48 protein-coding genes, 2 rRNA genes, 1 pseudogene and 1 riboswitch (2 of these 52 only partly in view) are annotated in these 57520 nt (G+C 61.6%); of the genes and pseudogenes, 29 read left to right on the top strand and 22 right to left on the bottom strand.

What is annotated here, in order from left to right:
- From R2E40_RS04370 to R2E40_RS04395, 6 genes are all read left to right on the top strand, one after another.
- Nucleotides 1-2507, top strand: a 23S ribosomal RNA gene (locus R2E40_RS04370) (it extends 382 nt beyond the left edge of the window).
- 195 nt (nt 2508-2702) lie between these two features.
- Nucleotides 2703-2817 (top strand): 5S ribosomal RNA (gene rrf, locus R2E40_RS04375).
- Between the two features lie 288 nt (nt 2818-3105).
- Entirely contained in the window at nt 3106-3558 is a 453-nt protein-coding gene (locus R2E40_RS04380) for a pullulanase (RefSeq protein WP_011704809.1), read from the top strand.
- 207 nt (nt 3559-3765) lie between these two features.
- On the top strand, nt 3766-5913 hold the full coding sequence (locus tag R2E40_RS04385; RefSeq protein ID WP_318164853.1) for an adenosylcobalamin-dependent ribonucleoside-diphosphate reductase: 2148 nt from the start codon (nt 3766-3768) through the stop codon (nt 5911-5913).
- A gap of 10 nt (nt 5914-5923) precedes the next feature.
- Nucleotides 5924-6604, top strand: a complete 681-nt coding sequence (locus tag R2E40_RS04390; RefSeq protein WP_017410266.1) for an NrdJb — start codon at nt 5924-5926, stop codon at nt 6602-6604.
- Between the two features lie 208 nt (nt 6605-6812).
- On the top strand, nt 6813-8183 hold the full coding sequence (locus R2E40_RS04395; protein ID WP_011704812.1) for a PhoH family protein: 1371 nt from the start codon (nt 6813-6815) through the stop codon (nt 8181-8183).
- Between the two features lie 67 nt (nt 8184-8250).
- Here R2E40_RS04395 and R2E40_RS04400 read toward each other — a convergent pair.
- The 4 genes and pseudogenes from R2E40_RS04400 to thiB all read right to left on the bottom strand — a co-directional run.
- A pseudogene (locus tag R2E40_RS04400) lies at nt 8251-8370 on the bottom strand (thiamine ABC transporter ATP-binding protein); the annotation flags it as partial.
- A gap of 59 nt (nt 8371-8429) precedes the next feature.
- Nucleotides 8430-9137 carry a thiamine ABC transporter ATP-binding protein gene (gene thiQ, locus R2E40_RS04405; protein WP_318164854.1) on the bottom strand — a complete coding sequence of 236 codons (708 nt, stop codon included), beginning with the start codon at nt 9135-9137 and terminating at the stop codon, nt 8430-8432.
- A gap of 65 nt (nt 9138-9202) precedes the next feature.
- Nucleotides 9203-10825, bottom strand: coding sequence for a thiamine/thiamine pyrophosphate ABC transporter permease (gene thiP, locus R2E40_RS04410; protein ID WP_318165536.1), 1623 nt, complete (start codon nt 10823-10825; stop codon nt 9203-9205).
- Complete coding sequence (gene thiB / locus R2E40_RS04415) at nt 10822-11802, bottom strand: thiamine ABC transporter substrate binding subunit (protein ID WP_168756227.1); 981 nt, start codon at nt 11800-11802, stop codon at nt 10822-10824. Before thiB ends, thiP begins: the two co-directional genes overlap by 4 nt.
- Before the next feature lie 51 nt (nt 11803-11853).
- A riboswitch (TPP riboswitch) is annotated at nt 11854-11944 on the bottom strand.
- 91 nt (nt 11945-12035) lie between these two features.
- Between thiB and R2E40_RS04420 the strand changes: the two genes are divergently transcribed.
- Complete coding sequence (locus R2E40_RS04420) at nt 12036-12326, top strand: PilZ domain-containing protein (protein WP_017410271.1); 291 nt, start codon at nt 12036-12038, stop codon at nt 12324-12326.
- Nucleotides 12327-12427: 101 nt separating this feature from the next.
- Here R2E40_RS04420 and R2E40_RS04425 read toward each other — a convergent pair whose 3' ends face one another.
- From R2E40_RS04425 to leuA, 5 genes are all read right to left on the bottom strand, one after another.
- A complete protein-coding gene (locus R2E40_RS04425) occupies nt 12428-13357 on the bottom strand; it encodes a transglutaminase domain-containing protein (protein ID WP_318164855.1) in 930 nt (309 codons plus the stop codon).
- Between the two features lie 118 nt (nt 13358-13475).
- Nucleotides 13476-14075 carry a 3-isopropylmalate dehydratase small subunit gene (gene leuD / locus R2E40_RS04430; RefSeq protein WP_017779101.1) on the bottom strand — a complete coding sequence of 200 codons (600 nt, stop codon included), beginning with the start codon at nt 14073-14075 and terminating at the stop codon, nt 13476-13478.
- A gap of 15 nt (nt 14076-14090) precedes the next feature.
- Nucleotides 14091-15488: a 3-isopropylmalate dehydratase large subunit gene (leuC, locus tag R2E40_RS04435; RefSeq protein WP_201903921.1), complete on the bottom strand. Its 1398-nt coding sequence runs from the start codon at nt 15486-15488 to the stop codon at nt 14091-14093.
- Nucleotides 15489-15520: 32 nt separating this feature from the next.
- The gene (gene leuB, locus R2E40_RS04440; protein ID WP_318164856.1) at nt 15521-16606 is read right to left on the bottom strand and encodes a 3-isopropylmalate dehydrogenase; all 1086 of its coding nucleotides are present in this window, start codon (nt 16604-16606) and stop codon (nt 15521-15523) included.
- A gap of 2 nt (nt 16607-16608) precedes the next feature.
- Nucleotides 16609-18183: a 2-isopropylmalate synthase gene (gene leuA, locus R2E40_RS04445; RefSeq protein WP_318164857.1), complete on the bottom strand. Its 1575-nt coding sequence runs from the start codon at nt 18181-18183 to the stop codon at nt 16609-16611.
- Between the two features lie 407 nt (nt 18184-18590).
- Here leuA and R2E40_RS04450 point away from each other — a divergent pair, with 407 nt between their 5' ends.
- The 6 genes from R2E40_RS04450 (at nt 18591) to ilvN (ending at nt 23832) form a co-directional block, all read left to right on the top strand.
- Nucleotides 18591-19214: a TetR/AcrR family transcriptional regulator gene (locus R2E40_RS04450; protein ID WP_011704823.1), complete on the top strand. Its 624-nt coding sequence runs from the start codon at nt 18591-18593 to the stop codon at nt 19212-19214.
- A 125-nt stretch (nt 19215-19339) separates the two neighbouring features.
- Complete coding sequence (locus R2E40_RS04455; RefSeq protein WP_043162413.1) at nt 19340-19840, top strand: phosphatase PAP2 family protein; 501 nt, start codon at nt 19340-19342, stop codon at nt 19838-19840.
- On the top strand, nt 19840-20949 hold the full coding sequence (locus R2E40_RS04460) for an MJ1255/VC2487 family glycosyltransferase (RefSeq protein ID WP_318164858.1): 1110 nt from the start codon (nt 19840-19842) through the stop codon (nt 20947-20949). Before R2E40_RS04455 ends, R2E40_RS04460 begins: the two co-directional genes overlap by 1 nt.
- A gap of 36 nt (nt 20950-20985) precedes the next feature.
- On the top strand, nt 20986-21138 hold the full coding sequence (locus R2E40_RS04465) for a hypothetical protein (protein WP_011704826.1): 153 nt from the start codon (nt 20986-20988) through the stop codon (nt 21136-21138).
- 389 nt (nt 21139-21527) lie between these two features.
- Nucleotides 21528-23246 (top strand): acetolactate synthase 3 large subunit, encoded by a 1719-nt coding sequence (locus R2E40_RS04470; protein ID WP_011704827.1) that lies wholly within the window; start codon nt 21528-21530, stop codon nt 23244-23246.
- Nucleotides 23247-23337: 91 nt separating this feature from the next.
- Complete coding sequence (ilvN, locus tag R2E40_RS04475) at nt 23338-23832, top strand: acetolactate synthase small subunit (protein ID WP_011704829.1); 495 nt, start codon at nt 23338-23340, stop codon at nt 23830-23832.
- A gap of 405 nt (nt 23833-24237) precedes the next feature.
- Here ilvN and pta read toward each other — a convergent pair whose 3' ends face one another.
- The gene (pta, locus tag R2E40_RS04480; RefSeq protein WP_017410280.1) at nt 24238-26409 is read right to left on the bottom strand and encodes a phosphate acetyltransferase; all 2172 of its coding nucleotides are present in this window, start codon (nt 26407-26409) and stop codon (nt 24238-24240) included.
- A gap of 51 nt (nt 26410-26460) precedes the next feature.
- Nucleotides 26461-27663: an acetate kinase gene (locus tag R2E40_RS04485; RefSeq protein WP_171280179.1), complete on the bottom strand. Its 1203-nt coding sequence runs from the start codon at nt 27661-27663 to the stop codon at nt 26461-26463.
- A gap of 302 nt (nt 27664-27965) precedes the next feature.
- Between R2E40_RS04485 and yfbV the strand changes: the two genes are divergently transcribed.
- Nucleotides 27966-28406 (top strand): terminus macrodomain insulation protein YfbV, encoded by a 441-nt coding sequence (gene yfbV / locus R2E40_RS04490; protein ID WP_011704832.1) that lies wholly within the window; start codon nt 27966-27968, stop codon nt 28404-28406.
- A gap of 55 nt (nt 28407-28461) precedes the next feature.
- Here the strand turns inward: yfbV and R2E40_RS04495 are convergent, their stop codons facing one another.
- The 3 genes from R2E40_RS04495 to R2E40_RS04505 form a co-directional block, all read right to left on the bottom strand.
- Nucleotides 28462-28962, bottom strand: a complete 501-nt coding sequence (locus R2E40_RS04495; protein WP_011704833.1) for a YfbU family protein — start codon at nt 28960-28962, stop codon at nt 28462-28464.
- A 411-nt stretch (nt 28963-29373) separates the two neighbouring features.
- Nucleotides 29374-29838 carry a thioredoxin-dependent thiol peroxidase gene (bcp, locus tag R2E40_RS04500; RefSeq protein ID WP_318164859.1) on the bottom strand — a complete coding sequence of 155 codons (465 nt, stop codon included), beginning with the start codon at nt 29836-29838 and terminating at the stop codon, nt 29374-29376.
- Between the two features lie 21 nt (nt 29839-29859).
- The gene (locus R2E40_RS04505) at nt 29860-30393 is read right to left on the bottom strand and encodes a glycine cleavage system protein R (RefSeq protein WP_146054394.1); all 534 of its coding nucleotides are present in this window, start codon (nt 30391-30393) and stop codon (nt 29860-29862) included.
- 283 nt (nt 30394-30676) lie between these two features.
- Here R2E40_RS04505 and dapA point away from each other — a divergent pair, with 283 nt between their 5' ends.
- From dapA to R2E40_RS04520, 3 genes are all read left to right on the top strand, one after another.
- Nucleotides 30677-31564: a 4-hydroxy-tetrahydrodipicolinate synthase gene (dapA, locus tag R2E40_RS04510; protein WP_045790562.1), complete on the top strand. Its 888-nt coding sequence runs from the start codon at nt 30677-30679 to the stop codon at nt 31562-31564.
- Nucleotides 31557-32681 (top strand): outer membrane protein assembly factor BamC, encoded by a 1125-nt coding sequence (bamC, locus tag R2E40_RS04515; RefSeq protein WP_318164860.1) that lies wholly within the window; start codon nt 31557-31559, stop codon nt 32679-32681. Before dapA ends, bamC begins: the two co-directional genes overlap by 8 nt.
- Before the next feature lie 65 nt (nt 32682-32746).
- On the top strand, nt 32747-33850 hold the full coding sequence (locus R2E40_RS04520) for a phosphoribosylaminoimidazolesuccinocarboxamide synthase (RefSeq protein ID WP_318164861.1): 1104 nt from the start codon (nt 32747-32749) through the stop codon (nt 33848-33850).
- A 142-nt stretch (nt 33851-33992) separates the two neighbouring features.
- On the opposite strand, the gene R2E40_RS04525 is transcribed toward R2E40_RS04520, so the two are convergent.
- Nucleotides 33993-34595: a short chain dehydrogenase gene (locus tag R2E40_RS04525; RefSeq protein ID WP_318164862.1), complete on the bottom strand. Its 603-nt coding sequence runs from the start codon at nt 34593-34595 to the stop codon at nt 33993-33995.
- Nucleotides 34596-34693: 98 nt separating this feature from the next.
- Here R2E40_RS04525 and R2E40_RS04530 point away from each other — a divergent pair, with 98 nt between their 5' ends.
- The 4 genes from R2E40_RS04530 to R2E40_RS04545 all read left to right on the top strand — a co-directional run bounded on the left by R2E40_RS04530 (nt 34694) and on the right by R2E40_RS04545 (nt 37614).
- The gene (locus R2E40_RS04530) at nt 34694-35593 is read left to right on the top strand and encodes a LysR family transcriptional regulator (RefSeq protein ID WP_024944316.1); all 900 of its coding nucleotides are present in this window, start codon (nt 34694-34696) and stop codon (nt 35591-35593) included.
- Nucleotides 35594-35665: 72 nt separating this feature from the next.
- A complete protein-coding gene (locus R2E40_RS04535; RefSeq protein ID WP_318164863.1) occupies nt 35666-36307 on the top strand; it encodes a DUF2057 domain-containing protein in 642 nt (213 codons plus the stop codon).
- A 72-nt stretch (nt 36308-36379) separates the two neighbouring features.
- Nucleotides 36380-36817 (top strand): HIT domain-containing protein, encoded by a 438-nt coding sequence (locus R2E40_RS04540; RefSeq protein WP_318164864.1) that lies wholly within the window; start codon nt 36380-36382, stop codon nt 36815-36817.
- A 98-nt stretch (nt 36818-36915) separates the two neighbouring features.
- Entirely contained in the window at nt 36916-37614 is a 699-nt protein-coding gene (locus R2E40_RS04545) for a DUF3334 family protein (RefSeq protein ID WP_318164865.1), read from the top strand.
- Nucleotides 37615-37682: 68 nt separating this feature from the next.
- Here the strand turns inward: R2E40_RS04545 and R2E40_RS04550 are convergent, their stop codons facing one another.
- Nucleotides 37683-38681 carry a DUF2860 family protein gene (locus R2E40_RS04550; protein WP_318164866.1) on the bottom strand — a complete coding sequence of 333 codons (999 nt, stop codon included), beginning with the start codon at nt 38679-38681 and terminating at the stop codon, nt 37683-37685.
- A gap of 207 nt (nt 38682-38888) precedes the next feature.
- Between R2E40_RS04550 and arcB the strand changes: the two genes are divergently transcribed.
- The 6 genes from arcB to R2E40_RS04580 all read left to right on the top strand — a co-directional run bounded on the left by arcB (nt 38889) and on the right by R2E40_RS04580 (nt 50744).
- Nucleotides 38889-41201 (top strand): aerobic respiration two-component sensor histidine kinase ArcB, encoded by a 2313-nt coding sequence (gene arcB, locus R2E40_RS04555; protein WP_016349595.1) that lies wholly within the window; start codon nt 38889-38891, stop codon nt 41199-41201.
- Between the two features lie 28 nt (nt 41202-41229).
- Nucleotides 41230-42585 carry a dGTPase gene (gene dgt, locus R2E40_RS04560; protein WP_318164867.1) on the top strand — a complete coding sequence of 452 codons (1356 nt, stop codon included), beginning with the start codon at nt 41230-41232 and terminating at the stop codon, nt 42583-42585.
- Nucleotides 42586-42907: 322 nt separating this feature from the next.
- Nucleotides 42908-43111, top strand: a complete 204-nt coding sequence (locus R2E40_RS04565; protein ID WP_011704847.1) for a hypothetical protein — start codon at nt 42908-42910, stop codon at nt 43109-43111.
- 148 nt (nt 43112-43259) lie between these two features.
- Nucleotides 43260-47537: an ATP-binding protein gene (locus R2E40_RS04570; RefSeq protein ID WP_318164868.1), complete on the top strand. Its 4278-nt coding sequence runs from the start codon at nt 43260-43262 to the stop codon at nt 47535-47537.
- Entirely contained in the window at nt 47518-48729 is a 1212-nt protein-coding gene (locus tag R2E40_RS04575) for an EAL domain-containing protein (RefSeq protein WP_024944322.1), read from the top strand. The genes R2E40_RS04570 and R2E40_RS04575 overlap by 20 nt, the downstream gene beginning before the upstream one ends.
- A 38-nt stretch (nt 48730-48767) precedes the next feature.
- A complete protein-coding gene (locus R2E40_RS04580; RefSeq protein ID WP_318164869.1) occupies nt 48768-50744 on the top strand; it encodes a methyl-accepting chemotaxis protein in 1977 nt (658 codons plus the stop codon).
- Nucleotides 50745-50828: 84 nt separating this feature from the next.
- On the opposite strand, the gene rfaH is transcribed toward R2E40_RS04580, so the two are convergent.
- From rfaH to metN, 4 genes are all read right to left on the bottom strand, one after another.
- Entirely contained in the window at nt 50829-51329 is a 501-nt protein-coding gene (gene rfaH / locus R2E40_RS04585; RefSeq protein ID WP_016349600.1) for a transcription/translation regulatory transformer protein RfaH, read from the bottom strand.
- Nucleotides 51330-51425: 96 nt separating this feature from the next.
- Entirely contained in the window at nt 51426-52226 is an 801-nt protein-coding gene (gene metQ, locus R2E40_RS04590; RefSeq protein WP_011704853.1) for a methionine ABC transporter substrate-binding lipoprotein MetQ, read from the bottom strand.
- A 25-nt stretch (nt 52227-52251) separates the two neighbouring features.
- Nucleotides 52252-52905 (bottom strand): methionine ABC transporter permease, encoded by a 654-nt coding sequence (locus R2E40_RS04595; RefSeq protein ID WP_011704854.1) that lies wholly within the window; start codon nt 52903-52905, stop codon nt 52252-52254.
- Nucleotides 52906-52981: 76 nt separating this feature from the next.
- Nucleotides 52982-54025 carry a methionine ABC transporter ATP-binding protein MetN gene (gene metN, locus R2E40_RS04600; RefSeq protein WP_029303846.1) on the bottom strand — a complete coding sequence of 348 codons (1044 nt, stop codon included), beginning with the start codon at nt 54023-54025 and terminating at the stop codon, nt 52982-52984.
- A 471-nt stretch (nt 54026-54496) separates the two neighbouring features.
- On the opposite strand from metN, the gene R2E40_RS04605 reads away from it, so the two are divergent.
- Nucleotides 54497-54952 carry a hypothetical protein gene (locus R2E40_RS04605; RefSeq protein WP_026080396.1) on the top strand — a complete coding sequence of 152 codons (456 nt, stop codon included), beginning with the start codon at nt 54497-54499 and terminating at the stop codon, nt 54950-54952.
- Between the two features lie 112 nt (nt 54953-55064).
- On the opposite strand, the gene ppgK is transcribed toward R2E40_RS04605, so the two are convergent.
- Nucleotides 55065-55823 (bottom strand): polyphosphate--glucose phosphotransferase, encoded by a 759-nt coding sequence (gene ppgK / locus R2E40_RS04610; RefSeq protein ID WP_016349603.1) that lies wholly within the window; start codon nt 55821-55823, stop codon nt 55065-55067.
- A gap of 83 nt (nt 55824-55906) precedes the next feature.
- Nucleotides 55907-57034 (bottom strand): tRNA epoxyqueuosine(34) reductase QueG, encoded by a 1128-nt coding sequence (gene queG / locus R2E40_RS04615; protein ID WP_318164870.1) that lies wholly within the window; start codon nt 57032-57034, stop codon nt 55907-55909.
- Between the two features lie 174 nt (nt 57035-57208).
- Here queG and R2E40_RS04620 point away from each other — a divergent pair, with 174 nt between their 5' ends.
- Nucleotides 57209-57520, top strand: partial view of an NAD(P)H-hydrate dehydratase gene (locus R2E40_RS04620; RefSeq protein WP_318164871.1) — the 5' portion only. It continues 1200 nt past the right edge of the window; the window shows 312 of its 1512 coding nt (coding positions 1-312); it begins with the start codon at nt 57209-57211; its stop codon lies beyond the right edge, outside the window.

Here is a 57520-nt window from a genome sequence, read left to right on the forward strand (position 1 = left end):
CATCCTGTCTGAATATGGGGGGACCATCCTCCAAGGCTAAATACTCCTGACTGACCGATAGTGAACCAGTACCGTGAGGGAAAGGCGAAAAGAACCCCTGTGAGGGGAGTGAAATAGAACCTGAAACCGTGTACGTACAAGCAGTGGGAGCCCTTCGGGGTGACTGCGTACCTTTTGTATAATGGGTCAGCGACTTACATTTTGTAGCGAGGTTAACCGTATAGGGGAGCCGTAGGGAAACCGAGTCTTAACTGGGCGTCTAGTTGCAAGGTGTAGACCCGAAACCGGGTGATCTAGCCATGGGCAGGTTGAAGGTTGAGTAACATCAACTGGAGGACCGAACCCACTAACGTTGCAAAGTTAGGGGATGACCTGTGGCTGGGGGTGAAAGGCCAATCAAACTCGGAGATAGCTGGTTCTCCCCGAAAGCTATTTAGGTAGCGCCTCGGACGAATACTACTGGGGGTAGAGCACTGTTTGGGCTAGGGGGTCATCCCGACTTACCAACCCCATGCAAACTCCGAATACCAGTAAGTAATATCCGGGAGACACACGGCGGGTGCTAACGTCCGTCGTGAAGAGGGAAACAACCCAGACCGCCGGCTAAGGTCCCAAAGTTCTGGTTAAGTGGGAAACGATGTGGGAAGGCTCAGACAGCTAGGATGTTGGCTTAGAAGCAGCCATCATTTAAAGAAAGCGTAATAGCTCACTAGTCGAGTCGGCCTGCGCGGAAGATGTAACGGGGCTCAAACCAGGCACCGAAGCCGCGGATTCACACTAAGTGTGAGTGGTAGGGGAGCGTTCTGTAAGTCTGCGAAGGTGTGTCGAGAGGCATGCTGGAGATATCAGAAGTGCGAATGCTGACGTAAGTAACGATAAAGGGGGTGAAAAGCCTCCTCGCCGGAAGACCAAGGGTTCCTGTCCAACGTTAATCGGGGCAGGGTGAGTCGACCCCTAAGGCGAGGCCGAAAGGCGTAGTCGATGGGAAGCAGGTTAATATTCCTGCACGACTTGTAATTGCGATGGGGGGACGGAGAAGGCTAGGTGGGCCAGGCGACGGTTGTCCTGGTGAAAGTGCGTAGGTGGTGTTTCTAGGCAAATCCGGAGACACAACACTGAGACACGAGACGAACACACTACGGTGTGGAAGCCATTGATGCCCTGCTTCCAGGAAAAGCCTCTAAGCTTCAGATTACAAGTCATCGTACCCCAAACCGACACAGGTGGTCGGGTAGAGAATACCAAGGCGCTTGAGAGAACTCGGGTGAAGGAACTAGGCAAAATAGAACCGTAACTTCGGGAGAAGGTTCGCTCTTGACAGTGAAGTCCCTTGCGGATGGAGCAGTTGGGAGTCGCAGTGACCAGATGGCTGGGACTGTTTATCAAAAACACAGCACTCTGCAAACACGAAAGTGGACGTATAGGGTGTGACACCTGCCCGGTGCCGGAAGGTTAATTGATGGGGTTAGCGCAAGCGAAGCTCTTGATCGAAGCCCCGGTAAACGGCGGCCGTAACTATAACGGTCCTAAGGTAGCGAAATTCCTTGTCGGGTAAGTTCCGACCTGCACGAATGGTGTAACCATGGCCATGCTGTCTCCACCCGAGACTCAGTGAAATCGAATTCGCCGTGAAGATGCGGTGTACCCGCGGCTAGACGGAAAGACCCCGTGAACCTTTACTACAGCTTGGCACTGAACATTGAACCTACATGTGTAGGATAGGTGGGAGGCTTTGAAGGCGTGACGCCAGTTGCGCTGGAGCCGTCCTTGAAATACCACCCTTGTATGTTTGATGTTCTAACGCAGGCCCATGAATCTGGGTCGCGGACAGTGCCTGGTGGGTAGTTTGACTGGGGCGGTCTCCTCCCAAAGAGTAACGGAGGAGCACGAAGGTTGGCTAATCCTGGTCGGACATCAGGAGGTTAGTGCAATGGCATAAGCCAGCTTAACTGCGAGACGGACAGGTCGAGCAGGTACGAAAGTAGGTCATAGTGATCCGGTGGTTCTGAATGGAAGGGCCATCGCTCAACGGATAAAAGGTACTCCGGGGATAACAGGCTGATACCGCCCAAGAGTTCATATCGACGGCGGTGTTTGGCACCTCGATGTCGGCTCATCACATCCTGGGGCTGAAGTCGGTCCCAAGGGTATGGCTGTTCGCCATTTAAAGTGGTACGCGAGCTGGGTTCAGAACGTCGTGAGACAGTTCGGTCCCTATCTGCCGTGGGCGTTGGATGATTGAAGGGAGTTGCTCCTAGTACGAGAGGACCGGAGTGAACGAACCTCTGGTGTTCGGGTTGTCACGCCAGTGGCACTGCCCGGTAGCTAAGTTCGGAATCGATAACCGCTGAAAGCATCTAAGCGGGAAGCGAGCCCTGAGATGAGTCATCCCTGACCCCTTGAGGGTCCTAAAGGGCCGTTGGAGACCACAACGTTGATAGGTGGGGTGTGTAAGCGCGGCGACGTGTTGAGCTAACCCATACTAATTACCCGTGAGGCTTAACCATACAACACCCAAGAAGTGTTTCTGGCCTTGTAGCGAATGAACGAACTACTCAAATTCAGTGATAACGACCACCTTACTAGGTGACAGTTGTTATTCACGTCAGCTTTCCAAGATTATTCGGTTCGTCCTGAACCTCACCCTTCGGGCCCGCCTACGGCGGTTTCGATTTGTTCCGGACAAATCGATGAAGAATTTGCCTGGCGGCCATAGCGCCGTGGAACCACCTGATCCCTTGCCGAACTCAGAAGTGAAACGCGGTAGCGCCGATGGTAGTGTGGCATTCGCCATGCGAGAGTAGGACACTGCCAGGCACCCAACACGAGAAACCCCGCTCAGATGAGCGGGGTTTTTTATTGCTTATAATTCAGCATTTTCCTCTCTGAACCCCATTTATCTGATCGCTCAAGACCATCTTTTCTGATCTCGTCTCTTATATGGTCTACCTCTTATCTGGCTGATATTTGTTCATCAATTCAATTGCTGAACAGAAAAAGCACAGAATGTGATGCCTCTACCTTTCTTGTGATGCCCGCTCTGCTTTAATTCGTCTGCCCACGTTCGATGGGCCAAGGAATCACAATAATCTGAGGAATGGACACATGTTCAAAAGAACAGTAACGATGATGCTGGCGGCGGGAACCCTGGTATTAGGCGGTTGCGCATCTCACGGTGGTGCTGAACAAGCGGCTGCGGACAACAGCGACTTCGGTGGCAAGTCCATCTACCTGCGTGGGGAGATGAACGACTGGATGGCAACCGACGCGAGCAAGGTGGTCAAGGTGGCCGACAAGCTCTACATGGCCAAGGGAACGCTCAAGAAAGAGTGGGCTCCCTACAAGTTCAAGTTCGCCGACTCCGGCTGGAGCTGTGGCACCAACTTCGGCTACAAGAGCCCGAGTGACGGCGTTGCCGTGCTGGGCGGTGAAGCCGTGCCGGTCAACCCCTGCTCCAAGTATGAAGACATGAAGTTCTCGCCGGATGCGGATGGCGTCTATGAGTTCTATCTGAACATGGCGGGCGATACCCCGACCGTGTACGTCAAGAAACCCTGATCTGGACCGGGAAGCACGTTTCCCGGGCGATGAATCGGTCAATGCCCCGGCCCAGCACATTGCTGGCCGGGGCGTTTTTTTAGGATGGGACAGGATGTCTCGTCATTAAAAATACTACATATAGTGTTTTTGTTTTGTTTGTTCGCTATTGGTTGTGTTTGTTGCTACTGTCGTGAGGTTGTTCCATTCACATGAGGTTGATTGAACATGGCTAAATCCAACCCGGTGCAGGAGAGTGAGAGCGCCTCTCGCCTGATCCCCCTGCAGGACACATCCTTCGAGATCTGGGACAGCAAGTATCGTCTCAAGAGCAAGGATGGGGTTCCCATTGATGGCACGATCGATGAAACCTACCAGCGGGTCGCCCATGCCTTGGCTGGCCAGGAGTCGCAGCCAGACGCCTGGTATGAGCCCTTCCTGTGGGCGCTGCGCAACGGTGCCATCCCGGCGGGCCGCATCACGTCCAATGCGGGAGCCTTCGAGCACAAACCGGCGACCTCGACCATCAACTGCACCGTCTCCGGCACCATCGAGGATTCGATGGACGATATCCTCGGCAAGGTGCACGAAGCGGGACTGACCCTGAAAGCCGGTTGTGGCATCGGCTATGATTTTTCAACCCTGCGTCCGCGCGGTGCCTTTGTCTCCGGTGCCGGGGCCTATACCTCGGGCCCGCTCTCTTTCATGGATATCTACGACAAGATGTGTTTCACCGTCTCGTCAGCCGGTGGTCGTCGCGGCGCCCAGATGGGCACCATGGATATCCGTCACCCCGATGTGGTCGAGTTTATCCAGGCCAAGCGGGAGGATGGCCGTTTGCGCCAGTTCAACCTCTCTCTGCTCATCACCGAAGAGTTCGTCACGGCGGTAAAAGAGGATGCCCCCTGGCAGCTTATCTTCCCCTACACCGCCAGGGAGGTGGAGCAGGACGGCATAGCGCTGGACGATCCCGCTCAGGTGTTCTGGGCCGACTGGCCGAACAGGGAAGGGGTGGTGTTCAACGAGTTGGGGCAGGTCGCCTGCAAGGTCTACAAGACCCTGCCTGCCCGCAAGCTGTGGAACGTCATCATGACCTCCACCTATGACTATGCGGAGCCCGGTTTTATCCTGATCGACAAGGTCAACCAGATGAACAACAACTGGTTCTGCGAGGAGATCCGCGCCACCAATCCCTGTGGTGAGCAGCCTCTGCCCCCCTATGGCGCCTGCCTGCTGGGCTCGGTTAACCTGACCCGGTTCGTGCGCGACCCTTTCACCGAACAGGCCGCCTTCGACTGGTCCGCATTTCGCAAGGTGGTGGCCATCTTTACCCGCATGCTGGACAACGTGGTGGAGATCAACCAGCTACCGCTTACCAGGCAGCGCGAAGAGATCATCAGCAAACGCCGTCATGGCATGGGCTTCCTCGGCCTCGGTTCGGCCCTCACCATGCTGCGGATAAGATACGGTTCTGCAGCCGCCGTCGCCTTTACCGAGCAGGTATCTCAGGAGCTGGCCATGACCGGCTGGCGCGAGTCCCTGGCCTTGGCGAAGGAGAAGGGCCCGGCCCCCATCATGGAGCAGGAGTTCGAGGTGACAGGCAAGCTGCTGCGGCTGCGTCCCGAGATGGCGGCAGACGGCATCAAGCTCGGCGACAAGGTGAAGGGCAAGGTGCTGCACGCCCGTTACAGCCGCTACATGCAGCAGGTGGCCGAGGTGGATCCCGCCCTGGTTGCCGAGCTGGCCGAGGTGGGGGGGCGTTTCACCCACCACAGCAGCATTGCACCGACCGGCACCATCTCGCTGTCGCTGGCCAACAACGCCAGCAACGGCATCGAGCCGAGCTTTGCCCATCACTACAGTCGCAACGTCATCAAGCCGGGCAAGAAGAGCAAGGAGAGCGTGGACGTCTACTCCTATGAGCTGCTGGCCTACCGCGAGCTGGTCAATCCGGCTGCCATGCCCTATGCCGAGGATGAGGCGACCCGGTTGCCGGATTACTTCATCACCGCCGACGACATCAGCCCGGCCCAGCACGTGGACATTCAGGCCGCGGCCCAGCGCTGGATCGACTCCTCCATCTCCAAGACGGCCAACGTGCCGACCGATTTTCCGTTCGAGCAGTTCAAGGACATCTACCTCTATGCGTCAGATTCGGGGCTCAAGGGCTGCACCACCTTCCGGTTCAACCCGGCAGCCTTCCAGGGGGTGCTGGTGAAGGAGCAGGATCTGGAGAACACCCTGTACGAGTTCACTTTGGAGGATGGCTCGGTTGTCACGGCGAAAGGGAACGAAGAGATCGAATACGACGGGGAGCTGCATACCGCTGCCAACCTCTACGATGCCTTGAAAGAAGGCTATTACGGTAAGTTCTGAGGACGAGCGCATGGTCAAGAAAATCGACAGGAAAATTGTCGCCTACCAGGTGAAAACCCGGGATGAACCGCAGCAACCCCCTGTGCAGGATGACGTGGTTCACATGCACGAGACGGTGTTGCGGCCGGAGCGGTTGATGGGCACCACCTACAAGCTGAAGACGCCGGAGCATGTCTCCGAGCACTCGCTGTTCATCACCATCAACGACATCATCCTCAACGAGGGGACGGTGCACGAGACTCGCCGTCCGTTCGAGATCTTCATCAACTCCAAGAGCCTGGAGCACTACCAGTGGATCGTGGCGCTGACCCGCATCATCTCGGCGGTGTTTCGCAAAGGGGGGGACGTCACCTTCCTGGTGGAGGAGCTGCGCTCGGTGTTCGATCCCAAGGGCGGCTACTGGAACAAGGGCAAGTATGTACCCTCGCTTATCGCCGAAATTGGCAACGTGATCGAAACCCATCTCACCGAGATCGGCATGCTCAAGGTGGCCGGGCTGGATGAACACCAGCAGGCGTTCCTGGCCGACAAGCAGGCCGAGCTGCAAGCCCGGCAACAGGCTGACGAGCAGCAGGCCGGCAGCGGCTTCCCACCCGGTGCGGCGCTTTGCTACAAGTGCCACAGCAAGGCGCTGGTGCAGAAGGATGGCTGCATGACCTGCCTCAACTGTGGCGATTCTAAGTGCGGTTGAGTGATTGAGCGCAGACAACAGGCCGGCCTTGGTGCCGGCCTTTTTCATTGCTGCTTTTCTGTTCGAACGCACCGGTGGTACACGCGATTTGTTGCGCGATAGTAAAATCGGGCGTAGCGTTGGGGGTAATAAAACTGTCACGGCCGTGTGGTTTCAATGACATCTGAGATTCACACACGTGGCACCTTCAGTGCCAAGGAGGATGCTTATGGACAACACGGACCGAAAGCTGTTTATCCTGGATACCAACGTTCTGCTTCACGAACCCCTCGCCATCTACTCCTTCAAAGAGCACGACGTGCTCATCCCCATGACGGTGCTGGAAGAACTCGACAACATCAAGGATCGCCACAAGGACGTCAGCCGCGATGCGCGGGTGGCCATCCGGGCGCTGGAGGATGTATTTCGCGATGCAACGCCGGAACAGATTGCGCAAGGAGTAGCGCTGGCCGGTGAGGCGAGCGGTCACATCTCCATCTTCAGTGACCACCATCTGCCGCAGGATGCCGAGGTGTTCACCGACAAGGAGGCCGACAACCGCATCATCAACGCGGCCCTCTACCTGCAAAAGCACGAGTTGAAACGTCAGGTGGTGCTGGTCACCAAAGACATCAACATGCGGCTCAAGGCCAAGGGCGCCGGGCTTGCCCACGTCGAGGATTACCGCAGCGACCAGTTGATCGACGACATCCGCCTGCTGGCCAAGGGCTTTCAGGTGGTGCCCGGCAGCTTCTGGGAGCGAGTCGGCGAGTGCGACAGCGAGACCCATGGCCGTGATACCGTTCACGTCATCGATGCCAACCTGCTGGAGGGCATTCACGTCAACCAGTACCTGATCGATGAAGAGAACTTCTTCGCCGCCCGGGTGCTCAGCCACGACAGCCAGAAGATCCGCATCAAGGATCTGGGGCGCGAACGACTGATGTCCCGCAAGGCGTGGGGGGTACATCCCAAGAACGTTTATCAGGGGATGGCGCTCGATGCGCTGCTCGATCCGCACATCGACCTGGTGATCCTGACCGGCCCGGCGGGCTGCGGCAAGACCCTGCTGGCCATGGCTGCCGCACTGGAGCTGGTGATCGAGAAGGGGATCTACGAGAAGGTGATCGTCACCCGCAACACCCCGGAAATCGCCGAGAGCATCGGCTTCCTGCCAGGCACCGAAGAAGAGAAAATGATGCCCTGGCTGGCGGCAGTGACCGACACCCTGGAGGTGCTGCACAAGCAGGACGAGAACATGAGCGGGTCCCTCAGCTACATCATGGAGAAGGCCAACATCCAGTTCAAATCGGTCAACTTCATGCGCGGGCGCAGCATCCAGAACACCTTCGTGCTGCTGGACGAGTGCCAGAACCTGACCGCATCCCAGATCAAGACCATCATCACCCGCTGCGGTGAGGGTACCAAGATCGTCTGCTCCGGCAACCTGGCCCAGATTGACTCCAACTACCTGAGCCCGGTGACCTCGGGGCTGACCTACATCGTCGAGCGTTTCAAAGACTTCGACGGTAGTGCCAACATCTTCCTGAACGGGGTGGTGCGCAGCAAGCTCGCCTCCTTCGCCGAGGAAAATCTCTGATTTGACTGACTATCTTCGTATGAAAAAGGGAAGCCAAGGGGCTTCCCTTTTTTGATTCCGTTGCCGGTCATGGTTCCTGCGTGCGGCCAAGGTAGCGCAGCAGCCCTGGGTGATCGCTGTTGTGCAGGATGTCCGGGGTACCCTGCAGGGCGATGCGCCCCTCGTCTACGAACAGCACTTGATCGGCGCAATCAGCTGGGCATCCTCCGGCATGGCAGGGGGATACCATCAGTTTTTAGCCATCCACTATGGCGCTAGCGTGCGGCCAAGGTAGCGCAGCAGTCCGGGGTGATCGCTGTTGTGCAGGATGTCCGGCGTACCCTGCAGGGCGATGCGCCCCTCGTCCACGAACAACACCTGGTCGGCGATGAGCTGGGCATCTTCCGGGTTGTGAGAGACCATCAGCACGGTAATGCCCTGCTCGCAGGCGAGCCTCGCCACCTCCGCCAGCATCTCCCGGCGCAGGGCCGGATCGAGCGCCGAGAAGGGTTCATCCAGCAGCAGCAGCGGCTTGCCCCGCACCAGGGCGCGGGCCAGCCCGACCCGCTGTTGCTGGCCGCCGGAGAGCTGTTCCGGCAGCCGGGTGAGCATCTCGCCGAGGCCGACCCGGCTCGCGGCATCTTTCACCTGGGCCCGTTGGGTTGCATTCAGGCGCAGGCCGGGGTGCAGACCGATGGCGATGTTGTCGAACACCGACAGATGCAGGAACAGGTTGTGATCCTGAAACAGGGTGGTGACCGGTCGCGCGGCCGGGCCAAGCGGCAACAGATCCTCGCCATCGAAGTCGAGGGTGCCGGACTCTACCGGCACGAAGCCGGCGATCATGCCGAGCAGGGTCGACTTGCCAGCACCGCTCGGGCCGATAAGCGCTGTGATCTCCCCCTTGGGCAGGGTGGCGCTGAAACTGACGCGCCAGTCGGGGTAGCTGGTGACCAGCTGATCAATATTCAGCATGTTCTCTTCTCCAAGTGGCTGCTCGACCGGCAGGAGCGGCCGAATCAACGATAGGGGCGTGCGCTTCAATGTTCGGCATGTTTGCCTCCCAGGCCACGTTCGACCAGCCAGAACAGCGAGAAACAGAGCAGCAGCAGCAGCAGGGCGGTGGCGGCCGCCTCGGTCAGCCGGTAGCTGCCGAGCTGCTGATAGAGCAGCCAGGGCAGGGTTGTGAGCTCCTGGCTGCCGAACATGGCGATGGCGCCGAGATCTCCCAGCGACAGGATCATCGAGAGCGCGGCCGCCTGGGCCAGCGGGCGGCGCAGCAGGGGCCACTCCACCAGTCGCAGGCGATGCAGTCCGCGTACCCCCAGGCTGTCGGCCAGCCGGTCGTACTGGCGCACCACCAGCTGCATGGGGGCGGAGAGGGTACGCAGCACATAGGGCAGCGCCATCAGGGCATTGACCAGCACCACCAGCCAGGGACCGAGGGCGAACACGTCAGCGAACGGCATGAACAGGATGAACAGGCCGGTGGAGAGCACTACCGCCGGGATCATCAGGATCACCGAGCCGCTGGCCTCCCACATGGCGGCGGCCCGCCGCTTGCGATCCCGCACGCGCAGGTGACGGCTGGTGAGCAGCAACGCACTACCGAGCAGGGTGGCCAGGCTGCCTGCCGCCAGCGCGATCAGCAGCGACTGGCCGCTGGCCAGCCACAACTTGCTTGAGGTCAGCGCACCCAGCAGGCCGGGGTTAAGGCCTGCTACCACGATGGCCAGCAAGGGGGGCAGGAACACGGCCAGCCCGATCCCGAGGGCGAGGGCGTCCACCAGACCGGTTCCCGGCTGATGGCGGTCCGGGCGCAGACAGGGACGGCGGGCGCTGATCCGGCTGGCCGGGCTGCTCTGCAGCTTGTGTTGCAGCATCAGCAGACCCGCGGTGAGGAGCAACTGCACCAGCGCCAGCCCGCCGGCGGTGGCGAGATCGAAGTCAAAGCGCAGCGCCTGATAGACAGCTACCTCCAGGGTGGTGGATTTGGGGCCGCCCCCGAGCGCCAGCACTGTGGTGAAGCTGGTGAAGCAGAGCATGAAGATGAGGCTGGCCAGGCCTGGCAGCTGGGCCCGGATCAGCGGCCACTCCAGCAGCCGGAAAATATGGGAGGAGCGCATGCCGAGCTGGCTGGCGAGGCGCCAGGAGGGCTCGGGAATGCTCTCTATGCTCTGCAGCAACAGGCGTGCCGCCAGCGGCATGTTGAAGAAGACGTGGGCCAGCAGGATGCCGAGCAGGCCATAAAGGTAATTGCCGGGGGCGAGCCCCAGCCCGTGCAGCAGTTGTGGCAACCAGCCCTGCTTGCCGTGTACCGCGACGATGCCGAAGATGGCGATGATGACCGGCAATACCAGCGAGAGGCCGAACAGCTTGAGCAGCAGACGGCGACCGATGAAACGGCGCCGCGCCAGCGCGCGGGCCACCGGAATGGCCAGCCCGAGACTGAGCAGGGTGGAGAGCAGTGCCTGCCAGAGGCTGAAGCCCAGCACGTGGCGCAGGTAGGGGTCGGCCAGCAGGGTACGGGGCGCCAGCGCCCCGGCCTGCCACAACAGGGCCGCCAGTGGCCCCAAGGAGAGCAGCAGGATAATCAGGGTGGCGGCACTGCCCGGCAGCCACCAGAGGGGGCGAGCCTGCGCTCTGGCGAAGATACGGCTCACTGGGTGACGGCTTGCAGCCACTCGCGGATCCAGTTCTTGCGGTTGGCGGCCACCTCATCGCTGCTGAAGGCGAGCGGCTTAGCTACGGTGATCATCTGCTCGAAGCCCTTGGGCAGCGGCGTGTCGATCACCGGATACATCCAGTTGCCGGTTGCCATCTCGTTCTGGAATGCGGGGCTTGTCATGAACTGCAGGAACTTATCCGCCAGCTTGCCCTGGGTGGCGCTGTTGAGCTTGGCGGCCACTTCCACCTGGCGGTAGTGACCCTCCTCAAACGCCGCAGCCTGATACTGCGGTTTGTTCTCGGCAATCAGGTGATAGGCCGGGGAGCTGGTGTAGGAGAGCACCATGTCCGCCTCGCCGTCGAGGAACATGCCGTAGGCCTCGGACCAGCCCTTGGTGACGGTGACCGTCTTCTTGGCCAATTGCGCCCAGGCGGCAGGTGCTTCATCTCCGTAGACCGACTTCATCCACAGCATCAACCCCTGACCCGGGGTGGAAGTGCGCGGATCCTGATAGATCACCTTGAGATCGGGGCGTTCTACCAGCTCTTTCAGGCTCTTGGGCGGGTTCTTCAGCTTGCTCTGGTCGTAGACGAAGGCGAAGTAGCCGTAGTCGTAGGGGACGAAAGTATCGTCCTGCCAGCCACCCGGTACCTTGACCCCGTCCAGCTTGCTGCCGTGGGGGGCAAACAGGCCGCTCTGTTTGGCTTCGCTGACGAGCGCATCGTCCAGCCCCAGCACCAGATCGGCCTTGCTGTGTTTGCCCTCCAGCCGCAGCCGGTTGAGGATGGCCACGCCATCTTCAAGCGGCACCAGTTTGAGGGTGCAGCCGCACTCTTTCTCGAAGGCCTGCTTGATCTTGGGACCGGGTCCCCATTCGGCGGTGAAGGAGTTGTAGGTGTAGACGGTGAGGGTGTCGGCCGCGAAGGCCTGGGCACTGAGCAGGCTGGTGGCGACCAGCAGCAGGGTTTTCATGAGCGGCACTCCCTTAGCAATGAGGTGCCAGCGGATGAGGGCGCAAAAAATGAGCGCCATGCCTCAAATTCCTCCGCCAGCATTATCTGGATCAGGTTCACGGGTATAATCTCAGCGGTAAACCGCACCCCGTTTGAGAAACGAACCGCATTGTATTAACGTTCTTGGGGGGAGGCCAGCACAATTGTTCCTGCGGGCCAGCGAGACGGCGTCAGACAACAGAGGATGTTCGCGTGATCACCAGCACCAAGGAAAGACGCGCCTTCCAGCGCATGATAATCAATGCCCCCGTCACCATCTTTCAGCAACAGCAGGTACTGGAAGGGGTCTGCCGGGATCTCAGCGCCAACGGCATGGGGATCGCCGTCGCCGAGCATCAGCTCGATGTGAGCCAACCCATCCGGGTGAGCTTGGCCACCAACAACAACCTGCTGCCCCCCTTCGAGGCGCAGGCCCGCATCATCCGGGTGCTGGAAGAAGAGGATGGACTGCTGCTGGCCATCGAGTTCCAGGCCCTCGCCTGACCGGCCGTCACACCCTTCGTCATGCATCGACCAGCCCCGCGCTGGTCGATTTCATTCTGGCGTATTTCCCCTTGTTTTCACGACGACTCCGACGGGCGGCGCTATTTATCCGCGCGAACCGGCTGCACGCTCAGCTGCTGGCTGTCGATGAGGGTCTTGCTGGCTGGCGCCAGCTGGCCCATTGCCAGCTGGGCCGGGCCGGTGGGCTCCATCAGCAGATAGGTTTCCCCTTTCTGGTTCAGGGTAGCCTCGCCCGGCTTGGCTGGCAGCGCCACTCCCAGCAGGGCATGACCCGGCACGAACACCATGGCCTGTTTCAATTCGGGAAAAAGCTGGGCCAGCATGGCGGCCATCAGGGTCACCTTGCTGTCGCAGTCACCCTGATTCTGCTCCAGCACCTGGCGCGGGCTTAAAAAGCCCTTCCCCTGGCGCCCCGACTGGCTGTCGAGCAGCTGATAGGGGATGGACTGCACGAAGTCGAGCATATGGGCCACCGTCTTCTGGCGGGCTTCGGTCTCGGTGCTGCCCTGCTGCTTGAGCTGCTCGGCCAGTGGCGCCAGCTCGCTGCGGCTCTCCAGCGCGATGCGCACATGGTCCTGCTTGATGGCGGCGGCACCGTCGGGAGCGGTGAAGGGTTGGAAATAGTGCTGCTTGAGCCACTCGGCTTCCAGCTTGTCCCGTTGCTGGGTGAGCCAGCCCATGGCCTTGTTGACCTGCTCGGGCTGGCGCCCCTTGATTTTGAGCTCCATCTGGGGGCGAGAGAGGGAGAACTGTACGGTGGGGAACTCGGTCATCCCCTGTTGCAGCAGGCTCTGCAGCACGTCCTCCTGCATGCGGGCCGGCCGATAGGCGATGAGTGGCGGCAGCTTGCCCGCTTCCAGCCGATAGGTGAGCTGCTGCGCCTTGCCGTCCTTGTCCTGCCAGCCGACGTTGAGCTGCCCGCCGGCGCTGTTGAAATAGGTCTGCCCGGCGCAGACCGGCAGCGCCAGCCAGAGGCCGCAGAGCAGGGGGAAGGCGATCGTCATCTTCATTCGAGTGTCCCGTCGGGCATACAAGAGGTGGCCAGCCATGGCGTATAGGCTGGCCTGACAATAAAACAGGGAGCCGCGGCTCCCTGTTGATTCTACTCGTTTTATGGCACCTGATGGGTCAAATCCAGCTCGGCTGTTTTGCCTCGAAGGCGCTGATGGCGGCTTCGTGTTGCAGGGTCAGGCCGATGGCATCCAGCCCGTTGAGCAGGCAGTAGCGGCGGAACTCATCGATCTCGAAGTCGAACGTGAGGCTACCTGCCCGCACCTGATTGGCTTCCAGGTCCACTTCGATCTCGATGCCCGGCTGGGCGGCGACCAGCTGGAACAGGGCGTCGACCTCCTCCTCCTTCAGGCGCACCGGCACCATGCCGTTGTTGATGGCGTTGCCGTAGAAGATGTCGGCAAAGCTCGGGGCAATGATGGTCTTGAAGCCGTAGTCGGCCAGCGCCCAGGGGGCGTGCTCGCGGCTCGAGCCACAACCGAAGTTCTCGCGGGCCAGCAGGATGCTGGCGCCGGCGAACTGCGGCTGGTTGAGCACGAACTCGGGGTTGGGCTGCTCCCCTGCATCGTCCAGGAAGCGCCAGTCGTGGAACAGGTGCTTGCCAAAACCGATGCGGTTGACCTTCTGCAGAAACTGCTTGGGAATGATGGCGTCGGTGTCGACGTTGGCGCTGTCGAGGGGGACGACGATCCCTTTATGCTGTTTGAATCCTGTCATCTTGTTGCTCTCCAATTACAGCGCACGAATGTCGGCGAAGCGGCCGGTGACGGCGGCGGCGGCGGCCATGGCCGGGCTCACCAGATGGGTACGGCCGGCACGGCCCTGACGTCCTTCGAAGTTGCGGTTGCTGGTGGAGGCGCAGCGCTCTCCCGGTTGCAGCCGGTCGTTGTTCATGGCCAGACACATGGAGCAGCCGGGCAGGCGCCACTCAAAGCCAGCCTCGATGAAGATCTTGTCCAGACCCTCGGCTTCGGCCTGGGCCTTGACCTGTTCGGAGCCCGGCACCACCAGGGCCTGCACGCCGGCGGCCACCTTGCGACCGCGGGCGATGGCGGCGGCGGCGCGCAGATCCTCGATGCGGCTGTTGGTGCACGAACCGATGAACACCTTGTCGATGGCCACGTCGGAGAGCTTCTGACCCGGCTGCAAATCCATGTAGGCGAGCGCCTTGCGGGCGGACTGCTGCTCCATCAGGTCGCTGAAGGATTCCGGCGCCGGAATGGGTTCATTGACGGCGATCACCTGACCCGGATTGGTGCCCCAGGTGACCTGCGGGGCGATGTCGGCGGCGTCGAGCACTACTTCGGCATCGAAGTGGGCACCTTCGTCGCTCTTGAGGCTCTGCCAGTAGGCGATGGCCTGCTCCAGCGCCTCGCCCTTGGGAGCGAACTCCTTGCCGCGAATGTAGTCGATGGTGGTCTGGTCGGGGGCGATCATGCCGGCCTTGGCGCCGAGCTCGATGGCCATGTTGCACACCGTCATGCGCCCTTCCATGGTGAGCCCTTCGATAGCCTCGCCGGCGAACTCCACCACATAGCCGGTACCGCCGGCATGGCCGACCCGGCCTATGATGGCCAGCACCACGTCCTTGGCGCTGATGCCCTCGGCCAGTTTGCCGTTGACCGAAATACGCATGGTCTTGGCACGCCCCTGTTTCAGGGTCTGGGTGGCCATCACATGCTCCACTTCGGAGGTGCCGATACCGAACGCCAGCGACCCGAAGGCACCGTGGGTGGCGGTGTGGGAGTCGCCGCAGACGATGGTGGTGCCGGGCAAGGTGATGCCGAGCTCGGGGCCCATCACGTGGACGATACCCTGGTATTGGTGGTTCAGGTCATACAGACGGACCCCGAACTCCTTGCAGTTGGCTGCCAGCGTCTCCATCTGGATGCGGGCCATCTCGCCGGAGGCGGCGATGTCCTTGGTGGTGGTGGAGACATTGTGATCCATGGTGGCCCAGGTGAGATCCGGGCGGCGCAGCTGGCGGTTCATGGCGCGCAGGCCGTCGAATGCCTGCGGGCTGGTCACTTCATGCACCAGGTGGCGGTCGATGTAGATGAGGGGCGTTTCCCCTTCCACTTCCCGGACCACGTGGGCGTCGAATACTTTCTGATAGAGGGTCTTGGCCATTGCTCGGTTTCCTTGTTATCGATGCCGTGAGGTCAGATTCGCGCGGCGATCTGGCTGCCCATCTCGGCCGTGTTCTGCACCGGGTGACGGGCGCTGGCCTGATGCAGGTCGGCGGTGAAGTAACCCTCGGCCAGGGTCTGGGCCACGGCCTGCTCGATGGCCTGGGCGGCGGCTTCCTGGCCCAGGCTGTAGCGCAGCATCAGGGCGGCGGAGAGGATCTGGGCGATGGGGTTCGCAATCCCCTTGCCGGCGATGTCCGGCGCCGAGCCACCGGCCGGCTCGAACAGGCCGAAGCCGGATTCGTTGAGGCTGGCGGAGGGGAGCAGCCCCATGGAGCCGGTGATCATGGCGCACTCGTCGGAGAGGATGTCACCGAACAGGTTGGAGCAGAGCAGCACGTCGAACTGGGACGGATCCTTGATGAGCTGCATGGTGGCGTTGTCGATGTACATGTGATTCAGCGCCACATCCGGATAGGACTTGGCGACTTCGGTCACCACCTCGCGCCACAGGATGGAGGAGGCGAGCACGTTGGCCTTGTCGATGGAGGTGACCTTGGCCTTGCGCACACGGGCGGATTCGAAGGCTATCTTGGCGATGCGCTCGATCTCGAAGCGATGGTATACCTCGGTGTCGAATGCCTTCTCGGTGGGGCCTTCCCCTTCACGCCCCTTGGGCTGGCCGAAGTAGATGCCGCCAGTCAGCTCGCGCACGCAGGCGATGTCAAAACCGCGATCCGAGATGTCGGCCCGCAGCGGCGAGAACTGCTCCAGACCTGTGTAGATGCGGGCCGGACGCAGGTTGCAGAACAACTTGAAGTGGGCGCGCAGGGGCAGCAGGGCGCCGCGTTCCGGCTGATCGTTGGGGGGTAGGTGCTCCCACTTGGGGCCGCCCACCGAGCCGAACAGCACGGCGTCGGCCGCCTCGCAGCCTGCAATGGTGCTCTGGGGCAGCGGGGTGCCGTGGTTGTCGATGGCGATACCGCCCACGTCATGGCGCTCGTAGTCGAGGGCGAAGCCGAATCTGGCCTGCACTTTTTCCAGCACCTTGACGGCCTCGGCCATCACTTCCGGGCCAATGCCGTCACCCGGCAATACTGCGATCCGATAACTGCTCATACTCACACGCTCTCCGTATTGATCTTGTCTGTTTTTGCGACGTTGCGTTCCATCTGTTCGGCCACCTGATCGGCACGCCAGATGCTGTTGATCACGTGGATCAACGCCTGGGCGGAAGACTCTATGATGTCGGTGGCCAGGCCCATGCCATGGAATTTGCGGCCCTTGTACTGTGCGACTATGTCGACTTGGCCGAGGGCGTTCTTGCCTTCCCCCTTGCCCTTGAGTTCGTACTTGTCGATGCTGATTTCGTAGCCGGTGATGCGGTTGATACACTGGTAGACCGCGTCCACCGGGCCGTTGCCGGTGGCGGCTTCGCTGACGATCTCCTGACCCACCTTCAATTTCACCGAGGCGGTGGCCATCACCGAGCTGCCGCTCTGTACGCCGAGGTACTCCAGCTTGAAGTGCTCCGGCTCTTCGTGGATCTGGCTGAAGAAGGCGAGCGCCTCCAGATCGTAATCGAACACCTGCCCCTTCTTGTCGGCCAGGGTGAGGAACTTGCCGTAGAGATCGTCGAGGTCGTAGCTGCTCTCGGCGTAGCCCATGGACTCCATCCGGTGCTTGATGACGTGGCGGCCGGAGCGGGAGGTCATGTTGAGGTTGTTCTGGGTGAGGCCGATGCTCTCGGGGGTGATGATTTCGTAGGTGTTTTTCGCCTTGAGCACGCCGTCCTGATGGATGCCGGAGCTGTGGGAGAAGGCGTTGGTCCCGACGATGGCCTTGTTGGGCTGCACCGGCATGTTGCAGAGCTGGCTGACCAGGGCGCTGGTGCGATGAATTTCGCTGTGGCGGATGTTGGTGTGTACCCCGAGCAGGTCGGCGCGGGTTTTCAGGATCATCGCCACCTCTTCCAGCGAGCAGTTGCCGGCCCGCTCGCCGATGCCGTTGATGGTGCACTCGATCTGGCGGGCCCCCATCTGCACGGCGCCGATGGAGTTGGCCACCGAGAGGCCCAGATCGTCGTGGCAGTGCACCGAGATGATGGCCTGATCGATGTTGGGTACCCGGTTGAACAGGGTCTGGATGATGCCGGAGAACTCGGTCGGTACCGTGTAGCCGACGGTATCCGGAATATTGATGGTGCGAGCGCCGGCCTTGATGGCGGCTTCCACCATGCGGCACAGGTTGTCTATCGGGGTGCGGCCCGCATCCTCGCAGGAGAACTCCACGTCATCGGTGTAGCGGCGGGCATGCTTGATGGCGCTGACCCCCATCTCCAGCACGTCTTCGAAGCTCTTCTTCAGCTTGCTCTCGACGTGGATGGAGGAGGTGGAGATGAAGGTGTGGATGCGAAAGGCTTCGGCGACCCGCAGGGCTTCGCCGGCGGCGTCAATGTCTCTGGGCAGGGCGCGGGCGAGGGCACAGACCCGGCTCTGCTTGATGTGGCGGGCTATGGTCTGCACCGATTGAAAGTCGCCGGGGGAGGAGACCGGGAACCCCACCTCCATGACGTCGACACCGAGCCGCTCCAGCGCCTGGGCGATCTGCAGCTTCTCCTTGACCGTCAAGCTGGCCGCCAGAGCCTGCTCACCATCGCGCAGGGTGGTGTCGAATATGATGACCCGATCTGACATGTGACTTCCCTCTTCCTAAGTTCGGTGACGTGCATCCTGCGTTGGCATAAAAAAACCCGTGCAGGGTGCACGGGTTTTTGTAAATTCCGGCTATGCCTGAGCCCGGCTACAAGGATCCCGCGCGACTGGTCGCGATTAGGGAGATTAGTAGTAGCGGAGCGGCAATACGCATGATGAATCAATCCTTCCAGTCGATAACGCTTTTACCAATATCGAGATTTTTATGCTGTGTCAACCGCGCAGACCCGGTTCATTTCGCTGGTTTATTTAATCGGATTGTAAAGGAGTGCAAATTTACTTGTCCCATATTCGGCCCTTGCACGATTATCTGGTCATTCCTGCTGTACTCGATCATCTGTGCAATCAGATCGACTTGTCAGTTTTTGCTGAATTATCCGAGGTATTAAATGGAAAAACGTAGACCTGGTCGTCCGGTCGGACGTTCTGACATTCGTGACAAGTTGCTCTCTGCCGCCCGTGAGCGTTTTCTCAACACCCCCTACAGCAAGGTGACGACCCGTGAGATCGCCGAGCTGGCTGGCTCCAATCTGGCGATGATCCACTACTACTTCGGCAGCAAAGAGGGCCTCTACAAGGCGGTGCTGGGCGATGTGGCCGAGCCGCTGGACCAAGCCTGGCACGATGAGGCCGGCAACCGCAGCCTCAACGACCTGCTCAACACCTACTATCAGGTGATGGCACCCAACAGCGAGCTGACCTCCGCCATCTCCAGCGCATTATCGACCGAGAAAAGCCCAGGTCGGGATTTTGTGCTGAACCGTCTGCTGGAACGCCAGCTGCCCCAGTTCGATGCCTTGCTGGAGTCCATGAAGAACAATGGCGAGCTGGGTGACAACCTGGATCCCGAGATGCTGAAGATCTCCTTCCTCAGCATGATGTGGCAGCCGTTCGTGATGAAGGATCTCTACGAGCAGGTGTTCGGCCTGACCGTGGATGAACACTTCATGGCTCGCCTGGCGGATCACAACTGCCGCTTGATGGAAAACGGTCTGCGCGGCACCCTGAACTGATCATTTGCCACCTGGACAGCAAAAAGGGCCATTCGGCCCTTTTTTCATAAATCTGTTATCCCACGTTCAACCAAGTGTCACCCCGTCGCCCTAGTCTGCTCCAAGACTTCAGGGAAGGAGGGGTTATGAACAAGATCCAGCAATGGGACCTGCAGGTGTGCCGTATCTGCCTGCTCCACGCCTACAACCGGCCACAGGCCAGGATCAGCCGGCTCATCTCCCGGACCGGTGACGGCCCGCTCTACGCCGTGCTGGCGGCCCTGCTCTGGTGGCAGGGGGAGGCCGAGCGCGAGCTGGTGAAGCTGGCGCTGCTCGCCTTCGCCTTCGAGCTGCCGCTCTACCTGCTGCTGAAGAACCTGCTCAAGCGCCAGCGCCCGGTGGGGCTGCCGGTCTTCATCACCCCTTCCGATCGCTACAGCCTGCCCTCCGGCCACACCGCCGCCGCCTTCCTGATGGCAACCGTGCTGGCCGCCAGCTTCCCGCTCTGGGCCCCCTTGCTGTTTGTCTGGGCCGCGCTGGTGGGGGCGTCCCGTCTGCTGCTCGGGGTGCACTATCTGAGCGATCTGGTGGCCGGTGCCCTGCTCGGCGGTGGCTGCGCCCTGCTGGCGCTCGGCTGGGGCCAATGATGAGGATCCTGTTCGGGGTACAGGGCACCGGCAACGGTCACATCAGCCGCAGTCGTACCCTGGCGCGGGCGCTGCGAACCCGTGGTCTGGAGGTGGACTATCTGTTCAGCGGCCGCCCCGCAGATGGCTATTTCGAGATGGCCGAATTCGGCGATTATCGTGCCTTTCCCGGCATCACCTTCGTCAGCCACGAGGGAGCCATCTCGGGCTGGCGAACCCTCAAGGGGCTCTCGCCACTGCGCTTCTGGCGCGACATGCGGGCGCTCGATTGCGGCGACTACGACCTCGTCATCAGCGATTTCGAGCCGATCAGCGCCCACGCCGCCCGTCGCTGGGGCAAGCCGAGTCTCACCATCAGCCACCAGGCGAGCTTCGACTGGCCCATTCCACGCTGGGGGGAGAGCGGCTTCAACCGTCAGCTGATGCGCCACTTCGCGCCGGTGCGCCAGGCGCTCGGGTTGCACTGGTTTCACTTCGGTCAGCCCTTGCTGCCGCCCATCATAGACGCCATCCCGCCTGCCCCCGACAATCAGCAGATCCTGGTCTACCTGCCGTTTGAGCAGACCGAGGCGATTGCTGCCCTGCTGTCGCGCTTCAACCAGCAGCGCTTCGTCTGCTTTCATCCGGCCATTCGCAGCGCCAGCCAGTGGCGCAACATAGCGTTCGAGCCGCAGGCCAGGGAGGGGTTCAAGCAGATGCTGGCTGGCTGTCGCGGGGTTATCACCAACGGTGGCTTCGAACTCGCCTCGGAGGCGCTCTCCCTTGGCAAGAAGCTGCTGGTCAAGCCGCTGGGGGGCCAGTTCGAGCAGTTGACCAACAGCAAGACCCTGGAGCTGATGGGGCTGGCCCGTCTGATGGATGCGCTCGATGCCAACGCGGTGCGGGCCTGGCTGGATGCCGCCGCCCCTGGCCAGATCATCTACCCCGATGTGGCCAGCGAGCTGGCGGGCTGGCTGGCGGATGGAGCGCAGGAGAGCGTGCCGGCGCTCTCTCGCCGGCTGTGGGCTCGCACCTTGTTCCCGGAAGAGGTGTGCGATCGGCTGAGCGAACTGGAGGGGGGCAGCCCGCTAAACAGCAGTTGGTTATCGCAAGTGAGCGCCTTTGACTAGACTGAGAGGGATCCCACCAAGGAGAGGACGGACACCATGCGCTTTACCAATGAAAACGGCGACACCATGAATCTGGCGGACAATCTCACCCTGCACGAGCTGCTGGACATGGGGGTCAGTATCTCGGTCTGCGAGGAGACGGATCCGGATCAGCAGATCTGGCTGGCGGAGCCGGAAGAGGATCACTGATCCCCTGCCAGGCTTGCGGGCCCACCCTGGCGGTGGGCTTATTTTTTTCCATTCAGGGCGGCCGTGGCAGCATGATCCGCTGGTCATTCCCCCAACTTCCCCGCATTGTCCCCACCCTTTTTCTCAAGTCACTGAATGTTAATAGCTGTTTGAAATTTATGACTGTTCTGGTCAGACAAAGCCGTGGACAAGCGTTCACAAGCGGGTTAAGTTGGTTTTTCACCCGCTTTTCGGGTGAATGATGGAAAAAACCTATTTTTCTACTATCGACAGCGCCGAACTCGCCGGGTCCGTATTCAGACAACAACAATGCACGGACCGGCGGTGCCGGGAAGCAGCGGACTGCCGATAGCTTTCGCTTAACGGAGCAAAGCCTGGAGGGCTTTATCATGGAGATGTTATCAGGCGCCCAGATGGTGGTTAGAGCGCTGGAAGATCAGGGAGTTGAGCACGTTTTCGGCTACCCTGGTGGCTCAGTGCTCGACATCTATGACGCTCTCTTTGAAAACGGCAAGATGGAGCATGTCCTGGTGCGGCACGAGCAGGCCGCGGTGCACATGGCGGACGGTTACGCCCGCTCCACCGGCAAGGTGGGCACTGTGCTGGTGACTTCGGGTCCCGGCGCCACCAACTGCATTACGGGGATCGCGACCGCCTACATGGACTCCATCCCCCTGGTGATCCTGTCCGGCCAGGTGCCGACCAGCATGATCGGGGAGGATGCATTCCAGGAGACCGACATGATCGGCATCTCCCGCCCGGTGGTGAAGCACAGCTTCCTGTGCAAGAAGGCCAGTGACATTCCCGACGCCATCAAGAAGGCCTATTACATTGCTGCCAGTGGCCGCCCGGGGCCGGTGGTGGTGGATCTGCCCAAAGACGTGCAGAACCCGAAAGAGAAGTTTCCCTATCAGTATCCCGAGACGGTGTCCCTGCGCTCCTACAATCCGACCAAGTCGGGCCACAAGGGGCAGATCAAGCGGGCCGCCAAGCTGCTGGTGGAGGCCGAGCGCCCGGTGATGTACGTCGGCGGCGGCGCCATCAATGCCAATGCGGATCACCTGGTGACCAAGCTGGCGGAGCTGTTGAACCTGCCGGTGACCACCACCCTGATGGGGTTGGGGGCCTTCTCCGGCACCCATCCGCAATTCATCGGCATGCTGGGCATGCACGGCACCTTCGAAGCGAACAAGACCATGCACAACGCGGATCTGATCTTCGCCGTGGGTGCCCGCTTCGATGATCGCGTCACCAACAACGTGGCCAAGTTCTGCCCCAATGCCACCATAGTCCACATCGACATCGATCCCACCTCCATCTCCAAGACGGTGCAGGCCCACGTGCCCATCGTCGGCTCGGTGGAAACCGTGCTGGAGCAGATGCTGGAAGTGATCCGCGAGTGTGGTTTCGACAACGACAAGCAGGTACTGGCGGACTGGTGGAGCCAGATCGGCCAGTGGCGCTCGCGCAACTGCCTGGCCTACGAGACCCACCCCACCCTGATCAAGCCGCAGCAGGTGATCGAGACCCTCTACAAGGTGACCAAGGGGGAGGCGTTCGTGGCCTCCGACGTGGGCCAGCACCAGATGTTTGCCGCCCTCTACTACCCGTTTGCCAAGCCGCGCCAGTGGATCAACTCCGGGGGCCTGGGCACCATGGGGTTCGGCATTCCGGCCGCCATGGGCGCCCAGTTTGCCAACCCGGATGCGGTGGTCTGCTGCGTGACCGGCGACGGTTCGGTGCAGATGAACATTCAGGAGCTCTCCACCTGCATGCAGTACGGGGTGCCCATCAAGATCATCTCCATCAACAACCGGGCGCTGGGCATGGTCAAGCAGTGGCAGAAGATGTTCTACGGCGGTCGCCACAGCCACTCCTACATGGAGTCGCTGCCGGACTTCGTCAAACTGGCGGAAGCCTACGGTCACGTCGGCATCGCGGTGAGCGATCCGGCCGAGCTGGAGAGCGCCATGGAGAAGGCCTTCGCCATGAAGGATCGGCTGGTGTTCATGGACATCTCGGTCGACCCGGATGAGCACGTCTATCCGATGCAGATAAAGTTCGGCGCCATGGACGAGATGTGGCTGAGCAAGACGGAGAGAACCTGACGATGGAACATATTATTTCGGTCGTGCTCAAGGAACTCAAGTTTGGTTCCATCAAGGACGAGATGTGGCTGAGCAAGGCGGGGGAAATATCATGAGACACATCATTTCAGTACTGCTGGAAAACGAATCCGGCGCCCTGAGCCGGGTGGTGGGCCTCTTCTCCCAGCGCGGCTACAACATCGAGACCCTGACGGTGGCCCCCACCGAGGATCCCACCCTGTCGCGCATGACCATCGTCACCATGGGTGACGAGCGGGTGCTGGAGCAGATCCAGAAGCAGTTGCACAAGCTGGTGGACGTGCTCAAGGTATGCGACTTGAGCGAGGGTGAGCACATCGAGCGGGAGATCGCGCTGGTCAAGGCGCGCGCCGCCGGTGGTGGTCGTGACGAGCTGAAACGACTGGCGGATATCTTCCGTGGCCAGATCGTCGACGTCACCCCCGAGCTCTATACGGTGCAGCTGGTGGGTACCAGCGACAAGCTGGATGCCTTCATCAAGACGGCGGCCCAGACCAACGAGATCATCGAAGTGGTGCGCTCCGGTGTCTGCGGCATCTCCCGCGCCGACAAGGCGCTGCGCCCCTGAGCCGGTGGCTGGCGGGTTTGTTGTCCAAAGGGGCTCCTCGGAGCCCCTTTTTCATGGGCGCAAGGCGGTGCAGGGGAGTGGGCCGGACCTGTCATTTTCTTTCAAATGATCGGTAAACTATCCACAAAAGCTGTGGAAAAGTCTGTAGATTAGCGGTGTGTCTGACGTTAGTGTGCTGATCTTAAAGAAGTATTTGGATCTGATCTCGGCTGGGGCGCAATTGTGCAATCGCCTCTGGCGGGTGTGAGCGTTTGCTTATCCCGCCGCCCTTGCCGGGCTGGCCTCTGAACGAGAATGCGGGATCCTAACTGGATCCTGATTTGATCTCGCGGATCAACATCTGTCCGTCAGCCATAAAAAAACCCGCCTTGCGGCGGGTTTTTCAACAGGGATAAGCTCGGACGATTACTCGGCCTGGGCTGCCTGGATACCGGTCAGGGCGATGGTGTAGACGATGTCGTCCACCAGGGCGCCTCGGGACAGGTCGTTGACCGGCTTGCGCATGCCTTGCAGCATGGGGCCGATGGAGACCAGATCCGCGGAGCGCTGTACCGCCTTGTAGGTGGTGTTGCCGGTGTTCAGGTCCGGGAACACGAACACGGTGGCTTTACCTGCAACCGGTGAGTTCGGTGCCTTGGACTTGGCCACGTTCTCCATGATGGCCGCATCGTACTGCAGCGGGCCGTCGATGATGAGGTCGGGGCGCTTGGCCTTGGCCAGCTCGGTGGCTTCACGCACTTTCTCTACATCGGCGCCGGCGCCGGAGGTGCCGGTGGAGTAGGAGATCATGGCGACGCGCGGCTCGATGCCGAAGGCAGCAGCGGAGTCGGCGGACTGGATGGCGATCTCGGCCAGCTGCTCGGCAGTGGGATCCGGGTTGATCGCGCAGTCACCGTAGACCAGTACCTGGTCCGGCAGCAGCATGAAGAAGATGGAGGAGATCAGGGAAGAACCCGGAGCGGTCTTGATGATCTGCATCGGCGGACGGATGGTGTTGGCAGTGGTGTGCACCGCGCCGGATACCAGGCCGTCAACTTCATTGCGCTCCAGCATCATGGTACCCAGTACCACGTTGTCTTCCAGCTGCTCGCGGGCAACCACTTCGGTCATGCCCTTGTTCTTGCGCAGCTCGACCAGACGGGCCACATAGCGCTCGCGCACGGCAACCGGATCGATGATCTCGACGCGGTCGGTCAGTACCACGCCCTGCTGTTCGGCAACGCGACGGATTTCTTCCGGGTTGCCCAGCAGGACCGGACGGGCGATGCCGCGCTCGGCACAGATGGCGGCCGCCTTGATGGTCCGCGGCTCTTCCCCTTCCGGCAGCACGACGCGCTTGTTGGCCTGACGGGCCAGTTCGGTCAGCTGGTAGCGGAAAGCCGGCGGGCTCAGGCGACGGGAGCGGGTGGACTTGGCGGAGAGAGACTCGATCCAGTGCTTGTCGATGTGGCCGGCCACATAGTCTTGCACCAGCTCGATCCGCTCGCGGTCATCTTCCGGAATGTCGACGTTGAAGTTCTGCAGGCTGACGGCAGTCTGCCAGGTGTTGGTGCCGGTGATCATGATCGGCAGGCCGGTGGCCATGGCCTGTTGGCACAGCGCCATCACCTGGGGTTCTGGATGGTAGTTGCCGGTCAGCAGCAGGGCACCCAGCTTGACGCCGTTCATGGCGGACAGGCAGGCGGAGACGATGACGTCGGAGCGGTCGCCGGAAGTCACCAGCAGGCTGCCCGGACGGAAGTGCTCGATCATGTTGTGGATGGAGCGGGCACAGAAGGTCACGGTCTGCAGACGACGGCTGTCCAGCTCACCCTTGTGCAGGATCTTGGCGGCCAGGTGCTTGGCGAGATCCTTGGCGCGCGGGGCGATCAGCTGGGTATTCCAGGGGATGCAGCCGAGGATGCGCAGCGGGCTCTTGCCGAATACCTGCAGCACTTCCAGGTTATGGGCGGCGTCGGAGGTGTGGTGGTGGGCCTCGAACATCTCGGTCAGGTCAGGGCGGGTCACGCCATGCTCGTCAACCGGTGCACCCACCTTGTTGATGACGCAACCAACGATACGGGGGTTGTTGACGCCACCGAAGTTGGAGCAGGCCAGCTCGATACGCTCTTTCAGCTTCTGGCTGGAGTCGTTGCCCGGATGGGTCACGAACACCATGTCGGCGTCCAGCGCCTTGGCGACGTCGTAGTTCAGCTTGTTGGCAAACGGCTGCTTGTCGGTCGGCACCATGCCTTCGATGACCAGCACTTCGGCACCGCTGGCCTTCACGTGCTCTTCGAAGCGGGCCACGATCTCTTCCAGCAGGATGTCGGTGTTGCTGGAGGTGATCATGTTCTCGGCGTAGGAGAGGGCAAACGGCTCGGGCGGGTTGATGTTGGCAGCGGCGCGGATCACGGCGGTGGAGCGCTCGGTACCGGTTTCACCCGGACGCGGCTGAGCGACCGGTTTGAAGAAGCTGACATTGACACCGTGACGCTCCATGGCGCGAACAACGCCAAGGCTCACGGAAGTTACGCCGACACCAGTGCCGACCGGGATAAGCATAATAGTGCGTGCCACTTTATACCCCTTGTTCATTTTTGGGATCAGGAAAAGGCCGCCCTTGGGCGGCCTTGCTCTACAGCGAAATTATGCGCCAACCAGTTCCAGCGCGTCGTGGGCGATGACCCACTCTTCGTTGGTCGGGATAACCAGGGCTTTGGTGGAACCAGCCTTGGTGATCTCGCCACCCTTGCCGAAACGAGCCTTCAGGTTGGCGTCGTGATCGACGTCGAAGCCCAGCAGACCCAGCTTGTTCAGGGTGATTTCACGGATCGGGGCGGAGTTTTCACCGATACCACCGGTGAAGACCACGGCGTCCAGACGACCGTCCATGGCGGCGGCGTAGGCGCCGATGTACTTGGCCAGGCGATAGCAGTAAACGTCCATGGCACGCTTGGCTTCTTCTTTGCTGTCGTAGTTGTCTTCAACGAAACGGCAGTCGGAAGTCACTTCGGTCAGACCCTGCAGGCCGGACTCTTTGGTCAGCATGGTGTTGATGTCGGCCACGCTCATGCCCAGTTTGTCGTGCAGGAAGAAGATGATGGCCGGATCGATGTCACCGGAACGGGTACCCATCACCAGGCCTTCCAGCGGGGTCAGGCCCATGGAGGTGTCGACGGATTTGCCGTTCTTGATGGCGCAGACGGAACCGCCGTTGCCCAGATGGCAGTTGATGATGTTCAGCTCTTCCACCGGCTTGTTCAGCTGCTTGGCGGCTTCCAGGCTGATGTAGTAGTGGCTGGTGCCGTGGGCGCCGTAGCGACGGATGCCGTTCTCTTTGTAGAGCTTGTACGGCAGGGCGTACAGGAAGGCTTCTTCCGGCATGCTCTGGTGGAATGCGGTGTCGAACACGGCAACGTTCTTGTCGGCCAGCGCCGGGAACACGCGGCGGGCTTCACGGATACCGATCAGGTGAGCCGGGTTGTGCAGCGGCGCGTACGGTACGGCGGCTTCGATGCCGGCGATGACGTCGTCGCAGATGCGCACGGAGGAGGTGAAGCGCTCACCGCCGTGTACTACACGGTGGCCGATGGCGATCAGGTTCTTGGACAGCTCCGGGTTGAGCGGCAGGATCTTGTTGACGATGTAGTCCAGCGCTTCCTGGTGAGCGGCACCGGCGCCCAGATCGGCACTGCCTTTCTCACCGTTCAGTTTCCACTTGATGCGGGCGTCGTCGAGGTTGAAGCACTCGGCCAGGCCGGACAGCAGGTCATCACCGGTGGTTGCGTCAATGACAGCAAACTTCAGGGACGAGCTGCCACAGTTAAGAACAAGAACCAGCTTACTCATGAATAAATCCTATCGCAGATTGGGTTGTGTAGGAGGATGCGTTGGACGAGCCGTGTCCAAAAACTTTCAACTTATCCTTATGAGGGTTGGCAATCTGTTGCTTGCCCCTTGTATAGTGATACAAGACCCGAAATCCAGACGTCCCTGACAGCGCAACGGCAGGCCGTTGGCGCAAAAATTGGGCGTACAAAGGATAACCCGATTGTTGAAAAATAACAAAGTCATCCTCAACCTTTGTTATTGCGCATCAAATATTGTCGTGGTTTTGCCGTTAATACGTTCAAAAAGAGCTCGGAGGTAGCATGAGCATGAACATTTTTGGAACTAAGTTACAGCAAGGCCGTCATTATATGACCCTTTGGCCCCGCCGTCCCGAGCTTAATTCCATGTTCCCGGAGAATCGGGTGATCAAGGCCACCGAGTTCGCCCTCAAGGTCATTCCGGCGCTGGCGGTACTCAGCGTCATGCTGCAGTTCCAGTTTGGCGAGCTGCACTACTGGCCTTCCGTCATGACCTCGGTGCTGTTTCTGCTCAGCCTGCCGCTGCAGGGCTACTACTGGCTCGGTCAGCGCGCCGATACCCGGCTGCCGCCCTCCCTTGCCAGCTGGTATCGTGAGATCAACGGCAAGATGAACGAGCAGGGCGGTCGTCGCCAACTGGTGGCCCAGCCCAGATACGAAGAGCTGGCCGATACCCTCAACGCCGCCTTCAAGCAGTTGGACAAATCCTTCCTCTACGAGTGAGGCCTGTGGCCCATGACTCGGACCAAGGCGCCTCGCGGCGCCTTTTTCATATCTATCAGGCTGCCAGAACCTTGCGGATCTCCTGGATGGAGAGCTTGTACTGACGCGGGCACTGGCGCCAGACCGTCAGCATGCGCTGGTACTTGTCGCGCATGGCGATATCGCTGGAGAGCTCGTCGCACGGGCACTTGAGCTCGGGGAAGCGCTTGTCCACCTCCAGAAGGAAGCAGACGTAGTCGGCCAGCTCCCGCTCCTGGCTGCGGCTATAGCCGTTGAACTCCAGCCGGCTGGCATTGATTTCGCCCTGATCGGCTGCTTCCAGGTTGCCCCAGGAGATGGCCAGCGCGTGGTGCAGTTCCAGGGTGTCGATCACCTCCTGGCAGGTGGCCAGATCCAGATGGCCGAAACTCTTCTCCAGTTCGAGGATCTGCAGGCAGTAGCCGCGCTCGATGATGGTGCTGGCCCGTTGATAAAACGCCGCCTTCTCCGGATTGAGTTTGGCCAGGATCTCGTACTGGTTGCTCAGGATCAGACGTTCGGTGTGGCTCATGTTCATGGGCTTTTCTCACTGGAAAATGAAACTGGGGCCACGTTAACCGATATATGAGATGAATTTTTTGATCTGGCAGGGGAGGTTGGCGAGATAGCGGGGCGGGAAATCAACGTCGATCCCGGCTGGTTAATTAAATGTAACGGCTGGCGGCTTGCTTTCTGGCCCGCTGGCGCAACAATAAGGGCGTCATTTGGCCGTGCCGAAAGACCCGTCACCAAGGCATCCCATCGCGGATGCAAGCCGGCGCCTTCATGACAAATGAGAACGTCGCCGCCAGTCACTTGCCTGGCAGGCGAGCCGAAGGACCGGGCATCGAGCCTCCTGCCCGCAACGCGAGGCAGGCAACGACATGCGAATAAAAAAGGGCCTGCACTTGCAGGCCCTTTCCATGTAGGCAGTACCGGTATCTGGGGTTCAGCCCTTGAGCAGGTCGAGCACCACCTGATGGTGATCGCTGGTCTTGAACTTGTCGAAGCGATGGCTAATTTTGCCCTCTTCGTCGATGAGGAAGCTCAGCCGGTGGATACCGTCATACTCCTTGCCCATGAACTTCTTCGGGCCCCAGACGCCAAATGCATCGGCCACCGCATGATCTTCATCGGCCAGCAGGCGGAAGTTCAGGTTGTCGCGCTCCTCGAATTTTTTCAGCCGTTTGGCCGGATCCGGGCTGATGCCAAGCACCACCACATTGAGGGCGGCCAGCTCGGCGTTGACGTCGCGCAGGCCGCAGGCCTGGGTGGTGCAGCCCGGGGTCATCGCCTTGGGATAGAAGTAGACGAGCACTTTCTTGCCGCGCAGGTCGGCAAGGTGTACCTGGTTACCGTCTTGATCGGACAGGGAAAAATCGGGGGCCAGGCTGCCAGCGGATAAAGGTTGCATGGGATCTCCTTGGATGAGCCGTCAGGCGTGTTTGTGATTGACGATGAATTCGAACGATTCTGCGCCCAGTTCACGACAGAATCCGGCGAAGGCCGTCTGCGAGCCGGCCGCCTCTCCCTGCTTGGCCAGATTGAGCTGAAAGCTGGCCTTGAGCAGGTTGAACGGCTGCTGTTCCAGGGTGACGGTCTGCATGGCCTGGATGTCCCAGCCGTGATCGCTGAAGAACTGGGTGCACTGGCTTACGATGCCCGGCTGGTCCCGGATCAGGATCTCGGCGTTGGCGCTGATGTCGTATTGCAGCGACTGGTGGCGTTCGGTGCGCTTCATCATGGTGATGAGGTCCCACTCCTGGCTGCGCAGGGGCAGGCTTATCTCGAGTTGCATCAGGCTGTTCCAGTCACCGGACAGCAGCATGATGAAGGTGAATTCATTGCCGAAGATGCCAAGACGGCTGTCGACAATGTTGCAGCCACACCCACTGACGTGGCGGGTGACCTCATTGACGATGCCAGGCCTGTCCGTGCCGATGGCCGTTACGACCAGGTAATGAGTCATAAATCTTCTCTCGTCCATTAGCGGGTTGCGAATGTGGATGCAGTGGCATAGCCCGAACGGGCTGGCCATGGGCCACTGCCAGCGATCCTGCATGGCAACCTCGTTGAGAATCTCGTTGCAACGAGCACGGTATCGGGGTGTCACGACCAGCGTCCGGCGTGTTCCACCGCGGCTCGCGCAGTGCGGTTTTTGCCGGATGGTAACACGGCTTGCCCCTGGCCTCCCTTGTTTTTCCAAGGGGGCAGCTTTACCATAACGCCCCTGAAAATCGGGAGAAATATCCATGTTGCGCGGTAGTATTGTTGCCCTCGTTACCCCCATGCTGGCTTCAGGCGAAGTCGATTGGGCCAGTCTGGCCACTCTGGTCGACTATCATGTCAGCGCCGGGACCAGCGCCATCGTGGCGGTCGGGACCACGGGGGAGTCGGTGACCCTGAGCGAGCAGGAGCACATCGCCGTCGTGGAGAAAACCGTGGCGCTGGCCGCCGGACGCATTCCGGTCATCGCCGGTTGCGGCTCCAACAATACCGCCCATGCCATCGACCTGGCCAGGCGCTTCGCCGAAACCGGCGTGGTGGCGGGTCTCTCGGTCACCCCCTATTACAACAAACCCACCCAGGAAGGCCTCTATCGTCACTATTGTGCGATCGCCGAGGCTAGTGGTCTGCCCCAAATTCTTTATAATGTGCCCGGTCGTACCGGTTGCGATCTCAAACCGGAGACGGTAGCCCGACTGGCCAAGGTGCCCGGCATCATAGGCCTGAAAGAGGCGACCGGGGATCTGAGCCGTACGCCGCTGCTGCGCGAGCTGTGCGGCGCACAATTCGCGCTTTATAGTGGCGATGATGCCAGTGGATGTGATTTCATGCTGCAAGGCGGGGACGGAGTCATTTCGGTCACCACCAATATTGCAGCGGCCCAGATGGCCGACATGTGTCGTGCTGCGCTGGCCGGTGATGCCGGACGAGCGCACGACATCAACAATCGATTGATGCCGTTGCATCAGACTCTGTTCTGCGAACCGAGTCCTATCCCGGTGAAATGGGCCTGTGCCCAGCTGGGATTGATTGCGACGGCCACCTTGCGTCTGCCGCTCACCGACCTCACCCCCGAGGGCGAACAGGCGATGGCGCGAGCACTGACGACTGCGGAGTTGATGGCGAGTGTTTAAAGCAAATGGAAAGGGAAATGCAGTGCGCCTGGTGCTGAGTGTGGCGACCGTTGCCGTGCTGGCAGCCTGTAGCTCACCCCAGGAACGCAAGATGGCCAACCGTGGTTTCGAGTACGAGGATGCCCGCCTTGAAGGCCGTGCGTTTCTGGTGCCGGCCGGGTTGAATACCCCCGCCTTTAACAGCAGTTTCGACATTCCGGCCCTGCCCGAGAGCAGCCGTGGCGGTGCGCTGGGTGCCAAGGTTGACGTGCGTCCACCCGCCCAGCTGCTGACCGTGGTACCGGGCAGCCAGGTGGTGGCCAATGCTGGCGAACCCACCATGGCCTTCTACGCCCTCAGCACCTCCCAGAGCGTGGAGCGCGATACCTGGGCCTTCCTGATGAACTTCCTCGCCCAGTACAAGGTCACCACCGAGAAGCTGGACCAGCAGGCCGGCGTGCTGCAGACCGGCTGGTTTGACAACACCAAGGCCCTCGACGGCTGGAGTGAAGAGGACGATGACTTCGTCATTCGCCAGCGCTACCAGTTCACCCTGCGCAACGATCCTCAGCGCCACGCCGTCAACATGTCGGTACGGGTGCTGGATCATGAAGAGACCGTCGATGGCGAGACCAGCAAGGAGCTGACCCCGGCGGATGCCCAGCGCTACGCGACCCGGGCCCTCAACCAGTTCTCGCTCTACTACGACAAACAGCTCAAGTCCCGCGAACAGCACAAGGCCAACGATGGCATGGGGCTGGAACTGGGTCTGGACAACAACGAGCTGAGCGCCTGGATCGTCGATGGTTCGTTTGATCAGGTGTGGCGCCGTCTCAATCAGGTGCTGCCGGCCTACGGTTTCACCATCAAGGATACCCAGCAGTCGCTGGGCTGGATCGACGTGGAGTACGACGAGCCGGGCAGCGAATTCTGGAAGGCCAAGGGCAGCGAGCCGTTCAAGCTGGACGAAGACAAGTATCGCTTCCAGCTTGGCGAGATGGCGGGGGGCAAGACCTCCATCACCCTGTTCGACAAGGACAAGAAGCCCGTGTCGTCCGGTGTCATCTCCCAGATGTACATCAGCCTGTCCGAGGCATTCGCCAAGGGTCTGGCTGACCAAGCTGCAAAAACAGAATAGAAACAGGGGCCTTGTGCCCCTGTTTTGTTATGTAAACCCCCCACAAACAGGAAGTGTTACTTACCATGAGTCTTGCAGATCAAGTATTGGCGGTGAACGACGATTTGCCGATCCGTACCGATAAACCCGTCCATTCCGGCAAGGTGCGCAGCGTCTACTGGCTGACCGCCGCAGACAGTGCCCGCCTCATCCGCGAGAAGGGTTACGACGTGCCGGCAGATGCGCCGCTCGCCATCATGGTGATCAGTGACCGGATCTCGGCCTTCGACTGCATCTGGCAGGGCGTGGACGGGCTCAACGGTGTGCCGGGCAAAGGGGCTGCGCTCAACGCCATCTCCAGCCACTGGTTCAAACTGTTCAAGGAGAAGGGGCTGGCCGACAGCCACATCCTGGACATCCCCCATCCCTTCGTCTGGATCGTGCAAAAAGCCCGTCCCGTGATGATCGAGGCGATTGCCCGCCAGTACATCACCGGCTCCATGTGGCGTGCCTACAAGGATGGCGAGCGCGAGTTCTGCGGCATCACCCTGCCGGAAGGACTGAAGAAGGATCAGAAGCTGCCCGAGATCCTCATCACCCCCTCCACCAAGGGCGTGCTGACTGGGCTGGACGGCGTGCCGGAAGCCGACGACGTCAACGTCTCCCGTGCCGACATCGAACGCCACTACCAAGGCTTCAACTTCAGCAAGCCGGCCGACATCGACCGCTACGAAGTGCTGCTCAAGGAAGGCTTCAACGTCATCAGTGACGCGCTGGCCGAGCTGGATCAGATCTTCGTCGACACCAAGTTCGAGTTTGGCTACGTCAATGATGCCGCCGGCAACGAGAAGCTGATCTACATGGATGAAGTGGGCACCCCCGACAGCTCCCGCATCTGGGATGGCGCCGCCCTGCGCGACGGCCAGATCGTCGAGAAGTCGAAAGAGGGTTTCCGCCAGTGGCTGCTCAACCACTTCCCGGATCCGGACATCCTGCTCAACAAGCACCGCATGCCCGAGCGCTTCGCCCTGGCCCTCGACAACAAGTTGCCGACCGAGGTGATGATGGACATCTCCAACACCTATGTGGGGATTGCCGAGAAGATCATCGGTCAGCCGCTGGTACGCAGCGCCAATCCGAAGCAGGAGATCATCGAAGTGCTGCGCGCGCAGTACGGGTTGATCGACTGAGGCACACCGCCTTTTTTGTTGCCGTAAAAACAAACGTTTGCCATCAGCCAACAGCAAGTCGGCATGCTGACAGCAATGGAACGGGCCCCATCACGGGGCCCGTTTTTGTTGCCGTACCGACTGGGCGGCAGCAGGGCGGCAATCAGCCGTTGACCCTGAACACCTGGCCGGTCTGCACCCCCAGTACCGACTTCTGGTAGGCCTGCGCCACCCTGGCGGCGGGTACGGGGACGAAGCCCGGGAAGAAGCTGGCGTATTTATCCATCGACTCCGTCAGCACGGTCGGGCTCACCACGTTGATGCGCAGACCCCGCGGCAGCTCGCAGGCCGCCGCCTTGACGAAGTGCTCGATGGCGCCGTTGATGGTGGTCGCGCTCGTCCCCCAGTTGATGGGCTCCTCGCTCAGGATGCCGCTGATCAGGGTGATGGATCCCTTGTCGTTCAGGTGGGGGATGGCGGCCCGGGTCAGGTTGATCTGGCCCATCAGCTTGCTCTCCAGTCCCACCTGCCACTGCTCGTCGGTCATCTCGGTGAGAGCGTTGAAGGCCACGCTGCCGCTGGCCACCACCAGCGCATCGAACTGGCCCAGCTTGGCGAACAGCGCCTTGATGGAGGCGGGATCGCGCATGTCGACCGTGGCGTCCCCCTGGCTGTGACCGACTCGGATCACCTGGTGGTCTTTGGCGAGCAACTCACTGACGGCGGAGCCGACGGTGCCGGAGGCACCCACAATCACAATCTTCATCTGTTTCACTCCTGGTTGGGATATGTTGATTATAGCGCGATGAAAAGGGAGAAAAAGCGCGTAAAATAAACGCATTGTTTCCATATTGGAGCTAATGAATGGACATCTCCCACCTGGCCAGTTTTTATGAGGTGGTGCAAAAGGGCAGTTTCTCGGCCGCGGCCGACAGCCTGGGGGTGAGCAAGGGGATGCTGAGCCGTCACGTCAGCGCGCTGGAATCGACCCTCAATGCCCAGCTGTTGCAGCGTACCACTCGCCGACTCAGCCTCACCGAGGCGGGCCGGACCCTCTATCAGCAGGCCGGCGAGATCTTCGCGCTGGCGCGCCAGGCGGAGCAGGATATCCAGGCCCTGACCGAGGAGGATGGCGGCCGGCTGCGCTTCACCTGCCCGGTCAGTACCGGTGATCGCATGGTGAACGATCTGCTGGCCCGCTTTGCCGAGCTCTGTCCCGGCGTCCAGGTCGAACTCAACTTCACCAACGCCATGATCGACATGAGCCAGGGGGAGCACGACATCGCCCTGCGCGCCATGAGCAGCATTCCCGACAACCTGGTGGCCCTGCCACTCGGCAGGCTCAAGGACGTGGTGGTGGCAAGCCCCGCCCTGCTGGCGCGGGAGGGGATCCCCGCTACCCCTTATGAGCTGGGCGGGCGGCCCTGCCTGCTGCAGGGCCACAACCCGGCCTGGGAGCAGTGGCACTTTCGCAAGGGGGAGGAGGAGGCGCACATCCTGGTGCAGGGCAAGGTGCGGGCCAACCACTACAGTACCGTGCTGCAGCTGGCTCGGGCCGGCATGGGGTACGCCAAGTGTCCGCTGATGCTGGTGGAACCCTGGCTGGCGCAGGGAGAGCTGGTCACCGTGCTGGCGGAGTGGCAGACCGGGTTGCACCCGCTGCACGTTCTGCACGCCCAGCAGCGGCGAGTGCCACGCAAGATCCGGCTGTTCAAGCAGGTGTTGGCCCAGTGGTTTGCCGAGCGCCCCCACTACCTGCTCTGAGTCGCCGTTATTTTTCTGTCATCTTCGGCTGCTAGCCTGCGCCCATCAACGCGAACAGGAAGATGAGCAAACATGAAGGGTTATCGGTACGGGTGTGGGGTATCGCTGCTGTGGGCAGCGCTGGGCATGAAGATGGTGCTGGGCAGTGCGACGTGGGCGGCCGTCGAGGTGACGGTGCCGGCGGATTTCCAGATCCTGGCGGTGAGTGCGGGCACACTGCACGACGAGCAGCATGCCACTCTGCCGGATGGGGAGCAGCAGTTGCTGGTGCGTTATGAAGGGGTGATCCCGAGTCGCAGCAGCAGCGAGAATGACCGCCAGCTGCGCTCCGCGCCGCAGGTGCTGCGTTATCAAGCCAGCCAGCAGCAGGTACGACTGGTCGCCAACTTGCCGAGCGATGACAGGGGCATGGCGCAGTATGCCGAGTCTCCGGTCATGGGTCTGCAGGCCGGTGGCCAGCGCATTGCCAGCCAGCAGGATGCGCTGGTTACCAGCGGCATGCTGATTGGCATGGACTGGCGAGCCAAACTCGCCGAATACAATCAGAGCGGTGGCAAGGCGGCATTGAGCACGGTCGTGCCTGTCACCGCAACCGCCGGTGCGGTTGAACCGGTGGCGGCCAGCGCGCTGGAGGGCCAGTTGCAGCAACTCTTCCTCAAGGCCGACCCTGCGCTTCGCAAGCGCTTTGTCAGCTGGGCCGTGCCGCGACTTTAAGTTTGCGGCCCGTTGCAGTAACGTGGGTGCTCTCATCGTGCATCGCGCCCACCTTACGTCAACGAGGTCTTCATGTTTGAACTGCACAGCCGTCTGCAGGCAGATACCCGCCTGCTCGGCGATCTGCCCCTTTGCCGCGTCCTGCTGGCCAAGGACAGCCAGTACCCCTGGCTCATCCTGGTGCCGAGAGTGGCCAATCTACGGGAAATTCACCACCTGGCACCGGCGCAGCAACAGCAGCTGATGGAGGAATCCTGCGCGGTCGCCACCCTGATGGAGCAGGCGCTGCGGCCGGACAAGATCAACGTGGCGGCGCTTGGCAATCTGGTGCCCCAGCTGCATCTGCACCATGTCGCCCGTTTCAGTACCGACAAGGCCTGGCCCGGTCCCATCTGGGGGGCTTATCCCTCCGTGCCCTATGAGGATGCCGCCTTGCTGGCAGAGGCGGCCAGCTGGCGTCTCAAGCTGGCCAATCTGGCCGGATTCAGCCTGCTTGGCACTGACAATTGAATCAACTGAGAGGCGGCTCGCTATTTCGAAGCCCAAGCCGCGCTATCTGTTAGAGTTATGGTATAGATAAGCCCATTTTCGATGTTCAGGAAGGTCCCATGATAGTGACAAGAGCCGACAACGATACCGTATTGACCACAGAGGACGTGCTGCTGAGCCTGTGCCATTCGGTCACGGATGTATTGAGTGCGGCAACCCAGAGTCAGGTGCGTTTCTCCGGCATGGTACAGCGGATCAGCAAGACCTGCCTCAAGCCGGATATCGGCTGCTTCGTGCTGTTTGACGGCGGCTTCTCCGGCCTGGTGGTGATCAACTTCTCCGCCTCCGCCGCCATGGAGCTGTACGAGAGCTACATGCTCAGCATGGGGCTCTCCAAGGAAGATCTCGCCATCTCCCATACCTCGGACGAGGTGAGCAACGTGATGGGCGAGCTGATGAACCAGATCGTCGGCAGCTTCACCGTCAAGGTCGGCCGCGATCTGCAGACTCACATCACCCAGAACCAGCCGAAGATGCTGGCCCTCAACAAGCAGGTGATGCTGAGCGTCGATACCAACCTCGACAGTCCGGAGTCGCGCCGGGTCACCTTCTTCACCGCCCGCAACAACATCTTCTATCTGGAGCTGGCGATGGACAAGACCGAGTTCATCCGCATCCACAACGACGGCATGGATCAGGAGGAACTGGATCCCGATGCCCTGATCGCCCAGACCAAACGCGAGGCTGCCCAGCCGGCTCCGGTCGCCGCCCCGGTGGCCAACGATCACGACGATCTGCTCGACTCGCTCGGGATCTGATGGCCGCAGGCCGTTGCAAATGACGAGGCCACCCATGGGGTGGCCTCGTTTGTTGATGCGGGTCGGGTTTAGAAGTTGTAGAGCAGACCCGTGCTGAAACGGGTGGACTGACTGTCGTAGAAGTTGATGTCCGAGTCGGCGTTGGCATAGGCGGCGGTGAAGGTGGCGGCGAGGGCGTTGACGCCAAACAGGTTGTGCCAGAAGAAGGTGCCGTTGATGGCAAATTCGTCGGCATCGGCACGCTGGCCGAAGATGGGGTTTGCCTCGTCATACTTGCGCTTGCCGGTATAGAGGTTGCTGACGAAGGACCACTTGGGGCCGCGCTTGGCATAGGTCAGCTTCAGGCCGGTGTTCTTGAAACTCTCGGCGCTGCCGTCAAGGCGGGCCTGCTTGTAGACGATGGCCGGCTCCAGCAGCTGGTTGCCGCCAAAGTGCCACTGGTAGGAGAGCTCCATGTCGTGCATCTTGCCGTTGCGATCCAGCATGTCGGCGTAGTGGGTGCCGTGGCTCTGATCATACTGCTGGCCGCTGCGCTCCTCATCCATGTCCACCTCCCGGGTGGTCAGGTTGCCGTAGAAGTTGCTGCCCCAGATCTTGTCCCAGGCAAAACGCGCCCCTTTCGATTTCACATCGGTGGAGCTGCGATCCACCCCGGTGGCGAAGGGATCGCTCCACAGCTCGACCGGCATGACGTTGAACACCAGCGAGGTGGCGACTATGCCCTTGTCACCCATCTCCTGACGCAGGCCGAGCTGCTGGGTGAAGTCGAAGCGTACCGCGTCCTGGATCAGGTTGCCGAGGAAGATCTGGGTACGGGTATCGGCAAAGGTGTAGCGGATATCGGCGTTGAGCAGCGGCGTCAGGCCGCTCTCGCTGTCGGGCGAACCGAGGTCATTGATGCGACTGTGGTTGTCATCGCCGGCATAGAAGTTGGACTTGTAGCTGACGGCGTTGACCCCGCCCAGCAGGAAACCGGACCAGCCGGACTGCTTGGGGATCTCGCCCAGATCGGCGTGGGCGGCATTGGCTGCCAGCAGGCCAAGACTCAGCAGGGTGAGATTACGCATCGATGAGACTCCTGAAATATCAGTTGGTTGAATTGAACGGCCGAATATTATAGCCAGCCAGGCTTAACCCGGGCTGACCGAATTGACTCCGGCATGCTACCCCAGCGGGCGGAGGAGGTTAACCGATAATTTATCGTGCGACGGCACAAGAGTTCGGCGCGCCGTGCTGGTATTCTGTTCGGCGAATATCGGGGAGAAAACAATAAGATGAAACAAATCAAATCCTGGGCGCAATATTACGTCGACCTGATGACCAAGCTGGGACTGGTGCGCTTCAGCATGTTCCTGGCCACCGGCATCATAGTGCTGGCCGTTTCGATCCAGATGGGGGTCACCCTGTTCCTGCGCGGCACCGTGGACATCGTCGACCTGGTGCGCTCGGTCTTCTTCGGCCTGTTGGTCACCCCCTGGGCCGTCTATTTTCTCTCCATCGTGGTGGATCAGCTGGAGGACTCCCGCCAGCGGCTGACCCGCATGGTGCGCAAGCTGCAGGACATGCGTGAGCGGGATCTCGAGCTCAACAGCCAGCTGCAGGAGAACATCAGCCGCCTCAACGCCCAGATCGCCGAGACCAATCGGGCCGAGACCCTGCGCCAGCAGGCCATCGAGGATCTGGAGAACGAGGTGTTCCAGCGCGAAAAGGCCCAGCTGCACCTGGGGGAGCGCACCGCCCTGCTGCGCTCCTTCATCGACTGCTCCCCCGATCTGGTCTACTACCGCAACGAAGACGAGCAGTTCTCCGGCTGCAATCGCGCCATGGAGGAGCTGACCGGCAAGGTGGAGGCGGAGCTCATCGGCTTGACCCCGTTCGATGTCTACAAGCATGACATTGCCAGCAAGGTGGTGGAGACCGACAAGCAGGTCTTCGCCCAGAACGAGCCGCTCACCTATGAGCAGTGGCTGGAGTACCCAGACGGTCGCAAGGCCTACTTCGAGCTGCGCAAGGTGCCCTTCTTCGATCGTTTCGGCAAGCGGCTCGGCCTGCTCGGGTTTGGCCGCGACATCACCGAGCGCAAGCAGTATCAGGACAAGCTGGAGAAGGCGAGCCGCGACAAGACCACCTTCATCTCCACCATCAGTCACGAGCTGCGCACCCCGCTCAACGGCATCGTCGGCTTGAGCCGGATGCTGATGGATACGCCGCTCGATCCCAAGCAGCACCAGCAGCTCAAGACCATTCACCTGAGCGCGGTGACGCTCGGCAACATCTTCAATGACATCATCGATCTCGACAAGCTGGACCGGCGCCGGCTGGAAATCGCCCCGACCCCCATCGACCTGCCTGCCTTCCTCGACGAGCTGGAGACGCTGTCACGTATCCAGGCTGAGCAGAAAGGGCTCTATCTGCATTTCGACCGGGATGGCGACGTGCCACAGTTCGTGATGGCGGACGGGACCCGGTTGCGCCAGGTGCTGTGGAATCTGGTGGGCAATGCGGTCAAGTTCACCGACGAGGGTGGGGTGACGGTGCGCTGCCTCACCCACCCGGCCGACACACCGGGCAAGCTGGCGCTGCACTTCGAGGTGGAAGATACCGGGGTTGGCATTCCCCGCGCCCAGCAGGAGAAGATCTTCGCCATGTACTATCAGGTGCAGGGCAAGAAGCATGCCACCGGCACCGGCATCGGGTTGGCGGTATCCCGCCAGCTGGTGCAGGCGATGGGCGGCCAGCTCTACGTGGACAGCGATCCGGGCGAGGGCGCCTGCTTCACCGCCGAGCTGGAGGTGGACTGCGTCGCCGCCCAGACGCCCGCGGCCGAGCCCGAGATGCCCTGCCTCGATATCCTGCTGGTGGAGGACGTCGAGCTCAACGTGACCGTGGCCTGTGCCCTGCTCAACAAGCTGGGCCATGAGGTCAAGGTGGCGCGGGACGGTGCCCAGGCGCTGGCCATGGCCAATCCCGACGATTTTGATCTGATCCTGCTGGATATCCAGCTGCCGGACATGACCGGCTTCGATGTGGCGGAACAACTGCTCGCCCGCTACGGCGACAGCCTACCGCCCATGGTGGCACTCACCGCCAACGCCACCGGCGATCGCCAGTACTACCGGGATCACGGCATGCAGGATGTGATCAACAAGCCGCTCGGTTCGAAGGCGGTGCGGGAGGTGATTGGCCACCTGTTTGCCGATCTGGCCGAGGATGAGGCGGACGAACAGGCGGATGCAGACAGTCAGGATGCGCTGCTGGATCTGCCTTTCCTCACCGATTACGCCGATACCGTGGGCAAGCAGGTGCTGATCTCCAGCGTCGAGCTGTTCGAGAAGATGATGCCCGACTACATGGCGGTGCTCGACTCCAACATGATTGCCCGGGATCAGGCCGGCGTGGTGGAGGAGGCGCACAAGATAAAAGGGGCGGCCGGCTCCATCGGTCTGCGCCGGCTGCAGCAGCTGGCCCAGTTGATCCAGAGCCCGGATCATCCCGCCTGGTGGGAGAACGTGGAAGACTGGATAGAGTCGCTGCGCCGTGAATGTCCGGGTGATATCGCCCGCTTGAAGCGCTGGCTGCTCTCGTAGATGCGAGCCGCAGGCAAGGAGCCGCAACATGTATAGCCGTTTGATTACCCCCGAGCGAATCCATCGCTGGGGTGACGAAGATCTGCTGGAGGCGACCGAGCAGGACCGCGCCCGCATCGTGCAGGCGGCGCCGGTGCGCCGACTGCAGCAGAAGACCCAGGTCTTTCCGCTCGACGTGAAGGCCTCGGTACGCAGCCGTCTCACTCATTCGCTGGAGGTGCAGGAGACCGGCCGCCAGATCAGCCGCCGCATTCTGGCGGCCCTGCCGGCGGGGTCGGTGTGCGAGGGGGCCTTCATCAATCTGGTGGAGATGTCCTGCCTGTTGCACGACGTCGGCAACCCGCCGTTTGGTCACTTCGGCGAGCAGGTGATGAGCCAATGGCTGGCACAGGCGCTGGATGGGTTGTTTGCCGAGGCCCTTGGCAGCGCACCCAGCCCGCAGTGGGCAACGCTTCGCCGGGATCTGCTGGTGTTTGACGGCAACGCCCAGAGTCTGCGGCTGGTGCACAGCCTGCACGAGCTGAACCTGACCCTGGGACAGCTGGCGGCGCTGTGCAAGTACCCGCAGCAACCCCTGCACGGCGGCCAGCATCACGGCTGGGCCAGCAAGCGCGGCATCTTCTTCAGCGAACAACCCCTCTACCGCGCCCTCGGCCAGAGCCTGGGATTGGCGCCCGGCTGCCGTCATCCGCTGGTCTACATCATGGAAGCGGCCGACGATATCTCCTACTGCATCGCCGACCTCGAAGATGCGGTGGACCGGCGCATCCTCAGCCTGAATGAGTTGCAACAGGCGCTGCGGCTGGCCGATGACGGCGCCTACATGGCCGGCTTGCTGGCGGAGGCGACCGCCTCGGACAGGGGCTTCTTCCCCCATTTTCGCCAGCAGCTGACCCGGGATCTGGTGGAACTGGCCGCTCACACCTATGTGAGCGAGCACCCGCAGATCCTGAGCGGCGCCTATCCCCAGGCCCTGCTGCACGGTCAGGCACCGGCGGCGCGGGTGCTAGATACCCTCAAACAGGTGGCTCGCGAGCTGGTGTTCATGCGCCCCGAGGTGGAGGCGCTGGAGCTGGAGGGTTATGCCGCCCTGCGCGGGGTGCTCTCCACCTATGCCTGCCTGCTGGCGCTGCCGGCCGCACAGTTCGAGCGGCTGCTGGCCGGGCAGGGGGGCAGCGAGCTGTTCTTCGCCCGCCGGTTGTTTCATCGACTGTCGGCCCGTCATCTCAAGGCGTACCGGCTGGCGGTGGCTAGTAGGGATCCGCGCTTCAGCGACGGGGCGGAGCAGGAGTGGTATTTCCGGGTGCGGCTGCTGCTCGACTACGTGAGCGGCATGACGGATACCTATGCGCTGGAGGAGTTCCGGCTGTTGTCCGGGATCTGAGCCGAGGTGACATGGGTCTGCCTGTGCCGGATGAGTATTGATAGATGACTCACCTCCCCATATGGGGGGTGAGGTTCTTGTATAAAATTCGGTCTTTTTTTAGACTGTGGCAACTTGTTCAACTTTCACTCGGTAAGGAGACGGATATGCAACATTCAATGCTAAACGTTGCGTTCGACCGCTGCATCAGCAGCGCGAAGACTCGTGCTCTTTTTCTGCCGCGTGGAGGAAACAGGTAACACCTGCTTTTTCATCACCCGCGGTTGTCCCGCAGGGTGATCTCTTCTCTCCGGGGGAACCGCACGTTCAACTGGAGAACATTATGTCTATCGAACTGACCCTGCTGCGCACCGTCGAAACCCTGGTCCAGAAACGGATTACCCGGCTGGAGCGTCGTGTCAGCTACCTGCATCTGTCGCCTGCTCTGCTCAAGGACATCGGTCTGGAAGGGCAAAATGTGCAGATCGCCCACATCCGTGAGCGGGAATATCAAACCGGCTTCCGACTCGGGAACCGAATAACCTGATGATGTGGGGCTTGGCCCCCTTCTTGCTAGAAAACGGCAGGCGTGAGCCTGCCGTTTTTCGTATCCGGACGAGTTCTGTTACGAATTTCTATTCGCACATTTTGCCAAAATCCCTATGATCGCTCTCCAAGCCGTTCAGGAGTCATCCATGCTGCGCCTCTGCTATCGCGCCATTTTGTTGTGCTGGTTTACCTGCTGGAGCCTGGTGGCTGCGGCAGAAACCTCCTTGGACAAGGATCAGCTGGGGCTGGCGGAGCGGCTTTGGCTCGCCTCGCGCAGCGACCTGGTGGTCGGCATGCCATCGGTGGCCTGGCCGCCCTACATCTATGCCAATAGCCGGGGTGGCTTCAGCGGCCCGCTCGACGATTTTGCCACCCTGATTGCCGGCCGGTTGGGGCTGACCGTGCGCTACAAGACTTACCCCTACTATGCCGGTGCCCAGCAGGCGCTGCTCGATGGCGAGGTGGACATGCTGATCGGCGTGACACCCAGCCACTCGCGCCAGCAGAAGATGCGTTTTACCTCGGATCTGATGACCCTGCCGCGCGCCGTGCTGCTGGCGCGAGAGGAAGGGGAGCTGACTCTGGCGACGGCACGTCAGCTGCGCTGGGTGTGTGAACATGGCTTCAGCTCTTGTGAAGAGCTGGCGGAGCTCGGCATGACCCAGCTCACCGAGGCGGACAGCAGCGACGAGGCGGTCTTCATGGTGAAGAAGGGGTTGGCGGATGCCTATCTCTCCGACCTGCCGGCCCTGGTTCGCCTGCAGCGCCTGCAGCAGCAGGCCGGGCTCAAGGTGATCACCCCGGAGTGGGTGACCGACACCTCGCTGGCCATGGCAGTGGGGCCCGACAACCAGGGACTGCTCGGTTTGCTGGAGCTGGCCCTCAACGACATTCCGCTGGATGAGCGGCGCCGCATTCTGGAGACCGGCGGGATCGTCGACTACGAACTGGCCAACGGTCCCCGCCAGATCGTGTTCAACCAGAGCGAGCTGGACTGGCTGGCCCGCCATCCGACCCTGCGCTTCGGGGTGGCGCCGGACTGGCCAGCGGTAAGCGAGATCGACGGCAATGGCCAGCTCAAGGGGTTCATCGCCGACATGCTCAAGCTGGTGAGCCTGCGCTCCGGCCTGCAGTTTACCCTGGTGCCCACCAGCAGCTGGGCCGAGACCCAGGCGCTGTTTCAGGCACGCAAGCTGGACTTTATCCCGGCCATCACACCGACCGCGGAGCGGCGACAGTATTCCCTGTTTACTCCCGACTACGCCTTCATCCACCGAGTGATCGCCGCCAGACAGGGGAGCGAGGAGCTGGACAACCTCAACGAGCTCAAGGGGCGACGGGTGGGGATCGTCGGTGGCTCGGTGGAGGAGCTGGTGCTCAACGAGGTGGGGGCCCATCCGCTGACGGTGAGCAGCGATACCAAGCTGCTGCCGCTGCTGGACGGACATCAGGTCGACTATGTGCTGATGAGCATGACCACCCTGGAGCAGGCGCTGCAAAAGGGGTTCAACAATCGCTATCAGGTGGTGTTCTCCGGCAACGAGCTGCGGGTGCCGGTCGCCATGGCGGTGCACCAGCAGGACCCCATGCTGCAGCAGATCCTCACCAAGGTGCTGCTCTCCATCCGCCCGGAGGAGATGACCAAGCTGGAGCACAAGTGGCTGGCTCTGACCATCCAGACCGGCATCAACCCTGCCACAGTGGCGCTCTGGTCTGCGGTCGGCGTGGGCGCCTTCCTGCTCTGCGTGTTGCTGTTCATGGGCTGGAACCGGACCCTGCGCCGCCAGATAGTGCAGCGCAAGCTGGCCGAGCACAAGTTAAGCGAGCAGCTGACCTTCGTGCAGACCCTGCTCAACTCGCTGCCCAACATGGTGGTGCTGCGGGATCGCGAGCAGCGCATCACCCTCTGCAACCAGGCCTATCGGGATGCCTTTATCGGCGCCAAGATCGGAGATTGCTGCGATGATCTTGACGGCATGCCGCCGAAGGAGCGCGAGCGGGTGCTCAGAGAGGAACTAGAGGTATGGCAGAGCGGCGAGCAACTGGAAGGGGCGGGCAACAGCCGCCGTCAGGATGGCGCCATGTTCCACATCATCTACACCAAGCGTCCTTATCGCTCGCCAAAGGGCGACATGCTGGGGGTCCTGACGGTGTTGACCGACGTTACCCGCATCAAGGAGGCCGAGGCGCGGGCCCGCAAGGCGGAGACCCGGCTCACCCAGATCACCGACAGCATGCCTGGCATCGTCTATCAGTACCTCTGGCTCGGCCCCGGCAAGGGGCGCTTCCTCTATGCCTCGCAGGGGGCGAGCGAGATCCTGGGAGCCAGCCGGCAGGAGATATTGTCGGCCGAGTCGGGCGGCGAGGTGTTCGGCTTTACCGAGGAGGCCCTGCAGGATTTCGTCAGCAAGGTGGCCAATCATGCCGAGACCCTGGCCCCGCTCGATCTGGAAGTGCGGGTTGAGCGGCCGGAGGGGGCCCGCTATCTGCAGGTACGCGGCAGTTTCGTGCCGCAGGAGGAGGGGCACCTGATCCTCAACGGGGTGATCCAGGACATCACGGCCCTCAAGCACCAGGAGCACGACCTGAGGGAGGCGCGCGCCTATGCCGAGCAGGCGATGCAGGTGCGCAGCCGCTTCCTGGCCACCATGAGCCACGAGCTGAGGACCCCCATCTCCGGTATGCACGGCATGCTGGAGCTGCTGCAGATGAGCGAGCTGAACGACGACCAGCGCTATCTGCTGCGCAACGTGGTGACCTCCACCAACAATCTGCTCTATCTGGTCAACGACGTGCTCGATTTCTCCAAGATAGAGGCGGGCCAGCTGCAGTTGCACTATCAGGATTGCCGCCTCGCCTCCGTCATCTGCGACGTGATCCGCGGTCATGCGACTCTGGCTCATGGCAAGGGGCTCAAGGTGACGCTGGATTGGGCGCCGGAGGTGCCGGATCAGGCCCGCATCGATGCGGTGCGGGTGGGGCAGGTGCTCTCCAACCTGCTCAACAATGCGGTCAAGTTTACCGAGCGGGGCGAGATCCGTATCCAGGTCAGCTTTGAGAAGGAGCGGCTCGCCATCGCGGTCAGCGACACCGGCATCGGCATTGCCGAGGACAAGCAGGATCGCCTGTTTACCCCGTTCGAGCAGGTGGAGTCCGACATAACCCGACGCTTCGGTGGTACCGGGCTCGGCCTTGCCATCTGCCACCAGCTGGCCCAGAAAATGGGGGGCACGCTGGTGCTCGAGAGCAAGCCGGGGCACGGTACCCGACTCACCTTCGACTTCCCGCTGGCGGCGTGTCAGTGGGATGCCCCGCCGCTGGCAGGCCACGATTGGTGGCTGTTTGGCGAGGATGCGGCCCTGCAGAGCGCGATGCAGCGGCTGGGAGCCAGGCTGCATCGTCTGGATCCACAGCAGTGGCAGCAGCCGGTGAGTGGTTTGTTATTAGCAGAGGAGAGCTGGCTTGAACAGGTCCTTGGCAGCGAGTGGTTGACACATTTGCAGCGCTCGGCCCTCAAGGGCATAGTGCTCTCCCCGCAGGAGGCCCTGCGCGGCCGCATGGGGTCGGGGGCCTGGTGGCGGCTGGGGCAGTCTCCGCTCTATCCTGACTTGCTGCTGGAGACCTGTCACCAGCTGCTGGGAGAGGCGGCGATCAGCCCGGTCGAAGCCAATGCCCCCAAATTGCAGGGACGGGTGCTGGTGGCCGACGATCACCCCATCAACCGTGCGCTGCTGGCTCGCCAGCTGGCGATCCTCGGGGTGGATGCCGAGGTGGTGGACGACGGTGACAAGGCCTTGCGCACCTGGCAGGGGCAGGCATTTGCCCTGCTGCTGACCGACTGCCACATGCCGGTGATGGATGGCTACAGTTTGACCCGGGCCCTGCGGGCACAGGGGGAGTCGGCTCCCGTCATCGGGGTGACGGCCGATACATCCGAAGAGGCCAGCCTGCAGATGCAGGAAGCCGGCATGAACGACATGCTGTTCAAACCCTATACCCTGGAGACGCTGCATCAGATGCTGATGCGCTGGTTGCCGGTGAGCCCTCAGACCCAAGAGCCGGACCAGCCCGCTCCGTCGGCCCGCGAGCAGGGGGAGTGCTGGATCTCGCTGTTTGGCGATGAGACGGTGGCGCGCAGCATGGCGCGGGAGTATCTCGATTCCAATCGCCAGGACGGTGATGACATGATGCAGGCACTGGCCAGGCAGGACACCTATGCCCTGGTGGAAACGGCGCACCGCATCAAGGGGGCTGCCCGCATGGTGGGGCAGCAGGCTCTGGCAGAGGAGGCGGCCCGGCTCGAAGCGGCGGCCCGCCTCAAGCAGCTGGACGAACTTACCGAGTTGAGTCAGACGGTACTGGTGCTGATGAACTCTATTACATGCGAAATTGGATTATGGCTCGATGAACAAGACACAGCATGAGTTGGTGATCATGGTGGTGGAAGACCACGCGTTCCAGCGCAAGGCGTTGATGCACCAGATCCGCGGGCTCGGTTACGGCTCCCTGCTGGAGGCGCAGGACGGGGTGGAGGCGCTGGCCATGTGTCAGCGTCATCAGGTGGACATCCTGTTTTGCGATCTGCGCATGCCGGGCATGGACGGCATGGCGCTGCTGCGTCGCCTCTCGCTGGGTGGTTTTCGCGGTGGCATCATCCTCTCCAGCGCGCTGGAGGATGACGTGGTCGAGGCCGTGCTGCGCATGAGTGCCGCCTATGGTCTGCAGGTGCTGGGGCGTATCGAGAAGCCCTCCAGCCAGCAGCAGATCAGCCAGCTCATCGGCGCCTGGCGCCCGCAGCAGGAGCGCGCCCAGGAGGAGGACGGCCACCGCCTGACCCTGGATGAGTTGAGCCTGGCGCTGGAGCAGGATCAGCTGCTGCCCTGGTATCAGCCCAAGGTGAGCTTCGGCTCCGGCCAGTGGGTCGGCATGGAGGCGCTGGCGCGCTGGCAGCACCCGGAGTACGGCCTCATCTCGCCGGCCCGCTTCATTCCGCTGGCAGAACACAACGGCCTCATCGATCAGCTGACCGAGGTGATCATCAGCAAATCGCTGCGCGATGGCCATCTGTGGGAGCAGACCGGGCTCTCCCTCAACCTGTCGATGAACCTTTCCACCACCTCCCTCATCGAGGGGGATCTGTGCAATACCCTGATCAACCAGTGCCAGCGCTGGAGCATCAACCCTGAGCTCATCACCCTGGAGGTGACCGAGAGCTCGTTCGTGAAGGATCTGGGCAAGTCGCTGGAGGTGCTGACCCGCCTGCGCATGCACGGCTTCGGCCTCTCCATCGACGACTTCGGTACCGGCTACTCCTCCATGCAGCAGCTGGCCCTGCTGCCCTTCACCGAGCTCAAGCTGGATCGCTCTTTCGTCGATCGCTGCTTTGAGGACCCCTCCCGCTTGGCCATAATAGAGTCAAGCATCGAACTGGCCCGCAAACTGGGGCTCAAGTCCGTCGCCGAAGGGGTGGAGGATGAACTCACCTGGCGGCTGCTGGCGCGGCTGGGGTGCGACGTGTGCCAGGGGTTCTTCTCAGCCCGGCCCATGCCGCGTGAGGAGTTGCTGGGATGGCATGACTCCTGGCGTGAACGGCTACCGGCGCTGCTCGGAGAGTGAATGTCGGGCAGGATGCCCGCAACGAAACAAGGATGTTCATGAAAATTTCAAGCAAGTTGCTGCTCAGCTTCTGTTTTATCAATCTGCTGGTGATCCTCTCTTCCAGCCTCGTCTACCACCAGCTCGGTCGCATCGGACAGGCCGGCAGCGCCCTGCTGGAGCAGGCTCTGCCCGCCCTGCAACGGGATGAGGCCAGCCAGAAGGCGCTGGTGGCGACCATCTCCTCCCTGCGGGCCTATCTCATCCTGGGCAAGGATCCGGCGCAGGCTGCCCGCCTCAAACAGGAGTGGGAGGGTGCCTGGCAGGTGATCGAGCATCAGCAGTTCACCGCCGAGCTGACCCGCTCGCTCAAGGCCTTCAAGACCAGCCAGCAGAAGGTGTGGGACATCGCCCATACCGACGAGAATCTGCCCGCCCATACCCCGATGCTGCAGGAGGCCGGGCCGCTGGCGGAGTCGGCCCTCGATCAACTGCAGTCCTTTGCCAACGAAGAGGTGGCCACCCCGCAGGATCAGCTGCCCGGCGATCGCCGCCTGCTGCTCAAGCAGGTGGGGGATGCCTACAACGGTCTCTCCAATGCGCTCTCCGCCCTGCGCGACTTCCTCATCTCCGGCGATCCGGACTATCGCACCAAATACCAGGATTATTACCAGTTCCACCAGCAGCGGGTGGCCGAGCTGAAGCAGCAGGAGGCCAACTTTACCGAGGCACAGAAGGGGATCTGGTCGCTGTTCGAGGAGATGTCGGCCCCCTTCGCCGAGCTGGTGGGGCAGGTGATCAGCAAGCGGCAGGCACCCGACTGGGATCAGGCCAACCATCTGATGGCGACCGAGATTGAACCGGCTCTCGGTCAGCTGGCGACCCAGCTGGCCGGCCAGGTGACCCAGACCCGCGCTGAGGTGGAAAGCATGGGCCAGAAGATGACCAGCGCCGGTCAGGCCATCAATCGCACCCTGCTGCTGGCCACCCTGACCGTGATCGTGCTGGGTACCCTGGTGGCGCTGTTGTTCAGTCGCCGGCTGACCCGGGACATCGCCAGCCTGGTGTTGCGGGCCGATCTGGTTGCCAACGGCCGGCTGCCGGCCCGCCCCCTGCCGGTGCAGAGCCAGGATGAGCTGGGTGGGCTGACGGGCTCCATCAACCAGATGTCCGGCCAGCTGCGCCAGCTGGTGGGGGAGATCCAGGGGGCGGTGGGGCAGGTGGACGGGGCCTGCGGTGAGGTGGGCAGCACCACCCGCGCCATCGTCACCGATCTGGCGAGCCAGAATCAGCGGGTCGATACGGTGGCGGCGGCCATCGAGCAGATGTCGGTCAGTACCCGGGATGTGGCGGGCAATATCGCCGAAGCGGCGCGAGCCGCTCAGGAGGCGGAGCAGCAGACTCGCCAAGGCGGCCACGAGCTGGCCCGCATGACCGCCACCATGCAGCAGATCGCCGCCATGATTGCCGAAGCGAACGAGGCGATGGGCCAGCTCAGCAGCCAGAGCGAGCAGGTGGGACGCGTCACCGAGGTGATCGCCACCATCGCCGAGCAGACCAATCTGCTGGCGCTCAATGCCGCCATCGAGGCGGCGCGAGCCGGCGAGCAGGGGCGCGGGTTTGCCGTGGTGGCCGACGAGGTGCGGCTGTTGGCGAGCCGCACCAGCCAGTCCACCGAGGAGATCAGCCAGACCATCGCCAGCATCCAGCAGCAGACCCGCCAGACCGTCAACACGGTCGGCAGCGGCACCCGCTTGGTGGAGGAGGGGCGCGGCGCCGTCGACTCGGTGACTGGCACCCTGAATGCCATGCTGCAGCTGGTGCAGGATCTGTCGGGCCAGCTGGGGGCCATCGCCACCGCGACCGAGCAGCAGTCACGGGTGGCTCAGGAGGTGGCGGGAACGGTGGAGGAGATCGCCGGCCTCAGCCGGCAGTCGAGCCAGCGCAGCCAGCAGGGGGAGGAGATAGTGGCCCGGCTGGCGCAGGATACCGGCCGCTTGACGGCGGTGATCAGCCGCTTCGAGCTGGATGCCTGAGGCGGACAAGGGTCATGAAAACGGGGCAGGCCGCTGGGCCTGCCCCGTTTCTTTTCAGCCTGATAGTCGCTCTGGCCTGGCGGGTCAGTCCAGCCGGCGGAAGGACTGGTTGTCGAAGCTGCTGCTGGTCTCCTGGTTGAGCAGGCTCACCAGCAGGATCGCCCGCTTGTCGCCGTCCGGCTCCAGATAGATGGCCTCGAAGCCGGCCAGCGGGCCGGATTCTATCAGTACCTTGTCGCCCTGGGTCGGCAGGCTGGCGTAGCTGGCGCGCGCCTCGTCGCTGTCGTCCCGACTCATCAGCTGATAGACCAGCTGGCTGCTGATGGAGGTCCACTCCCGACCGAAGTGGATGATCCGGCTGATGCCGCGGGTCGACTTCAGGGTGACCGGGGTGACCTCTTCCAGATCCACATAGATGAACAGGTAGTTGGGGAACATGGGCTCCCGCACCGGGACACGCTTGCCCCGCCGCAGTTTTTCAATTTCCACCATGGGGTAGTAGGACTCGATCCCCTGGGCTTCGAGATGGGCGCGGGCGCGGGCCTCTTCTTTTGGCTTGCAGTAGGCCAGATACCATTTTTTCATGTGCTGAATATGTTCGTGTTGCCGTGCTCGCCGATATGATAACGGCAGCAAAAAAAAAGGCCACGCATTGCGTGGCCTTTTTTGCCGAGTGAGTGATTACCAACCTTTCACCAGGCCGCCCTTGAACAGTTCCAGCCCTTTCTTGTAGACGTCGTCGGTCTGGAAAGCCTGTACGAACTGTTTGACCTTCTCGTCGTCCTTGTTGTTGTCGCGGGCGACGATCAGGTTGACGTAGGGGGATTCTTTATCCTCAACAAACAGACCGTTCTCGGTCGGGGTCAGCCCGATCTGGCCGGCGAAGGTGTTGTTGATGATGGCCAAGTCCACGTCTTCCAGCGAGCGCGGCAGCTGGGCAGCTTCCAGCTCTACGATCTTGAAGTTGCGCGGGTTGCTGGCGATGTCCAGTACGGTCGCTTCCAGACCGGCACCCTCTTTAAGCTTCAGCAGGCCTTGCTTCTCCAGCAGGATCAGGGAGCGGCCCAGGTTGGTCGGATCGTTCGGCACCGCGATCTGGGCGCCATCTTTCAGCTCGCTCAGCGCCTTGATCTTCTTGGAGTAACCGGCGATCGGGTAGACGAAGGTGTTGCCGACCGGCACCAGCTTGAAGCCGCGATCACGGATCTGGGCATCCAGATAGGGCTTGTGCTGGAAGGCGTTGACGTCGATGCTGCCATCGTTCAGCGCCACGTTCGGGGTGACGTAGTCGGAGAAGTTGACCACCTCGACGGTCAGGCCGTATTTCTCCTTGGCCACTTTGGCGGCCACTTCAACCAGTTCGGTCTCGGGGCCGGCGATGGCGCCTACTTTCAGGGTCTTGTTCTCTTCCTTTTGACCGCAACCGGCCAGTACCAGAGTGGCCAGCAGGGCTGCCGCAACGGATTTGATGCCAAATTTCATAAAACCTCCTGTCAGAAATCGACGATTAACGATGATCACATTTGTTGACCAGGCGCTCACCCGCGCTCTGGATGAGTTGAACCAGTACGACCAGAATAACCACGGTCACCAGCATGACGGTCGGGTCGAAGCGCTGATAGCCGTAACGAATACCCACATCGCCCAGACCACCGCCCCCGATGGCACCGGCCATGGCGGAGTAGTTCACCAGCGTGACGAGGGTGATGGTGACGCTGTTGAGGATGCCGGGCAGGGCCTCGGGCAGCAGCACCTTGGTGATGATTTGCAGGGGCTTGGCGCCCATGGCCTTGGCCGCTTCCAGCAGGCCGTCCGGCACCTCCATCAGGGCCCCTTCCACCAGGCGGGCGATGAAGGGAATGCAACCGACGGTCAGCGGCACGATGGCGGCGATGGTGCCGATGCTGGTGCCGACGATCAGCCGGGTCAGCGGGATGATGGCGACCAGCAGGATGATGAAGGGCACCGAGCGACCCACGTTGACCACCATGCCCAGGGTACGGTTGAGCAGCGGGTTGGCCAGGATCTGGCCAGCCTTGGTCACGTGCAGCGCCACACCGAGCGGCAGACCGAGCAGGCAGCCGAACAGGGCGGAGGCAAACACCATGATGAGGGTGTCGCCCAGGGCCGTGAACAGCAGATTAATCATGGCTTCTGACATAACCCATTACCTCCAGCTGAATGCGATTGTGATCAGGGACTGCGTCTGGCAGCCCTTGAGGGCAGTGATGAGCAGGTCAGTCATTGCTGCGGACATAACCCATTACCTCCAGCTGAATGTGGTTGTCGATGAGGAACTGCTGGGTCGCCTCGCACTGGGCTTCATCCCCGAACAGTTCTGCCAGCAGGAAGCCGAACTTGACGCCCCCGGCGTATTCGATGTCGGCGCTCAGGATGCTGATGTCGATGTTGAAGCGACGGCTCGCCTCGGAGATGAGGGGCGTGTCGACCGTGCTGCCGGTAAAGCCGAGTTTCACCAGCGGATAGCTGCCGGGAACCCGCTCCGCACTCATCCGATCCTGATACTCCTGCGGTACCTCCAGATGGATGGTGGAGTGGATGAAATCTCGTGCCAGCTGGGTCTTGGCATTGCTGAAGAACCAGGCAACTTCGCCCTGTTCGATCAGCCGGCCGTCGCTGATGATGGCCACTTCGTCACAGATCCCCTTCACCACGTCCATCTCGTGGGTGATGAGCAGGATGGTGAGCCCCAGCTTGACGTTGATCTCCTTGAGCAGGGTCAGGATCGAGCGGGTGGTCTGCGGGTCGAGGGCCGAGGTGGCCTCGTCGCACAGCAGTACCTTGGGGGCCGGCGCCAGTGCCCGGGCGATGGCGACCCGCTGTTTCTGGCCACCGGAGAGCTCGGACGGATAGGCGTGGGCGCGGGCTTCCAGTCCGACCAGCGCCAGCAGCTCTTCGACCCGTTGCTGGATCTTCTCTTTGCTCCAGCCCGCCAGCTCCAGCGGGAAGGCGATGTTGGCGGAGACGGTGCGGGAGGCAAGCAGGTTGAAGTGCTGGAAAATCATCCCGATCTGGCGGCGGGCCTGGGTCAGGTCCCGTTCGCTCAGGGCGACCAGATCCTGGCCGTCGACAATGACTTGACCTTCCGTCGGGCGCTCCAGCAGGTTGACGCAGCGGATGAGGGTGCTCTTGCCGGCACCGGAGGCGCCGATCACCCCGAAAATTTTGCCTTGCGGCACATGCAGGCTCACGTCACGCAGGGCGTGCACGGCATCACTGCCTTTACCGTAGACTTTGTTGAGACCGATCAACTTAATCATGGATTCTTCCGTGCTAACAGCCTTAAAGCACAGGGCGCTACAGGCGGGTGAATTGGGCAGAGGTTTCACTGGGTTGCTCTGCCATCATGGAGGATGATGCTAAGATGTCTGGATGGCCGTGTCAACGCGTGTTTATACATCTAGACGTCTAAAAAAGTGCTAAGGATTCCCGCCTGCCGACTAACGCCGACGGTGATCTCGCTCACATCAATATTGTATTTGGTGGTATGGCATGATTGCCGAATATCACATGGTAAATATCCGCTTACAACCTCCTTTATTAGCCGCCAGCCGGATTCACCTGCTCATCCTTTTATTGCCTCCGGGTCGGCACAAATCATTCCACTTTGTGTCGATCGCTGCTTTCTTGGCCACTGGCTTGATACAGCACAACAAGGGCCGCGCTTTGGCTTGGATTGCAATTGCCTGTTTTTTATACTTAAAGGGCACGATATACAGGAGGGCAACCTGATGCGATTTCAACAAATCAAAGACTTGCTGCTCTATCTGGAGCAGGTGCATCACCAGCTTGGGCTCGGTTACGGGCGGCTCATGGCACAGGTGGATGGCGAGCGCAGCCGGCTGCTGCTGGCCTATCTGCAGCAGCGCGAGGAGGCGGCAAAGAGCCAGCTGGATGACTACCTGAGTGAACTTGGCGAAGGGGTGAAGGAGACCTGGCTGGAGCGAGGCTTCAGCGAGGATCTGCTGCCCGGGATCCGGCGCCTGAGCCTGCCCGCCACGGCCCAGACCCAGGACATAGTGCAGCTGGTGTGCCGTCAGGAGGAGAAGCTCATCGGTGAGCTCAGCCACCTGGCCCGGGAGTGCCCGACCGAAGAGACGGTGCGGCTGCTCGGCGGCCTGGCCGAGCAGGAGCAGACCCGCCTGACCCGGCTGGTGCACGGCGCCCATCGCCTCGACGACTTATAGGAAATAGCTGGCCGGGCGACATGTCCCCGGGCGACAAGTAGGGTGAAAAATGGGCGCTGAAAACAGCAGAGGCCCGGCAATGCCGGGCCTCTGCTGTTTGTTCATGACGGTGTCATGCCGACTGGCGGGCGGCGGTCAGCTCGGCGGCGTGCAGGGCGGCGCCTATGATGCCGGCCTGGTTGAGGTTGGCGGCCGCCACCAGCGGGGCCCGGGTCTCAATCTTGTCGATGAACTTGTCGAGCTTGGCGGCGCTGCCGCCGCCCAGGATGAAGAGGTCGGGGGAGAACAGAAACTCGAGGCGAGCCAGGTACTTGTTGAAGCGCTTGCCCCAGCGGCCCCAGGAGAGATCCTCGCGTTTGCGCACCGCATCCGAGCAGTAGTGCTCGGCCACCATCCCTTCCAGCATCAGATGACCCAGCTCGGTGTTGGGCAGCAGCTGGCCATTGACGAATATGGCGGTGCCGATGCCGGTGCCGACCGTGACGAGGATGATGACCCCCTTGCTGCGATCCTTGCCGGTCCCGAAGCGCATCTCGGCCAGGCCAGCCGCATCGGCGTCATTGAGCACGTGGCAGGGTTGGCCGGTCACGTCGGCGAACAGGTGGGCGACGTCGGTCTCAATCCAGCTCTTGTCGATGTTGGCCGCGCTCTTGGCGATGCCGTTGTGGATGGTGGCGGGAAAGCCGCAGCCCACCGGGCCCTTCCAGTCGAAGTGTTCCACCAGCGCCTTGAGGGTATGAGCCACGGCGGCCGGGGTGGCCGGTTGCGGCGTCACCAGCCGGTGACGTTCGCCAATCAGCTCGCCCGTTGCGGTGTCGACCAGGCATCCCTTGATCCCCGAGCCACCGATATCCACTCCCAACATCTGCATCAGCTTGTTCCTTTTATAGTGCCGACGATCGACCGTCGGCAGAGCATGAAAAAATGGCTTCGATCCGGCAAGGGGCAGATCGTCTATGCGTGATCCGGCAGACCTTTTTCGATGCAGCGGATCAGCAAGCGCGTCTTTTTGTTGTCATCCTGCTGGCGTTTGGCCAGGGTGGCCAGCGCCCATTCGATATGTTCGGCCACCATGGGCTCGGCTGCTGCCTGCGCCTGCTGCAGGGCCGTCATGACCTGCGGGCTGGCCGGGCCGTTGCCAAGGGCCACCGCCAGGTTGCGGCGCCAGCGCTGATAGCCGATGCGACGGATGGGGCTGCCTTCGGTGTGCTTGAGAAACTCGCTCTCGCTCCAGCCCCACAAGGTCAACAGCGGCGGGCGATGCAGATTGGGGCGCGGGCTGAAGTCGGGCTCCGGGCTGGCATCGGCATAGCGGTTCCAGGGGCAGATGAGCTGGCAGTCGTCACAGCCATAGATGCGGTTGCCCAGCAGCGGCCGGAACTCTTCGGGGATGGGGCCGTCGTTCTCGATGGTGAGATAGGAGATGCAGCGACGACCGTCCACCACGTAGGGGGCTATGATGGCGCCGGTGGGGCAGATGTTGATGCAGGCCACGCACTTGCCGCACTGCTCTTTCTCCACCGGCGCATCCAGCGGCAGCGGCAGGCTGAGCAGCAGCTCCCCCAGAAAGAAGAAGGAGCCCGCCGACTCGTTGAGCAGCAGCGAGTGCTTGCCTACCCAGCCGAGGCCCGCCTTGGCCGCCAGCGGCCGCTCCAGAATGGGGGCCGAGTCGACGAAGGGGCGCCAGCCCAGCGCCTCGCAGCGCTGCTCGATGCGCTCCCCTAGTTGCTTGAGGCGGTTGCGCAGCAGCTTGTGGTAGTCGCGACCGAGGGCGTAGCGGCTGATGTAGCCGAGGGTGGGGTCGCGCAGGGTAGCGGCAAAACCCGCCTCGAACGGCAGATAGTTCATCCGCACCGACAGCACCCGCAAGGTGCCCGGCAGCAGCTCGTGGGGGCGGGCCCGCATCATGCCGTGGCGCGCCATGTAGTCCATGCTGCCGTGATGGCCCGCATCGAGCCAGGCCTGCAGCCTGGGCTCCTCGAGGGTGAGATCCGTGTCGGTGATACCGGCCTGGTTGAATCCTAGCTCGCTCGCCCAGAGCTTGATATCTTGGGCCAGTTGATGGAGTTCGGTGGTGGTCATGGAGCCGTCTGCCTGCCCGGGTGCTGACCGGGATGGAGGTGTACTGTCATGCTGTATCGCATCTCTGGGGTCTTGTTGCCAAGGTTGACCGACGGGCATGGCGGTTGCCGTCATACTGCATCATGTGCCCGGTGCCAGCTGGCCCGGATGAATGGATGAGAGTCAGGAGCCGTCATGGTACAGATCATCGGGGATGCTATCAGCGGGAAAGAGGTGTGCAGTTTACCACAATCACTGTGGCGGGCTGAACAGATCCGTGCCCTGGAGCGGGAGTGGGCCGAGCGCGAGGGGCTGCCACTCTATACCCTGATGGAGCGGGCCGGGGCGGCACTGCGCACCTACGCCACCCACCACTGGCCGCACAGCCGATGCTGGTGGATCTTCACCGGCCCCGGCAACAACGGCGGCGACGGCTATGTATTGGCCCGCCTTGCGAGGCAGTTGGGGCTGGAGCCCCAGGTGATAGTGCTGAGGGATCCCGCCGAG

Source organism: Aeromonas sp. CD (assembly GCF_033349375.1).
Taxonomy (GTDB): domain Bacteria; phylum Pseudomonadota; class Gammaproteobacteria; order Enterobacterales; family Aeromonadaceae; genus Aeromonas; species Aeromonas hydrophila.

Bases quoted from the DNA above. Each gene is read 5' to 3' on its own strand.
- R2E40_RS04380 (WP_011704809.1), top strand. From the start codon at position 3,106: ATGTTCAAAAGAACAGTAACGATGATGCTGGCGGCGGGAACCCTGGTA.
- R2E40_RS04385 (WP_318164853.1), top strand. From the start codon at position 3,766: ATGGCTAAATCCAACCCGGTGCAGGAGAGTGAGAGCGCCTCTCGCCTG.
- R2E40_RS04390 (WP_017410266.1), top strand. From the start codon at position 5,924: ATGGTCAAGAAAATCGACAGGAAAATTGTCGCCTACCAGGTGAAAACC.
- R2E40_RS04395 (WP_011704812.1), top strand. From the start codon at position 6,813: ATGGACAACACGGACCGAAAGCTGTTTATCCTGGATACCAACGTTCTG.
- thiQ (WP_318164854.1), bottom strand. From the start codon at position 9,137: ATGCTGAATATTGATCAGCTGGTCACCAGCTACCCCGACTGGCGCGTC.
- thiB (WP_168756227.1), bottom strand. From the start codon at position 11,802: ATGAAAACCCTGCTGCTGGTCGCCACCAGCCTGCTCAGTGCCCAGGCC.
- R2E40_RS04425 (WP_318164855.1), bottom strand. From the start codon at position 13,357: ATGAAGATGACGATCGCCTTCCCCCTGCTCTGCGGCCTCTGGCTGGCG.
- leuD (WP_017779101.1), bottom strand. From the start codon at position 14,075: ATGACAGGATTCAAACAGCATAAAGGGATCGTCGTCCCCCTCGACAGC.
- leuC (WP_201903921.1), bottom strand. From the start codon at position 15,488: ATGGCCAAGACCCTCTATCAGAAAGTATTCGACGCCCACGTGGTCCGG.
- leuB (WP_318164856.1), bottom strand. From the start codon at position 16,606: ATGAGCAGTTATCGGATCGCAGTATTGCCGGGTGACGGCATTGGCCCG.
- leuA (WP_318164857.1), bottom strand. From the start codon at position 18,183: ATGTCAGATCGGGTCATCATATTCGACACCACCCTGCGCGATGGTGAG.
- R2E40_RS04450 (WP_011704823.1), top strand. From the start codon at position 18,591: ATGGAAAAACGTAGACCTGGTCGTCCGGTCGGACGTTCTGACATTCGT.
- R2E40_RS04455 (WP_043162413.1), top strand. From the start codon at position 19,340: ATGAACAAGATCCAGCAATGGGACCTGCAGGTGTGCCGTATCTGCCTG.
- R2E40_RS04460 (WP_318164858.1), top strand. From the start codon at position 19,840: ATGAGGATCCTGTTCGGGGTACAGGGCACCGGCAACGGTCACATCAGC.
- R2E40_RS04465 (WP_011704826.1), top strand. From the start codon at position 20,986: ATGCGCTTTACCAATGAAAACGGCGACACCATGAATCTGGCGGACAAT.
- R2E40_RS04470 (WP_011704827.1), top strand. From the start codon at position 21,528: ATGGAGATGTTATCAGGCGCCCAGATGGTGGTTAGAGCGCTGGAAGAT.
- ilvN (WP_011704829.1), top strand. From the start codon at position 23,338: ATGAGACACATCATTTCAGTACTGCTGGAAAACGAATCCGGCGCCCTG.
- pta (WP_017410280.1), bottom strand. From the start codon at position 26,409: ATGAACAAGGGGTATAAAGTGGCACGCACTATTATGCTTATCCCGGTC.
- R2E40_RS04485 (WP_171280179.1), bottom strand. From the start codon at position 27,663: ATGAGTAAGCTGGTTCTTGTTCTTAACTGTGGCAGCTCGTCCCTGAAG.
- yfbV (WP_011704832.1), top strand. From the start codon at position 27,966: ATGAGCATGAACATTTTTGGAACTAAGTTACAGCAAGGCCGTCATTAT.
- R2E40_RS04495 (WP_011704833.1), bottom strand. From the start codon at position 28,962: ATGAACATGAGCCACACCGAACGTCTGATCCTGAGCAACCAGTACGAG.
- bcp (WP_318164859.1), bottom strand. From the start codon at position 29,838: ATGCAACCTTTATCCGCTGGCAGCCTGGCCCCCGATTTTTCCCTGTCC.
- R2E40_RS04505 (WP_146054394.1), bottom strand. From the start codon at position 30,393: ATGACTCATTACCTGGTCGTAACGGCCATCGGCACGGACAGGCCTGGC.
- dapA (WP_045790562.1), top strand. From the start codon at position 30,677: ATGTTGCGCGGTAGTATTGTTGCCCTCGTTACCCCCATGCTGGCTTCA.
- R2E40_RS04520 (WP_318164861.1), top strand. From the start codon at position 32,747: ATGAGTCTTGCAGATCAAGTATTGGCGGTGAACGACGATTTGCCGATC.
- R2E40_RS04525 (WP_318164862.1), bottom strand. From the start codon at position 34,595: ATGAAGATTGTGATTGTGGGTGCCTCCGGCACCGTCGGCTCCGCCGTC.
- R2E40_RS04530 (WP_024944316.1), top strand. From the start codon at position 34,694: ATGGACATCTCCCACCTGGCCAGTTTTTATGAGGTGGTGCAAAAGGGC.
- R2E40_RS04535 (WP_318164863.1), top strand. From the start codon at position 35,666: ATGAAGGGTTATCGGTACGGGTGTGGGGTATCGCTGCTGTGGGCAGCG.
- R2E40_RS04540 (WP_318164864.1), top strand. From the start codon at position 36,380: ATGTTTGAACTGCACAGCCGTCTGCAGGCAGATACCCGCCTGCTCGGC.
- R2E40_RS04545 (WP_318164865.1), top strand. From the start codon at position 36,916: ATGATAGTGACAAGAGCCGACAACGATACCGTATTGACCACAGAGGAC.
- R2E40_RS04550 (WP_318164866.1), bottom strand. From the start codon at position 38,681: ATGCGTAATCTCACCCTGCTGAGTCTTGGCCTGCTGGCAGCCAATGCC.
- arcB (WP_016349595.1), top strand. From the start codon at position 38,889: ATGAAACAAATCAAATCCTGGGCGCAATATTACGTCGACCTGATGACC.
- dgt (WP_318164867.1), top strand. From the start codon at position 41,230: ATGTATAGCCGTTTGATTACCCCCGAGCGAATCCATCGCTGGGGTGAC.
- R2E40_RS04565 (WP_011704847.1), top strand. From the start codon at position 42,908: ATGTCTATCGAACTGACCCTGCTGCGCACCGTCGAAACCCTGGTCCAG.
- R2E40_RS04570 (WP_318164868.1), top strand. From the start codon at position 43,260: ATGCTGCGCCTCTGCTATCGCGCCATTTTGTTGTGCTGGTTTACCTGC.
- R2E40_RS04575 (WP_024944322.1), top strand. From the start codon at position 47,518: ATGAACAAGACACAGCATGAGTTGGTGATCATGGTGGTGGAAGACCAC.
- R2E40_RS04580 (WP_318164869.1), top strand. From the start codon at position 48,768: ATGAAAATTTCAAGCAAGTTGCTGCTCAGCTTCTGTTTTATCAATCTG.
- rfaH (WP_016349600.1), bottom strand. From the start codon at position 51,329: ATGAAAAAATGGTATCTGGCCTACTGCAAGCCAAAAGAAGAGGCCCGC.
- metQ (WP_011704853.1), bottom strand. From the start codon at position 52,226: ATGAAATTTGGCATCAAATCCGTTGCGGCAGCCCTGCTGGCCACTCTG.
- R2E40_RS04595 (WP_011704854.1), bottom strand. From the start codon at position 52,905: ATGTCAGAAGCCATGATTAATCTGCTGTTCACGGCCCTGGGCGACACC.
- metN (WP_029303846.1), bottom strand. From the start codon at position 54,025: ATGATTAAGTTGATCGGTCTCAACAAAGTCTACGGTAAAGGCAGTGAT.
- R2E40_RS04605 (WP_026080396.1), top strand. From the start codon at position 54,497: ATGCGATTTCAACAAATCAAAGACTTGCTGCTCTATCTGGAGCAGGTG.
- ppgK (WP_016349603.1), bottom strand. From the start codon at position 55,823: ATGCAGATGTTGGGAGTGGATATCGGTGGCTCGGGGATCAAGGGATGC.
- queG (WP_318164870.1), bottom strand. From the start codon at position 57,034: ATGACCACCACCGAACTCCATCAACTGGCCCAAGATATCAAGCTCTGG.